The sequence below is a fragment of the Salipiger sp. CCB-MM3 genome, from assembly GCF_001687105.1.
Classification (GTDB): Bacteria; Pseudomonadota; Alphaproteobacteria; order Rhodobacterales; family Rhodobacteraceae; genus Salipiger.
The window spans coordinates 1,948,473-2,004,121 of sequence record NZ_CP014595.1; the positions used below are offsets into that span (position 1 = coordinate 1,948,473).

At 64.9% G+C, this 55,649-nt stretch carries 52 protein-coding genes (2 of these 52 cut by a window edge); 25 read left to right on the forward strand and 27 right to left on the reverse strand.

Going from position 1 to position 55,649, the window contains the following annotated elements; translation table 11 throughout:
• Positions 1-1,478: the 3' portion of a DNA polymerase I gene (gene polA / locus AYJ57_RS09485; protein ID WP_066104156.1), read on the forward strand. The gene continues 1,336 nt to the left of window position 1, outside the view; 1,478 of the gene's 2,814 nt are visible here — the last part of the coding sequence; its start codon lies off the left edge, out of view; its stop codon occupies positions 1,476-1,478.
• Between the two features lie 76 nt (positions 1,479-1,554).
• Here polA and AYJ57_RS09490 read toward each other — a convergent pair whose 3' ends face one another.
• Both AYJ57_RS09490 and nth read right to left on the reverse strand, forming a co-directional pair.
• Positions 1,555-2,544, reverse strand: a complete 990-nt coding sequence (locus AYJ57_RS09490; RefSeq protein WP_066104158.1) for an adenosine kinase — start codon at positions 2,542-2,544, stop codon at positions 1,555-1,557.
• Positions 2,541-3,185: an endonuclease III gene (gene nth / locus AYJ57_RS09495; protein WP_066104160.1), complete on the reverse strand. Its 645-nt coding sequence runs from the start codon at positions 3,183-3,185 to the stop codon at positions 2,541-2,543. The genes AYJ57_RS09490 and nth overlap by 4 nt, the downstream gene beginning before the upstream one ends.
• Positions 3,186-3,341: 156 nt before the next feature.
• Between nth and AYJ57_RS09500 the strand changes: the two genes are divergently transcribed.
• Together AYJ57_RS09500 and AYJ57_RS09505 are read left to right on the forward strand one after the other, a co-directional pair.
• Positions 3,342-4,235 carry a methylated-DNA--[protein]-cysteine S-methyltransferase gene (locus AYJ57_RS09500; RefSeq protein WP_066104163.1) on the forward strand — a complete coding sequence of 298 codons (894 nt, stop codon included), beginning with the start codon at positions 3,342-3,344 and terminating at the stop codon, positions 4,233-4,235.
• Between the two features lie 145 nt (positions 4,236-4,380).
• Positions 4,381-5,031, forward strand: coding sequence for an OmpA family protein (locus tag AYJ57_RS09505; RefSeq protein WP_066104166.1), 651 nt, complete (start codon positions 4,381-4,383; stop codon positions 5,029-5,031).
• A gap of 144 nt (positions 5,032-5,175) precedes the next feature.
• On the opposite strand, the gene AYJ57_RS09510 is transcribed toward AYJ57_RS09505, so the two are convergent.
• Positions 5,176-5,862, reverse strand: a complete 687-nt coding sequence (locus tag AYJ57_RS09510; RefSeq protein ID WP_066106927.1) for a sugar transferase — start codon at positions 5,860-5,862, stop codon at positions 5,176-5,178.
• A gap of 939 nt (positions 5,863-6,801) precedes the next feature.
• On the opposite strand from AYJ57_RS09510, the gene AYJ57_RS09515 reads away from it, so the two are divergent.
• The 6 genes from AYJ57_RS09515 (at position 6,802) to AYJ57_RS09540 (ending at position 10,632) form a co-directional block, all read left to right on the forward strand.
• Positions 6,802-7,416, forward strand: a complete 615-nt coding sequence (locus AYJ57_RS09515) for a ribonuclease D (protein WP_066104169.1) — start codon at positions 6,802-6,804, stop codon at positions 7,414-7,416.
• 3 nt (positions 7,417-7,419) lie between these two features.
• Positions 7,420-8,019, forward strand: coding sequence for an LPS export ABC transporter periplasmic protein LptC (gene lptC, locus AYJ57_RS09520; protein ID WP_066104172.1), 600 nt, complete (start codon positions 7,420-7,422; stop codon positions 8,017-8,019).
• Positions 8,020-8,026: 7 nt separating this feature from the next.
• Positions 8,027-8,536: a lipopolysaccharide transport periplasmic protein LptA gene (gene lptA, locus AYJ57_RS09525; RefSeq protein WP_066106930.1), complete on the forward strand. Its 510-nt coding sequence runs from the start codon at positions 8,027-8,029 to the stop codon at positions 8,534-8,536.
• On the forward strand, positions 8,536-9,294 hold the full coding sequence (lptB, locus tag AYJ57_RS09530; RefSeq protein WP_066104174.1) for an LPS export ABC transporter ATP-binding protein: 759 nt from the start codon (positions 8,536-8,538) through the stop codon (positions 9,292-9,294). The genes lptA and lptB overlap by 1 nt, the downstream gene beginning before the upstream one ends.
• A gap of 251 nt (positions 9,295-9,545) precedes the next feature.
• Positions 9,546-10,112, forward strand: coding sequence for a ribosome hibernation-promoting factor, HPF/YfiA family (hpf, locus tag AYJ57_RS09535; protein ID WP_066104177.1), 567 nt, complete (start codon positions 9,546-9,548; stop codon positions 10,110-10,112).
• Between the two features lie 55 nt (positions 10,113-10,167).
• The gene (locus tag AYJ57_RS09540; RefSeq protein WP_066104180.1) at positions 10,168-10,632 is read left to right on the forward strand and encodes a PTS sugar transporter subunit IIA; all 465 of its coding nucleotides are present in this window, start codon (positions 10,168-10,170) and stop codon (positions 10,630-10,632) included.
• A gap of 79 nt (positions 10,633-10,711) precedes the next feature.
• Here the strand turns inward: AYJ57_RS09540 and AYJ57_RS09545 are convergent, their stop codons facing one another.
• The 8 genes from AYJ57_RS09545 to cysQ all read right to left on the reverse strand — a co-directional run bounded on the left by AYJ57_RS09545 (position 10,712) and on the right by cysQ (position 20,184).
• A complete protein-coding gene (locus AYJ57_RS09545) occupies positions 10,712-12,148 on the reverse strand; it encodes a sulfotransferase family 2 domain-containing protein (protein ID WP_066104183.1) in 1,437 nt (478 codons plus the stop codon).
• A gap of 6 nt (positions 12,149-12,154) precedes the next feature.
• Positions 12,155-13,855, reverse strand: a complete 1,701-nt coding sequence (locus AYJ57_RS09550; RefSeq protein WP_066104186.1) for a DUF5927 domain-containing protein — start codon at positions 13,853-13,855, stop codon at positions 12,155-12,157.
• Between the two features lie 13 nt (positions 13,856-13,868).
• Positions 13,869-14,879 (reverse strand): glycosyltransferase family 2 protein, encoded by a 1,011-nt coding sequence (locus AYJ57_RS09555; RefSeq protein ID WP_066104189.1) that lies wholly within the window; start codon positions 14,877-14,879, stop codon positions 13,869-13,871.
• A 51-nt stretch (positions 14,880-14,930) separates the two neighbouring features.
• On the reverse strand, positions 14,931-16,172 hold the full coding sequence (locus tag AYJ57_RS09560) for a glycosyltransferase family 4 protein (RefSeq protein ID WP_066104192.1): 1,242 nt from the start codon (positions 16,170-16,172) through the stop codon (positions 14,931-14,933).
• Positions 16,132-17,115 (reverse strand): UDP-glucose 4-epimerase GalE, encoded by a 984-nt coding sequence (galE, locus tag AYJ57_RS09565; protein WP_066104195.1) that lies wholly within the window; start codon positions 17,113-17,115, stop codon positions 16,132-16,134. The genes AYJ57_RS09560 and galE overlap by 41 nt, the downstream gene beginning before the upstream one ends.
• Before the next feature lie 18 nt (positions 17,116-17,133).
• Positions 17,134-18,030, reverse strand: coding sequence for a UTP--glucose-1-phosphate uridylyltransferase GalU (gene galU, locus AYJ57_RS09570; protein ID WP_066104198.1), 897 nt, complete (start codon positions 18,028-18,030; stop codon positions 17,134-17,136).
• A gap of 92 nt (positions 18,031-18,122) precedes the next feature.
• Positions 18,123-19,379 carry a glycosyltransferase family 2 protein gene (locus AYJ57_RS09575; protein ID WP_066104201.1) on the reverse strand — a complete coding sequence of 419 codons (1,257 nt, stop codon included), beginning with the start codon at positions 19,377-19,379 and terminating at the stop codon, positions 18,123-18,125.
• Positions 19,380-19,386: 7 nt separating this feature from the next.
• Positions 19,387-20,184: a 3'(2'),5'-bisphosphate nucleotidase CysQ gene (gene cysQ / locus AYJ57_RS09580; protein ID WP_066104204.1), complete on the reverse strand. Its 798-nt coding sequence runs from the start codon at positions 20,182-20,184 to the stop codon at positions 19,387-19,389.
• A gap of 121 nt (positions 20,185-20,305) precedes the next feature.
• Here cysQ and AYJ57_RS09585 point away from each other — a divergent pair, with 121 nt between their 5' ends.
• The gene (locus AYJ57_RS09585; RefSeq protein WP_066104207.1) at positions 20,306-21,136 is read left to right on the forward strand and encodes an ABC transporter permease; all 831 of its coding nucleotides are present in this window, start codon (positions 20,306-20,308) and stop codon (positions 21,134-21,136) included.
• Positions 21,137-21,242: 106 nt separating this feature from the next.
• On the forward strand, positions 21,243-21,845 hold the full coding sequence (locus AYJ57_RS09590; protein WP_066104210.1) for a COG3650 family protein: 603 nt from the start codon (positions 21,243-21,245) through the stop codon (positions 21,843-21,845).
• Here AYJ57_RS09590 and AYJ57_RS09595 read toward each other — a convergent pair.
• Positions 21,842-22,447 carry an alpha-ketoglutarate-dependent dioxygenase AlkB family protein gene (locus AYJ57_RS09595; RefSeq protein ID WP_066104213.1) on the reverse strand — a complete coding sequence of 202 codons (606 nt, stop codon included), beginning with the start codon at positions 22,445-22,447 and terminating at the stop codon, positions 21,842-21,844. The genes AYJ57_RS09590 and AYJ57_RS09595 overlap by 4 nt on opposite strands.
• Before the next feature lie 220 nt (positions 22,448-22,667).
• Between AYJ57_RS09595 and dnaK the strand changes: the two genes are divergently transcribed.
• The 3 genes from dnaK (at position 22,668) to radC (ending at position 26,711) form a co-directional block, all read left to right on the forward strand.
• Positions 22,668-24,599, forward strand: a complete 1,932-nt coding sequence (gene dnaK / locus AYJ57_RS09600; RefSeq protein ID WP_066104216.1) for a molecular chaperone DnaK — start codon at positions 22,668-22,670, stop codon at positions 24,597-24,599.
• 76 nt (positions 24,600-24,675) lie between these two features.
• Positions 24,676-25,833, forward strand: a complete 1,158-nt coding sequence (dnaJ, locus tag AYJ57_RS09605; RefSeq protein ID WP_066104218.1) for a molecular chaperone DnaJ — start codon at positions 24,676-24,678, stop codon at positions 25,831-25,833.
• Positions 25,834-25,946: 113 nt separating this feature from the next.
• Positions 25,947-26,711, forward strand: coding sequence for a RadC family protein (radC, locus tag AYJ57_RS09610; protein ID WP_066104221.1), 765 nt, complete (start codon positions 25,947-25,949; stop codon positions 26,709-26,711).
• 1 nt (position 26,712) lies between these two features.
• Here radC and AYJ57_RS09615 read toward each other — a convergent pair whose 3' ends face one another.
• The 3 genes from AYJ57_RS09615 to secA all read right to left on the reverse strand — a co-directional run bounded on the left by AYJ57_RS09615 (position 26,713) and on the right by secA (position 32,167).
• Entirely contained in the window at positions 26,713-28,287 is a 1,575-nt protein-coding gene (locus tag AYJ57_RS09615) for a substrate-binding domain-containing protein (RefSeq protein ID WP_066104224.1), read from the reverse strand.
• Between the two features lie 22 nt (positions 28,288-28,309).
• Positions 28,310-29,269: a translocase gene (locus AYJ57_RS09620; RefSeq protein WP_066104227.1), complete on the reverse strand. Its 960-nt coding sequence runs from the start codon at positions 29,267-29,269 to the stop codon at positions 28,310-28,312.
• 177 nt (positions 29,270-29,446) lie between these two features.
• Positions 29,447-32,167, reverse strand: coding sequence for a preprotein translocase subunit SecA (gene secA / locus AYJ57_RS09625; RefSeq protein WP_066104230.1), 2,721 nt, complete (start codon positions 32,165-32,167; stop codon positions 29,447-29,449).
• 184 nt (positions 32,168-32,351) lie between these two features.
• On the opposite strand from secA, the gene AYJ57_RS09630 reads away from it, so the two are divergent.
• From AYJ57_RS09630 to AYJ57_RS26555, 4 genes are all read left to right on the forward strand, one after another.
• Entirely contained in the window at positions 32,352-33,215 is an 864-nt protein-coding gene (locus AYJ57_RS09630) for a peptidylprolyl isomerase (protein WP_066104233.1), read from the forward strand.
• A complete protein-coding gene (argJ, locus tag AYJ57_RS09635) occupies positions 33,216-34,445 on the forward strand; it encodes a bifunctional glutamate N-acetyltransferase/amino-acid acetyltransferase ArgJ (protein ID WP_066104236.1) in 1,230 nt (409 codons plus the stop codon).
• A gap of 89 nt (positions 34,446-34,534) precedes the next feature.
• Positions 34,535-34,936 (forward strand): 8-oxo-dGTP diphosphatase MutT, encoded by a 402-nt coding sequence (mutT, locus tag AYJ57_RS09640; RefSeq protein WP_066104238.1) that lies wholly within the window; start codon positions 34,535-34,537, stop codon positions 34,934-34,936.
• A 158-nt stretch (positions 34,937-35,094) separates the two neighbouring features.
• Entirely contained in the window at positions 35,095-35,217 is a 123-nt protein-coding gene (locus tag AYJ57_RS26555) for a hypothetical protein (protein WP_255455331.1), read from the forward strand.
• Between the two features lie 259 nt (positions 35,218-35,476).
• Here the strand turns inward: AYJ57_RS26555 and infB are convergent, their stop codons facing one another.
• The 4 genes from infB to rimP are packed head-to-tail and all read right to left on the reverse strand — an operon-like array spanning position 35,477 to position 40,882.
• Positions 35,477-37,990, reverse strand: a complete 2,514-nt coding sequence (gene infB, locus AYJ57_RS09645; RefSeq protein ID WP_066104241.1) for a translation initiation factor IF-2 — start codon at positions 37,988-37,990, stop codon at positions 35,477-35,479.
• Between the two features lie 10 nt (positions 37,991-38,000).
• Positions 38,001-38,654: an RNA-binding protein gene (locus AYJ57_RS09650; RefSeq protein WP_066104244.1), complete on the reverse strand. Its 654-nt coding sequence runs from the start codon at positions 38,652-38,654 to the stop codon at positions 38,001-38,003.
• Between the two features lie 7 nt (positions 38,655-38,661).
• Positions 38,662-40,293 (reverse strand): transcription termination factor NusA, encoded by a 1,632-nt coding sequence (nusA, locus tag AYJ57_RS09655; RefSeq protein WP_066104247.1) that lies wholly within the window; start codon positions 40,291-40,293, stop codon positions 38,662-38,664.
• 4 nt (positions 40,294-40,297) lie between these two features.
• The gene (gene rimP / locus AYJ57_RS09660) at positions 40,298-40,882 is read right to left on the reverse strand and encodes a ribosome maturation factor RimP (RefSeq protein WP_066104250.1); all 585 of its coding nucleotides are present in this window, start codon (positions 40,880-40,882) and stop codon (positions 40,298-40,300) included.
• Between the two features lie 340 nt (positions 40,883-41,222).
• Between rimP and AYJ57_RS09665 the strand changes: the two genes are divergently transcribed.
• Positions 41,223-42,179 carry a zinc-binding metallopeptidase family protein gene (locus tag AYJ57_RS09665; RefSeq protein WP_066104253.1) on the forward strand — a complete coding sequence of 319 codons (957 nt, stop codon included), beginning with the start codon at positions 41,223-41,225 and terminating at the stop codon, positions 42,177-42,179.
• A 9-nt stretch (positions 42,180-42,188) separates the two neighbouring features.
• Here AYJ57_RS09665 and AYJ57_RS09670 read toward each other — a convergent pair whose 3' ends face one another.
• Entirely contained in the window at positions 42,189-44,045 is a 1,857-nt protein-coding gene (locus AYJ57_RS09670) for an FUSC family protein (RefSeq protein WP_066104256.1), read from the reverse strand.
• Positions 44,042-44,515 carry a MarR family winged helix-turn-helix transcriptional regulator gene (locus tag AYJ57_RS09675; RefSeq protein WP_066104259.1) on the reverse strand — a complete coding sequence of 158 codons (474 nt, stop codon included), beginning with the start codon at positions 44,513-44,515 and terminating at the stop codon, positions 44,042-44,044. Before AYJ57_RS09675 ends, AYJ57_RS09670 begins: the two co-directional genes overlap by 4 nt.
• 180 nt (positions 44,516-44,695) lie before the next feature.
• Between AYJ57_RS09675 and AYJ57_RS09680 the strand changes: the two genes are divergently transcribed.
• Both AYJ57_RS09680 and AYJ57_RS09685 read left to right on the forward strand, forming a co-directional pair.
• Positions 44,696-46,417, forward strand: a complete 1,722-nt coding sequence (locus AYJ57_RS09680; RefSeq protein ID WP_066104261.1) for a tetratricopeptide repeat protein — start codon at positions 44,696-44,698, stop codon at positions 46,415-46,417.
• Positions 46,404-47,288 carry a 4-(cytidine 5'-diphospho)-2-C-methyl-D-erythritol kinase gene (locus AYJ57_RS09685; protein ID WP_066104264.1) on the forward strand — a complete coding sequence of 295 codons (885 nt, stop codon included), beginning with the start codon at positions 46,404-46,406 and terminating at the stop codon, positions 47,286-47,288. The genes AYJ57_RS09680 and AYJ57_RS09685 overlap by 14 nt, the downstream gene beginning before the upstream one ends.
• 25 nt (positions 47,289-47,313) lie before the next feature.
• Here AYJ57_RS09685 and AYJ57_RS09690 read toward each other — a convergent pair whose 3' ends face one another.
• Positions 47,314-48,315, reverse strand: coding sequence for a polyprenyl synthetase family protein (locus AYJ57_RS09690; protein WP_066104267.1), 1,002 nt, complete (start codon positions 48,313-48,315; stop codon positions 47,314-47,316).
• Positions 48,316-48,369: 54 nt separating this feature from the next.
• Between AYJ57_RS09690 and AYJ57_RS09695 the strand changes: the two genes are divergently transcribed.
• From AYJ57_RS09695 to AYJ57_RS09705, 3 genes are all read left to right on the forward strand, one after another.
• A complete protein-coding gene (locus tag AYJ57_RS09695) occupies positions 48,370-48,591 on the forward strand; it encodes a putative signal transducing protein (RefSeq protein WP_066104270.1) in 222 nt (73 codons plus the stop codon).
• On the forward strand, positions 48,588-49,367 hold the full coding sequence (locus AYJ57_RS09700) for a tRNA1(Val) (adenine(37)-N6)-methyltransferase (RefSeq protein ID WP_066104273.1): 780 nt from the start codon (positions 48,588-48,590) through the stop codon (positions 49,365-49,367). Before AYJ57_RS09695 ends, AYJ57_RS09700 begins: the two co-directional genes overlap by 4 nt.
• A 113-nt stretch (positions 49,368-49,480) precedes the next feature.
• Entirely contained in the window at positions 49,481-49,654 is a 174-nt protein-coding gene (locus AYJ57_RS09705) for a YdcH family protein (RefSeq protein ID WP_066104276.1), read from the forward strand.
• Between the two features lie 346 nt (positions 49,655-50,000).
• On the opposite strand, the gene AYJ57_RS09710 is transcribed toward AYJ57_RS09705, so the two are convergent.
• The 5 genes from AYJ57_RS09710 to AYJ57_RS09730 all read right to left on the reverse strand — a co-directional run bounded on the left by AYJ57_RS09710 (position 50,001) and on the right by AYJ57_RS09730 (position 55,174).
• The gene (locus AYJ57_RS09710; RefSeq protein ID WP_066104278.1) at positions 50,001-50,924 is read right to left on the reverse strand and encodes a VOC family protein; all 924 of its coding nucleotides are present in this window, start codon (positions 50,922-50,924) and stop codon (positions 50,001-50,003) included.
• Positions 50,925-51,106: 182 nt separating this feature from the next.
• Positions 51,107-51,829 (reverse strand): acetoacetyl-CoA reductase, encoded by a 723-nt coding sequence (gene phbB, locus AYJ57_RS09715; RefSeq protein ID WP_066104280.1) that lies wholly within the window; start codon positions 51,827-51,829, stop codon positions 51,107-51,109.
• A gap of 84 nt (positions 51,830-51,913) precedes the next feature.
• Positions 51,914-52,762 carry a patatin-like phospholipase family protein gene (locus tag AYJ57_RS09720; RefSeq protein WP_066104283.1) on the reverse strand — a complete coding sequence of 283 codons (849 nt, stop codon included), beginning with the start codon at positions 52,760-52,762 and terminating at the stop codon, positions 51,914-51,916.
• Positions 52,763-52,843: 81 nt separating this feature from the next.
• On the reverse strand, positions 52,844-54,019 hold the full coding sequence (locus tag AYJ57_RS09725; protein WP_066104286.1) for an acetyl-CoA C-acetyltransferase: 1,176 nt from the start codon (positions 54,017-54,019) through the stop codon (positions 52,844-52,846).
• 207 nt (positions 54,020-54,226) lie between these two features.
• The gene (locus AYJ57_RS09730; protein WP_083191202.1) at positions 54,227-55,174 is read right to left on the reverse strand and encodes an EAL domain-containing protein; all 948 of its coding nucleotides are present in this window, start codon (positions 55,172-55,174) and stop codon (positions 54,227-54,229) included.
• Between the two features lie 251 nt (positions 55,175-55,425).
• On the opposite strand from AYJ57_RS09730, the gene rpsD reads away from it, so the two are divergent.
• On the forward strand, positions 55,426-55,649 hold the 5' portion of the coding sequence (rpsD, locus tag AYJ57_RS09735; protein ID WP_066104289.1) for a 30S ribosomal protein S4. 397 nt of this gene lie beyond the right edge of the window; 224 of the gene's 621 nt are visible here — the first part of the coding sequence; it begins with the start codon at positions 55,426-55,428; its stop codon lies beyond the right edge, outside the window.

The window sequence follows — 55,649 nt, forward strand, 5'->3', positions numbered from 1 at the left end:
CGCCGATCGACGACACCATGCTGATCTCTTACGCGCTGCACGCCGGTCTGCACGGCCACGGTATGGACACGCTGTCGGAACGCTACCTCGGCCACACGCCGATCCCGATCAAGGACCTCTTGGGCTCGGGCAAGAAGATGATCACCTTCGACCGGGTGCCGATCGAGGATGCGGTGAAATACGCCGCCGAGGACGCCGACATCACTCTGCGCCTGTGGAAGCTGCTGAAGCCGCGGCTGCACCTCTCCCGCGTCACCCGTGTTTATGAAGGCACTGAGCGCCCGCTGGTGCCGGTGCTGGCGCAGATGGAGCTGGCCGGTGTGCAGGTGGACCGCGGCACGCTCTCGCGCATGTCCACCGCCTTCGCGCAGAAGATGGCCGGGCTCGAGGCCGAGCTGCACGAACTGGCGGGGCACCCGTTCAACGTCAACTCCCCGGCGCAGGTGGGCGAGATCCTCTTTGCCGAGATGGGGCTCGAGGGCGGCAAGAAGACCAAGACCGGCGCATGGTCGACGCCTGCCGAGGTGCTGGAGGATCTGGCCACCGAGCATGACTTCGCCGCCCGCGTGCTGGACTACCGCCAGATGCAGAAGCTGAAGTCGACCTACACCGACGCGCTGCAGGAGCATATCAACGCCGAGACGGGCCGGGTGCACACCTCCTATTCCATCGCCGGGGCGAACACCGGGCGTCTCGCCTCGACCGAGCCGAACCTGCAGAACATCCCGGTGCGCTCGGAAGAGGGGCGGCGTATCCGCGAGGCTTTCGTCGCGCCCGAGGGCAAGGTGATCGTGGCGCTCGACTACAGCCAGATCGAGCTGCGCATCCTTGCGCATATGGCCGATATCGCCGCGCTCAAGCAGGCCTTCCGCGAGGGGCAGGACATTCACGCGATGACCGCGTCCGAGATGTTCGGCGTGCCGATGGAAGAGATGACGCCGGAGATCCGCCGCCGCGCCAAGGCGATCAACTTCGGGGTGATCTACGGCATTTCGGGCTTTGGCCTTGCGCGCAACCTGCGCATCCCGCGCGGCGAGGCGCAGGCCTTCATCGACCGCTATTTCGAGCGCTTCCCGGGCATCAAGACCTACATGGACGAAACCATTGCCTTCGCCAAGGAACACGACCGGGTCGAGACGCTGTTCGGACGGGTGATCCACACGCCCGAGATCAACGCCAAGGGCCCGCGCTCGGGCTTTGCGCGGCGCGCCGCGATCAACGCGCCGATCCAGGGCACGGCGGCGGACATCATCCGCCGCGCGATGATCCGCATGCCCGCCGCGATTGAGGGCCAGCCCGCCAAGATGCTGCTGCAGGTGCACGACGAACTGATCTTCGAGGTCGAGGAAGGCGGCGTCGACACGCTCATCGCCACCGCGCGCGAGGTCATGGAGGGCGCCGCCGAGCCGGTGGTGAAGCTCGACGTGCCGCTGGTGGTCGACGCCGGGCAGGGGGCGAACTGGGCCGAGGCGCATTAAGCGCGCCGAACACAGCCGCAACGAAAAACGGCGTCCCCGCGGGGACGCCGTTCTCGTTTCCGGGGGAGGGGCCGTCTCAGAGCAGCCCGGCCTCGCGGAAGAGCTCGGGAAGGCTGGCCTCGGGGCGCGGGCCCATGTGGCTGATCACCTCGGTCGCCGCCACGGTGCCCATGCGGCCCGCGGTCGCCATGTCGGCGCCGGTGGCGAGCCCATAAAGGAACCCGGCGGCGAACTGGTCGCCCGCGCCGGTGGCGTCCACGGGGACGATCTTGGTCACCGGAACATCGGTCCGCTCGCCATCGCGCATGATCGTCACCCCATCGCCCGAGCGGGTGCAGATCACCAGCGGGCAGATCGCCGCGACACGGGCCAGATCGGCCTCCAGCGAGTCGTCCTGATAGAGCGAGCGGATCTCGGCCTCATTGCCGATCACATAGTCCATCTCGTGCTCGATCAGCTGCAGGAAGTCCTCGCGGTGACGCTCGACGCAGAACGGATCGGAAATGGCGATCCCGGCCTTGCCGCCCGCGGCGCGGCAGGCGCGGGCGAGGCGGATGAAGGCCTCCTTGCCCTTGTCCTTGTCGAAGAGATAGCCCTCGAGAAAGACGATCTCGGCCTCGGCGGCCACCGCTTCGTCCACATCGTCCGGGCCCAGCTCGGCCGAGATGCCGAGGTAGGTGTTCATCGAGCGCTCGCCGTCCGGAGACACGAAGATCATCGAGCGCGAGGTCGGCAGCTCACCGCCCGGCACCGGCGGGTTGACGAAGGCGGTGCCGTCCTTCTCCATCGCCTCGGCATAGAAACGCCCCAGCGCGTCGTCATGCACCCGCCCGATGAAGGCGGTGCGCAGCCCGAGGTTGCCAAGGCCCGCAAGCGTATTGGCCACCGAGCCGCCCGGCGCCTGCACCCGGCCCTCCATGGCGCCATAAAGCAACTCGGCGCGCTCGCGCTCGACCAGCTGCATGATGCCCTTGGTGATGCCCATATGCTCGAGGAACGAGTCATCGGCACGGGTCAGCACGTCGACGATGGCGTTGCCGATGCCGACAACCTGATACTTCTTCATAGGGTTTTTTCCTCGAATTGACAGAGGTCGCGGATCAGGCAGGCCCCGCATTTGGGCTTGCGCGCGACGCAGGTGTAGCGCCCGTGCAGGATCATCCAGTGATGCGCATGCTGCTGGAAATCCACCGGGATATTGTCTTCGATGGCGCGCTCGACGGCGACGACGTCCTTGCCGGGGCAGACCCCCGAGCGGTTGCCGAAGCGGAAGATATGCGTGTCCACCGCCTGCGCCGGATAATGCCACCACATGTTCAGCACCACATTGGCGGTCTTGCGCCCGACGCCGGGCAGGCTTTCCAGCGCGGCGCGCGAACAGGGCACCTCGCCGCCGTAGTCCTCGACGAGGATCTTCGACAGCTTGATGACGTTCTTGGCCTTGTTGCGGTAAAGGCCGATGGTCTTGATGTGCTCGATCAGGGCCTCCTCGCCGAGCGCGAGCATCTTCTCGGGCGTGTCGGCGATCTTGAACAGCTCATGCGTCGCGCGGTTCACCCCCGCGTCGGTCGCCTGCGCCGAAAGCGCCACCGCCACCACCAGCGTGTAGGCGTTGACGTGGTCGAGCTCCCCTTTCGGCTCCGGTTCGGAGGCGTGGAAGCGGGTGAAGATCTCGCGGATCGTGTGATAATCGAGCTGCTTGGCCATGATCTCTGCTATGCAACGCCGGGCCCATTCCCGCAAGTCCACCTTCTTCTCTTTGATAAATACGCAAATCCCGCCCGCGCCGCTTGCGCAACATTCGGGTCGCGCGCGAGGCCGGTTTCCCGCTATTCCAAGGGTCAGGAGCATCAGGAGGCCGCGATGGGCGAGCTTGCACAGCAGGGATACCATTTCAACGTCATGCGCCGCGCGATCGAGCTGATTGACGCGGGCGGCCCGCAGATAACGCTCGAGACGCTGGCGGCGCAGATGGACATGAGCCCGGCGCATTTCCAGCGGCTGTTCTCCCGCTGGGCCGGGGTCTCGCCGAAGCGCTTCCAGCAGTATCTCGCGCTCGGCCACGCCAAGGCGCTGCTCTCGGACCGGTTCTCGACGCTGGAGACGGCGCATGCGGCGGGGCTCTCGGGCGGCGGGCGGCTGCATGACCTCTTCCTTCGCTGGGAGGCGATGAGCCCCGGCGATTTTGCCAAGGGCGGGCAGGGGCTGGTGATCTTCTGGGGCTGGTTCGAAAGCCCCTTCGGCCCGGCGCTGGTCATGGGCACCGAGAAGGGCATCTGCGGCATGGGCTTTGCCGCCGAAGCGGGCGAGGAGGAGACCTTTCAGGACCTGCTCTCGCGCTGGCCCAATGCCGAGTTCATCGAAGATCCGATGTTCCTGCGCCCTTGGGTGCTGGCCGCCTTCGGGGTGCAGCAGCAGGGCGAGCTGCCGATCTACCTCATTGGCGCGCCGTTCCAGATCAAGGTCTGGGAGGCGTTGATGCGCATCCCCTCTGGGCATGTCACCAGCTATTCCGAGATCGCCGAGGCGATCGGCAGCCCGCGTGCGGTGCGCGCGGTGGGCACCGCGGTGGGGCGCAATCCGGTCTCGCTGCTGATCCCCTGCCACCGGGCGCTGCGCAAATCGGGCGGGCTCGGCGGCTACCACTGGGGTCTGCCGGTCAAGCGCGCGATCCTCGCATGGGAAGCGGCGCGGCTGGAGGCGCAGGAGGCCGGAGCGCCAAAAGCCGGGGCGCAGGAGCTTGGCGCGCGGGCCTGAAAGCCCGCAAGCACGATACCGGAAATACTATGACAAACGTGGGCGGGGATCTGCCGACAATGTGTGCAGCGCGCCATTGGCGGGGCCGCTATGCGCACTATAACAGGGGCACACCCAAGTTTGGGCCAACGAAACGAGGCATTACATGTTCCGGGCTAAGACAACCGTTCTTCTCACTCTCGCCGGCGCCATGGCGCTGAGCGCCTGTACCGACGTGAACGATCCGAACCGCCAAGCCAAGAACGGCGTGCTGATCGGCGCCCTTGGCGGCGCTGTCGCGGGCCGCGCCATCGGCGGCAACAACTCCGACGCCACCAAAAACGCGCTTGCGGGGGCTGCTGCAGGTGCGATCGCGGGCGGCCTGATCGGCAACAACCTCGACAAGCAGGAAGCGGCGCTGCGCCAGCAGCTGGGCAACAACGTCGGCATCACCAACACCGGTGACCGCCTGATCGTGACCATGCCGCAGGACATCCTGTTTGCCACCGACAGCGCGTCGCTGCGTCCCGACCTGCAGGGCGATATCGCCACCGTCGGGCGCAGCCTGATGGAATATCCGAACACCACCGTTCAGGTGATCGGCCACACCGACAGCGACGGCGCGGCTGCCTACAACCAGTCGCTCTCGCAGCGTCGCGCGTCGGCTGTGGCCTCGCTGCTGATGCAGCAGGGCGTGCCCTCCTACCGCGTACAGTCGATCGGTCGCGGCGAAGACCAGCCGATCGCGTCGAACCTGACGCCGGAAGGCAAGCAGCAGAACCGCCGCGTCGAGATCGTCATCCTGCCGAGCGCCTGATCGCCAGCCGCCGCAGAGACGACCGAAAGAGGGCGTCCGGGGAAACCCGGGCGCCCTTTGCTTTGGGGCGGGTCGCGCAGGTAGGTAAAAAGAAAGCCCCCGCGCTTGCGGGGGCTTTGTGTCGTCTCGGGGGGGAGGGGCGCGTCAGCAGCCGGTGCCGGTCCAGACCACTTTGACGGTGCGCGCCAGCACCTTGATGTCGGTGACGAAGGACAGCTCTGCCAGATAGGCGGTGTCGAATTTCGCCCGCTCCGAGAAGCTGGCCTCGTTGCGCACCGAGGTTTGCCAGAAACCGGTGATGCCGGGGCGCAGCGCGTAATAGGCGGTGCCGGGGTAGATCGGGGTCTGCTCGACCATCATCGGGCGCGGGCCGACGAGCGACATCTCGCCGCGCAGCACGTTCCACAGCTGCGGCAGCTCGTCGATCGAGGTCTTGCGCAGCAGACGCCCGATCGGGGTGATGCGGGGATCGTTGCGCAGCTTTTGATTGCGGTCCCACTCGACGCGCGCCAGCGGGTTCGCCCGCAGATGCGCCGCCAGCAGGCAATCGGCGTTCGGTACCATGGTGCGGAGCTTCCACATACGGAATACGCGCCCGTTCCGCCCGACACGGCGTTGCAGGTAAAACGGCGCATGGCCGTCACGTGCCACGAGCGCGGCAAAGACCAGCACGAAGGGCAGCACCGGCAGCGCCATGATCAGCACCAGCGCGATGTCGAGCACGCGCTTGAACACGCCGCGATAGGCGGCATGATGCGGGGCGCTGTTCAGCGCCTCGTCGATCAGGTTTTCGAAATCGACAACCGCGTTTCGCGATTGGTTGGCATGCATCGTCAATTCGACCTCCCCGAGGTTCATCGACGGAAGCTATGCAAGGCGGCACTAGGGCGCGCGGGACGGCCTTTGGATGCAAGTTCCGCGCACGGTGCCGAGGGGCATCGCGGGTCGGACCTGACCGGCAGGCATATCAATTTTTCAGATGTTCAGTCCCAAGCGACTTTCAGCAGACTCACACACACTCCCAAAGTGGAAGCACCAACCCCCAAGTGCCGTTATGCGGCGGAAATAAGGCATCCGCCCGACAAGACCTCTTATGTAACTCGCCGAGATCATCGTCAACTCAAGCTTTGGAACGCAATCTTGAGGTGACTTTGGGAACCGACATCTGCGCGGGAAACCCCTGCCGCTGAGGGGCTTATGGGCCCAATGGAGTGGCTTTTGCGGGGTATTCCGGTTCGTCTTGGCCGTTCTTCGGTGCGAAATTTTGGAAACGGTGTTCGCTTGCCTGCTTTGTAGCTGTTTGCGTTATGTGTCCAAAATTGGACGCGCCGCTCGATCGTTTCCGTACTCCGGTGATTTTGCCGGGTGACCGAAAAGCTTGATGAAATCTTCTGCCGAAATGTGGAAACAATCGCGCCGCTGGATGGCGGGCTTCCGCTCCCCGTGCCGAGCGATTTTCACGAGCGGGATGCCGGTCGGGCGGCACACGCCAGAGGCGATCACTGCGACTCACGAAATGTTACAAGTTGATGTAATTTGCGATCAGTGCGCCCGAATCAGTGCTGTGTGTCGCCCGCTTGATGCCTCATTGGGGGCGAATGTCGTCACATTTTGGGGCGACCAAAGGGGTGAATGTGGCGATCTTGCCGTCACCGCCGCAGTTGCATGGCGCGCGGCGGAGGCCTATGTGCGGGCATACGCGCGTGATCACGCGCGCCCGCGCGAATTGAACCTGCGTGAACCGACGTTGCGTGAACCGAAGGGGCCAGCATGGCGAACCATCTCTATCAGGGCGATCTTCCGGACGGGCTGGACCTTGGCTCTGTCGTGGCCATCGATTGCGAGACCATGGGGCTCAACCCGCATCGCGACCGGCTGTGTGTCGTGCAGCTTTCGGCAGGCGATGGCGACGCGCATCTGATTCAGGTCGCGCGGGGCCAGACCGAGGCCCCGAACCTCTGCCGCCTGCTCGAAGATCCGCAGGTGCTCAAGCTGTTCCACTTCGGGCGCTTTGACATTGCCGCCATGTATAATGCCTTTGGGGCGCTGGCGGCGCCGGTCTATTGCACCAAGATCGCGAGCCGCCTCGTGCGCACCTATACCGACCGCCACGGCCTGCGGAACATCGCGCAGGAACTGCTGGGCGTCGATATCTCGAAGCAGCAGCAATCCAGCGACTGGGGCGCGCCTGAGCTCAGACAGGCACAGATCGACTACGCCGCTTCCGACGTGCTGCATCTGCACCGGCTGCGCGAGGCGTTCGATGTCATGCTGGCGCGCGAGGGTCGCAGTGAGCTTGCGCAATCGTGCTTTGAATTCCTGCCCGCACGCGCCAAGCTTGATCTGCTCGGCTGGGCGGACACCGACATTTTTGCGCATTCGTGAGCCATGGCACAGCGCCGAGATTCATATTCCAGCTTCATCGCTTGGCTGAAGATCCTGCTACCGCTGGTGGCGCTGGCCTCTCTCTCGACGCTGTTTTTGCTGTCGCGCGGCTCGCAGACCTCGCAGAGCATCCCCTACGCCGAGGGCAGCCTTCCCGAGCGGGAGCAGGTGGCGGCGCCGCAATATTCCGGCACCACGCCGCGCGGCGACTCGGTGACGATGACCGCCGAAAGCGCGCGGCCCACCGCGGGCAATAACGGCGAGGTCGAGGCCGACGGGTTCTTCGCCACGATGGATATGGCCGACGGCAGCAGGCTGACGCTGGATGCGAACCTCGCCACGATGAGCGACGGGATGCAGGCGGCACTGCTGCAACAGGGCGTGCGGATCACTAGTTCGACCGGCTATGTGATCACCACAGACGAGATGCGCGCGGCCCTCGATCGTATCGAGGCCGAGACCCTGGCACCGGTGAGCGGAGAAGGGCCTGCGGGGCGTTTCACCGCCGGTCGCCTGAAAATAACCTCTTCGGGCGAAGAGGATGACGTGCAACTGCTTTTCACGGATGGCGTGAAGCTGATATATGATCCGAAAAAAGAGTGAGTTGATGATGGTTCACATTGCCGCCTTGATGATTGCGCTGCTCGCGCTGGTCAGCCCCGTGTCTGCCCAGGGCACCAGCGTGGCTTTCGGCGGGATGCAGCAGGACACCAGCGCGCCGGTCGAGGTGACCGCTGATCAGCTGGAGGTGAACCAGAAGGACGGCACGGCGCTCTATACCGGCAATGTGGTGATCGGGCAGGGCGAGATGCGCCTCGCGGCGCCGCGGGTTCTGGTGGTCTACGCCGAAGGCGAAAGCGGCGCGGGCCGTATCCAGCGCATGGAGGCCACCGGCGGCGTGACGCTGGTCAGCGGCGAGGAAGCCGCCGAGGCAGAGCGCGCGGATTACGACATCGACGCAGGCACTGTGGTGATGACCGGCAATGTGCTGCTGACCCAAGGCGGCAACGCGCTCACCTCCGAGCGGATGGTGGTCAACCTCGAGGCTGGCACGGCGCAGATGGCCGGGAGGGTGCAGACGGTGATCAATCAAGACAGCAGCGGGCAAGGTCAGAACTGATGGCCCGCCCCGAACTTACTGTGACCGAAGGCGGCCAGGGCCTGCGGGTCGAGCACCTGCGCAAGAGCTACCGCAAGCGCACGGTGATCCGCGACGTCACGCTGAAGCTTGATCGCGGCGAGGTCGTCGCGCTGCTCGGGCCAAACGGCTGCGGCAAGACCACCACCTTCTATTCCATCGCCGGTCTGGTGAACCCCGAAGGCGGGCAGGTGACCATCGACGGGCGCGAGGTAACCTATCTGCCCATGTACCGCCGCGCGCGCATGGGCATCGGCTATCTGCCGCAAGAGAAATCCATCTTTCGCGGCCTCTCGGTCGAAGACAATATCGCTGCCGTGCTCGATATCTCCGAGACCGACCGCCACCGCCGCCGCGAGCGGCTGGAGGAGCTTCTGGGTGGCTTCTCCATCGAGCACCTGCGCCGCGCGCCTGCGCTGGCGCTCTCGGGCGGTGAGCGGCGCCGGGTCGAGATCGCCCGCTGCCTTGCGGCCAACCCCAAGTATCTGCTGCTCGACGAGCCCTTTGCCGGCGTCGACCCGATCAGCGTTGGCGACATCCGACATCTTGTCGCCGATCTGAAGAAGCGCGGCATCGGCGTTCTGATCACCGACCATAACGTTCGCGAGACGCTCGAGATCGTCGACCGGGCCTATATCCTGCACGATGGGCAGGTGCTGATGTCGGGTACACCGGCGGAAGTGGTGCAGAACGAAAACGTGCGCCGCGTTTACCTCGGCGAGAACTTCCGCATCAGCTAAAGCGATTCCTTGAGGAATTTCGCCTATCCTTCCCTCGCGAGTTTGCGACAGATCATTGACAAAATGGGGGGTGCTGACCTCAAATGAGGTTATGACGCACCGTTATTCTGCAGCTCCGGCATTTGCGTCCCCAGAGGAGAGGGGAAGCCGGGTCCATTCTGCAGCGGCCTTGCGTCACCCCTGATCCGCACCACATCTGAGGCAGCCTCCGGGCTGGATGCGATACGGATCCAAAGAGAGAAGGAACAAAGATGCGCTATCAGATCACGGGTAAGCAGATCGACATCGGCGACGCACTTCAAACTCATACAAAACAAGAGCTTGATGGAGTATTTGGGAAGTACTCTGGCCGTCCCACCGATGCGAATATCACCTTTTCCAAGAGTGCGCATGAATACGTCTGCGAGGTCACTGTCCACCTGTCGACGGGGCTGACCACCTCGGCGAAGGACAAGGCGACCGAGATCTACTCGGCCTTCGACGGGTGCTGCGAGAAGATCGACAAGCAACTGCGTAGATACAAGCGACGCCTGAAAGACCATCACAAGGATCGCGCGGAGCCCGTTGAACTCCAGAACGCTGCCTCGTATATCCTCGCGCGCGAAGAGGACTCGCATGAAGATGCCGAGCCCGACACGCTGCAGCCCATTATCGTGGCAGAGATGGAGACTTCGATCCCGTCGCTGACCGTAGGCGAAGCCGTGATGCAGATGGAACTGGCCGGGGCTCCCGTGCTGGTCTTCCGCAACGAAAAAAAGGATGGCGTGAACGTCGTGTATCGGCGTGAAGACGGCAATATCGGCTGGATCGATCCGTAAGGGTCGCAACCTGCCGGGTGATCGGCGCCTTCGAGCAGACAGTAAAGGGCGGTCAATGACCTTTCTTGAACTCCTGAAACCGCAGGCCGTGAAGGTCGTCGCGGCGGCAAGCAGCAAGAAGCGGCTGATGCATGACATCGCCGAGCTGGCCGAAACCGCCTACGGCATCCACGCGGCCTCGGCCGTCGAGGCGCTGATGGAGCGTGAAAGCCTTGGACCCACCGGCGTGGGCCATGGCGTCGCGCTGCCGCATGCGCGGATTCCGGGCATCGATCAGGTGCACGGCGTGTTCATCCTGCTGGAGAAGCCGGTTGAATTCGAAGCGGTCGACCGTCAGCCGGTGGATGTGGTCTTTGCGCTCTTCGCGCCTGAAGACGCCGGGGTCGAGCACCTCAAGGCGCTGGCGCTGGTCTCGCGCTCGCTGCGCGATGCGGCGCTCTGCACCAAGCTGCGGGCGAACCCGGATCCGGCGACGCTCTATGCGGTGCTGACCGAGGACCGCTCGTCGCAGGCGGCCTGAACCCGCGCGACATGACGTTCTGAAGGAGCGGGCCAAACGGCCCGCTCCTTTTTCGTTGCGTGCTGCTGAAAGGCGGGCCCTAGGCCCAGTCGCCGAAACCGAACATCAGGTAGTCGCGCTGATAGACATCCCGCACCAGCGCTTCGAGGTCGGCGTCATAGATATCGGCAAGCGTATAGGGCGCGGCGGCGGAGCGGCCCTTGGCCTCGGGTTCCGGCGGCGCGGGATGGCCCACCTGCATGGCCAAGGCCGGCAAATAGACTGCCATCTCGTCTTCGCGCACGATCATGTCGGGCAGGGTGAACTCGGCCATGCCTTGCAGGCACTGGCTCTGCGAGGCCCAATGCCCGTCGATGCGCAGCGCGGTCTGCCCGGCGAGATTGGCCTTCACAAAATTCAGGAAGGCGTCGAAGGCGGCGCGGTGCTGCTCGGCGGTGTAGTCGGGGCCGGGGGCACCTTCGGGCAGCGGCAGCCCGTGGGCGCGGCGCAGCGTCTTGCGGATGCGCGCATAGCCGCCGGGGCCGGTGTCGAGGATCTTGCTGCAGAAGGCGTCATAGGCGCGGGCCAGAGGGTGGCGCACCACGGTAAAGCCGCGATGCCCGGGCCGCGCGCGTTTCCACTGGCGCAGGGTCTTCTGGCTGAAGCCGGTGATCAGCGCCTCTTCGTCCGCGCCGTCGAGGGCGCAGAGCCATCGGCGCACACTTTCCGTGGGGCCAGAGTGGATCGGCATGTAGATCAGCGGCGTTTCCGCGCCTGCCACGTAAGAGGGCACCACCGGCCCGCGGCGCGGCTCGAAACTCGGCGTGCGGGTAAGGTTGAACCGGTCGAGGCGGGCCAGCGCGCGCTCCATCTCGTCGGGGTTGGCGACCTTCTCGGCCACTGGCTGCGGGTTCTGGCGCTTGAGCGAGGCGTCGAGCGCTTCAAGGCGAGCGGGGACGCCCAGCCATTTCGCCAGACCGTTCATCACCGCGACGTTCTGCAGATCCTCATAGGCCACATAGAAGGCGGTCTGCCCAGAGGTCTGCAGCGCGGTCATCAGATGCACCTGAAAATCCTGCAGCCGCGCCAGATGCGCCTCGAACTCGGGGCCGTCGAACTCTGCCTGCGCGTCCTTGCGCTTTTTGACGTTGGTCAGCTTCCATTGGCCGGTGGCCTGCGCGATCTTCCAACTGACGTAGCTTTCGACCGGGTTGCGGGTCAGCACGATCTTCGCCACGCGCTCATCCTCGAGCAGCGTCGGCAGCACGCGCGGGTCGTGGTCGTGGAAAAACCGAAAGCCGCCCATGCCGCCCGGCGTCTGCTGCCGGATCACCTGCAAAAGTCGCTGCGGGTCGGCGTCGCGCTCTGCCTGAGTGACGCCCAGAATTTCGCTCGAATTGGGGTAACCGATGAAATGCGGGTTGAAGGCCTCGCCGTGGCAGGTCAGCCCGTCCATCGCGTTGAGGTTGGTCTCGAGGAAATTCGAGCCGGTGCGCATTTCGGCAAAGACGACGAAACTGTCAAAACGGTTGGACATGAAAACTCAGTTCTTCACGAGGTAGGGTTTGCGCGCCGGGGATGCGCTGGGACGCGGCGCCGCTTCGACCGGGAAGTCGCCCATGAGGTAGGGGTGCATCCCTTGGTTCTTGAGTTGCTGCAGGAACCGGCCGAAGCCGTTCAGGTCGAGCATCACCGGCGCCTCTGCCAAGCGGCGGGGGGATTTGTGGCCGATCTCGTCGATGATCAGCTGCAGCGGCTCCATCGGGGCCTCGATGAATTCAGCCATGGTCCAGATGCGGATGCGCGCCTTGGCGTCCGGCGAGCGCAGCTGATCGAGCAGCGCATGTTCGGCCTTCTGCAGCGCCGCCGCCTCGGCGCGCAGTTTCGAGAAATCCCCTCCGGACCGGAACAGGGGCACCGCCCAAGCGCCCGAGATGACGCTGATCTGGGCGTTGGGGTCGCGGGCCATGTCCCACATGATGTCGGGCGCGTCATGCGGCCCGAACTGAAAGCACTGGCGCTCGCCCCGCGTGCTCCAGATCAGGTTGGTGAGAAAGGCCTTGGGGTTCCAGTCGCGGTAGGCGGCGGTGTCCGGCAGCGCGCCATTGAGCAGCGTCTGCCCACCGGCGAATTCGGCGCGCTCGGGGGCAAAGAGATGACCATGCACCTGCGCCCCGGTGGCGCGACCGAGCCACGGCTCGAAATCCTCGAAAAGCTCGGCAAACCCCTGAAACACGGAATAGCGCGCCGCGGTCATGCCGTTTTCCCAGCCGAAGTTGGGATAGCGTGACTGCATGTAGAGCCCCGAACGTCCTCGGGTCCGGCGGTCGACCGCCTTGGCGAAGATGCGGTCGATCTTGCCGGGGTTCGGCTCCTGCCGGTTCGCAGCGCTTTCGGGATGGTTCAGGAAGGTCTGATAGAGCCGCCCGGCATGGGGCCAAATTTTGCGCGCGACGAAACAATCCGAGCGCCGCAGCAGCTGCAGGTGATCGTCATAGAAGATGTGCGGCTTGCCTTGGAAATCGAACTTCGAGAGCGTCAGGGAACGGCTTTCGATATTCTGCGAATGGAGCCGCGCGAGTGACTGGAAATAGCTCTCATCGGGGATCCAGACGCGCTTGAAATAGCGCTCATGGCGGCGGCGCTGCGGGCACTGCAGGATTGCGCTCAGGGTCTGCCGGGTGAGGCACCACCACTGGCTGCCCATATGCGGCACGACCCCCTTGGGGATCCGGCGCGAGACGTGCAGCGCGCGCTGCGCTTCGACGAAGCGGTCAAAGAGGTAACGGTTGCGGCGCCAAGAGAAGGGAAAGAAGAGCGTGAATCGCTCGTGGTCGAGCCCGCCCACCGTCCACGGCACATCGGCGGTGGTGGCGCTTTCGATGAAATCGGTCTGGGGTCGCGCGTCGAGATAGTCGATCAGTTCCTCGACCGGGCGCAGCGGCAGGCAGGACCCGGAGGTGAGATAGACGTGCCGCACTGCCGCGAAGCGATCTAGCATCATCTCGGCGGCGTCCTGACTGGCAGCGACAAGCCCCCATGTGCCCCATTCGCAGCGATGGCGGGGCGAGAAGATCACCTCGGGCAGGTCGGACAGAGCCTTGGTGAAGGCGCCATAGGTCTTTTCTGGCACCTTGCTGTCCACATGGATCACCACCGGGCAGCCCGCCCGCGCCCAATGCCGCGCCACCTGCTCGGCGCGGTCAAAGGCGGTGTGCACCAGCATGATGATCCCGACGCTCATAGCCGCCGCCCCGTCATGCCCAGTTGCCCTTGGACATCAGCCCAAGGATCTCGAGCTGGCGCCAGTTGATGTATTTCTCGGACCATTTGCACCAGAGGTCGGGATTGTCTCGAACGCCCTCGGCGTAGGCGATATATTCGGTCGAGCCGGCGTAGTGCTGTTTGCGGCTGAGTTCCTCTTCGGCCTTGGCGTTGAACGTGTCGAGAAACTTGGTGTGCAGCAGCAGGCCCGAGGCTTTCTCTCCGCCCCATTCGTCATAGACGAGGTTCAGGCCCCGCGGCAGCAGCATATGCGTCGAGCTGACGTAGGCGTAGCGGCGATCCCATTTGACCAACGGCACCTTATTGAGCGCGGGCGCGCGTTCGGGCCGGTCGCCGAAGAACATGCGCGCACGCGGGCCACCCTGTATCCACAGGTTGCCGAAACGCTTGTTCTTTTTCACCGAGTAGTTTCCGGCATCGAACCACGAGGCGATCTCCAGCGGGTCCTGCCCGGCCTCATAGGGCTGCGCGTCGAGCCGCCCCTTGGGGTACATGTCCAGCAACATGGCCGAAAAGCTTTTGATCGAGGAGGCGTCGAGCCAATCGGTCAGTGCACGCAGCGGGCGCGTGTCGCAGAACGGGTAGAGGAACAGCTCGTCAGGATCGACCACCAGCACCCAATGGCCGTGGCCATAGCGGCGCAGCAGCCAGTTGATCCAGTCCATGCCGAAGCGCGAGCGCTTGTAGCTGGTGCTTGTATGCCAGACCGAGACATCCTCTTGCGCCTTTAGGTAATCGAGCGAGCCGTCGGAACTGTCGTTGTCGACCATGATGAAATGGTTCACGCCCATCTCGCGGTAGTATTTCAGGAACCACGGCAGGCGCACGCCCTCGTTGCGGGCGGTGCAAAAGACGATGAGATCGGACGGTCGGAGGCTGCCGGTGCGGTCGGTGACGGCGGTCAGTTCACGCCGTTTGCGCAGGGCCCGGATCAGCCAGCGTTTGCGCTGCAGCCGAAGCCTGTATGATTGCCATGCACCCACGCGTTATCCCTCATTCGGGGCGAGGCCCCGCGGCCGGCTTGGCGCCAGCTATCAAATCAGGGTTAACACGGCTTTGAAATGGGCGTCCCAGCTTGGCGGAGTGAAAGCTCCCCGCTCCTGAATCGCCTCGTCCGGTTGCGCCCGATACCCTTTGGCCATTTGCCTTATTCTTGAGGCCCAAAGATATCGGTGCGATTCGTCTGCGTAAACCGGATTGTCGCCCAGAACCTCCTGCACCACGGGCAGTGGCGCGCTGAGCACGGGCACGCCAAGCGCGGCTGCTTCGACCGGGGGAAGGCCATAGCCTTCGGCATGGCTTGGAAAGAGCAGCCCCGCGCTCTGCCGTAGCAGGGCGGCGATCTCTGCATCGCTCAGGCCGGGCAGTTCGTGAACGCGCGGGAGGCCCGCGTCGAGCGCGGCAAAGACATCCTCGTTTCTCCAGCCGCGCTGGCCGCAGATCAGCAGATGCGCGGGCGGCGCGAGGTCACGCCAGATGTCCAAAAGTAGCGCATGGTTCTTGCGCGGCTCGATGGTGCCCAGCACGACGAAATAGGGCGCGCCGGTCCATGGCCCTTGCGGCGCCGTGCCGGGCATGGGGCGGGGCACACCCAGATGCGCGACGATGCTCTTGGGGATGCGCTGCCCCGAGAGGTGCCGCAGCATATCGCAGCGGGTCACTTCGGAATTGCAGATCACCAGATCGGCGCCTTGGCCCACACGGCGCAGGAAGGCGGCAAAGGTCTCGACACTGCCTTCGCGCTGGAACTGCGGCCAGTCGAGTGGGATCGTGTCGTGCAGCAGCACCGCGATCCTTGCCTGAGGCAACTGCCGCAGCGCCGCGATCACCCGGTCCGAGAAATTGCTGTGCCCGGTGTTGAGATAGACGGCTCCCGCAGGCAGGTGACGCCGCAACATCGGTCCGAGACGCGCGGGCAGGGCGCGAGCACATGCGGCGCGGCGCAGCGCCATTTCGGCGCCGGCGCGGGCCGGGTCATTTCGGCGGGCCATACGGGCCAGAAGATCAGGATCGGGCCAATCCTGTGCGTCGAGCCGCCGCTTCATCTCGGCGCAGCCGGTGCGGTCCAGCAGCAGGTAACCCAGCGAGGTTTTCACCAGCGCAAAAAGCGGAACCGGCTCCTGTAGGAGCCGGTCCAGATAGGCATATTCAACGCGGTCCACGCCGGTCATCACCCGCCCTGCGCGACTGGCGAGCCGCGTCAGATCCAGCAGGCGTGCCGGAGGGGGCGTCACCTCAGTGATCGTAGTGCCCGTTGAGGTGCCAGTTCCACGCATCTTCGATCATCTTTGGCATGGTCGAGCGCGCCGGTTCCCAGCCAAGCTCGGCCAGAGCACGGGTCGAGCCCGACACAAGCTTTGTGGCGTCCCCGGCGCGGCGCGGCCCTTCCGAATGCGGCACCTCGCGGTTGGTGACGGCGCGCGATGCGTCGATCACTTCGCGCACCGAGAAACCCTTGCCGGTGCCAAGGTTGAACACCGAAGAGGGCTTGCCCGCCTCGAGCCATTTCAGCCCCAGCACATGCGCGTCCACCAGATCCATCACATGCACATAGTCGCGGATGCAGGTGCCGTCCGGCGTGTCGTAATCGGTGCCATGGATGGTCAGCGCCGGGCGCTTGCCGTCGATCGCCTCGAGCATGACCGGGATGAGGTGCGTCTCGGGGCGGTGATGCTCGCCCACCTCGCCCTCGGGGTCGGCGCCCGCCACGTTGAAGTAGCGGAAGATCACGTGGTTCAGCCCGTCCGACGCGGCGAAATCGCGCAGGATGTTCTCCACCGCCCGCTTGGACGCGCCATAGGCGTTGAGCGGGATTTGCGGCGTCTCTTCATCGAGCACCACATTGTCATGCTCGCCATAGGTGGCGCAGGTCGAGGAGAAGACGAAGTTCTTGCAGCCCGCAGCGCAGGCGGCTTCGATCAGCGTCAGCGAGCCTTCGACATTGTTGCGCCAGTAGAGACCGGGCTGGGACATGGCTTCGCCGACCTGGCTGAGCGCGGCGAAATGCATGACCGCGATGGGCTGGTACTTGGCGAAGACCTCGTCGAGCCGCGCGCGGTCCGAGAGGCTGCCCTTCTCGAAAGGGCCGAATTTCACCGCCTGCTCCCAGCCGGTGACGAGATTATCATATGTGACAGGCGTATACCCTGCCTGTCTCAAAGCTTTACAGGCGTGCGAGCCGATATAGCCCGCGCCCCCCGTCACCAGAACATTTGCCATCAGATGTGACTACAGACGTTACTGCGCGGCTTTGCGCGAGGAAATGACCTCATGCAAATACGCCTCGAGATCGTCGCGAAGCTCGTCGCGCTCCAGACCGAAGGACACGGTGGCCTGCAGGAAGCCCGCCTTGGAGCCGCAGTCGAAACGCTGGCCGTTGAAGCGGAAGCCGTAGACGCCGTCATCTTCGCTGCCGATCTGCTTGGCGATGGCGTCGGTCAGCTGGATCTCACCGCCGGCGCCGACCTGCTTGTCTTCGAGGTTCTGTAGGATCTGCGGCGACAGGATGTAGCGGCCGATCACCGCGAGGTTCGACGGCGCGGTTCCGGCTTTCGGCTTTTCAACCATGCCTTTGACCGAGACCAACGAGCCCATGTCTTCCTGCACGTCGAGGATGCCGTAGGAGGAGGCCTTGTCGGCGGGCACTTCCATGGCCGCAACCATATTGCCGCCCACTTCCTGATAGGCTTCGACCATCTGCTGCAGGCAGGGCTTGTCGGCGGCGATCACGTCATCGGGCAGCATGACGGCAAAGGGCTCATCGCCGATCAGGCGGCGCGCGCACCAGATCGCGTGGCCAAGGCCGAGCGCCTTGTGCTGGCGGATGTAGGCGATCTCGCCCGAGTCCATGTTGGTGGAGCGCAGCGTTTCGAGCAGCTTGTCCTTGCCCTTGGCTTCAAGCTCGCGCTCGAGTTGCGGCGCGTGGTCGAAATAATCCTCAAGCGCACCCTTGCCGCGCGAGGTGACAAAGATGAATTCCTTGATGCCTGCGGCGCGGGCCTCGTCGATCGCGTATTGAACCAGCGGGCGGTCAACCAGCGTCATGATTTCCTTGGGAACCGACTTGGTTGCGGGCAGGAAGCGGGTCCCCAAACCCGCCACGGGAAAGATCGCTTTTGTAACTTTGCGCGACATGAATTTTGCTCCTTGGACGTGCGCTGAGCACAGAGAGGTCAGCATGAATCAATTGATAACAATCATATTGTCTTGAGAGCGTAAAAGTAAATCTACGGCCTGTGGAGCGCGAATTTGCCTACCGCGCCTCTTGCGGCTGAAACGCGGGAATTTTCGGCGCGGACGCGGGCGGAAAAGCGGTAGAATTGCAAAAGATTGGCACTGCGCAGACTGCGGCCGTAGAGCCCTCCGGTCTGCTCCCAGTATCCGGCCGGGTTGAAACGGACGCGGTGATATAGGGCGGTGTGGGAAAACCGGTAGAGCGTCACAATCTCGCCTGCTTTTGCGCGGCGCTCCGCTTGCTGCCGCAGGGCCTCGCGGCGCCATATTGGCCCGCTCAATGTGACACGCCGAGCCCCGGGGTGACCGGGATAGGGCAGGAAGGGGGAGGGGCTGTGCCCGATGGCGGGCAGAGACGCAGCAGGCCGCGCGGCGCCGTCTTGCCAGCCACGGTCGAGGCCCTTGAGCAAGCGGTGCACGTCGTCGGCATTTAGCGGGCCGCGCTGCATCAGCCGCAGGAGACGGTCCCGCTGCGCGCTGCGCTGGGCGGCCCAGACCGCGGGATGCTGTTCAACCGGGAGATGTCGGAGCAGGAAGGCATGGATCGAGGCGCCGATCTCGCTCAGATCGCGCGGCGTACGGTCGGCGTCGCGTCGGGCGCTGGCGGCATAGCCGTGGTGCACCTCGGCCAGCGGAGCGACGGCCACCCGGTGCCCGTCGGCGGCATGGCGCAGATCGAGGTCGGTCTCATCCAGATAAAATCGGAAGGCAGGGTCAAAACCGCCCATGCGCGCCAGCAGGTCGCGGCGATGGGCCATATTGGTGCCCTGCAGCTTGACCGCCCGGCCTGCGGGCAGATCCGGAAGATGCGGGCCCGGCGTGTCGAGTAGCAAATCTTCCTCGCGCAGATCGGCGCTGATAGAGCGCCCGCGCCATTGGAAGGAAATGCCGTTGCGCCCGCGCACATAGCCTCCGGCGGCGGCGACGCTGGGGTCGGCGAAAGGGGCGCAGAGGTGGTGCAGCCAAAGCGGCTCGGGCACCGCGTCATCGTCGATGAAAGCGACGATCTCTCCCGCAGCCTGCGCGATGCCGAGGTTGCGGGCCGCGGAGATATTCGGCGCGTCGAAGGGGATGAGCTTGATATGCGGCAGGTCCGGGCGGGCCGCGACGGCGGCGGCCCCCTCGGGGCAGGCGACCACCACGACCTCAAAGGCCGGGTGATCGAGCTGCGCAACGCCGGTCAGGCAAAGATCGAGCGCCGCGGGGCGTCCACGGCTCACGATCACCACGCTGACCGGCAGGGCGGTCATGCCCGGCTCACGCCTCTTTCAGCGCGACATCGGGCGAGTAGGCGATGAAGAACGGGTTGGCGAAACCCGGCTTGCCGTAGGACAGCGGCGTGTGATCATCAAAGCGCACAACCCGGCCGCCCGCGCCCTGCAACACGGCCTGACCCGCGGCGGTGTCCCATTCCATCGTCCGGCCAAGGCGCGGATAGATATCGGCCTCGCCGGTGGCCACGAGGCAGAACTTCAGCGACGAGCCCGCGCTCTTCATGTCGGCGGTGCTGTATTTGCTGATGTAATCGTCCGTCGCCTGATCGCGGTGCGACTTCGAGGCGACCACGAGGAGCGCCGAATTGTCCGGGTCGCTGACCTTGATCGGCTTGGTCTCGCCGGGGGTCTCTTTGTCGAAGGGACCCATTTCCTCGACCGATTTGCCGACGCTGTCGGTGTAGAACATGCGGTCGCGGGCCGGCGCGTAGACCACGCCCATGGTCGGCACGCCATTTTCCACCAGAGCGATGTTCACGGTGAAATCGCCGCGGCGGTTGACGAACTCCTTGGTGCCGTCGAGCGGATCGACGATGAGGAAGGTCATCGCATCGACCTCATGGCTGTCGGCCTGCTCTTCGGTCACCAGCGGCAGATCGGGGAAGGCCTCACGCAGGCCCGCAGAGATCAGCTCATCTGCGGCTTCGTCGGCTTCGGTGACCGGGCTGGCGTCGGACTTGGACTTAACTTCGAAATCATCGGAATTATAAATTTCCATGATCTTGTCCCCAGCCTCGAGGGCAAGGCGTCGGATCACGGCAACAAGATTCTCGTAATTCAAGGCGGTACTCCCTTCCGCTGCGCGGATTTATTGATTTGAAGGCCTGCGACTCTTATGCTGCGCTGCGTCTAGATGGGCAAGAAGACCCGTCCTTTTCCGCCAGTACCGGAGCAGTGTTGCCATGTTTCAGACCTCAAAGCCGCGCTCTCGGCTGGGATCGGCCATCTACATCAGTGAGCTGATCTACCACAATTCGGTCCGGGCGGTGCGCAAGAGCCATGGCAACGCCTTCATGGCGATCTTCATGAATATGCTGCAGACGATCATCTTCGTTCTGGCCTTCTACTTTATGTTCCACATTCTGGGGATGCGCGGCACGGCGATCCGCGGCGACTTCATGATCTACATCATGACGGGCGTGTTCCTCTATATGACCCACACCAAGACGCTTGGCGCGGTCGCCGGATCCGAAGGACCGGCGAGCCCGATGATGCAGCACGCGCCGATGAACACTGCGATCTCCATCGCCGCGGCCATGCTCTCGACGCTCTACATTCAGATCCTGTCGCTCTTTGCGATCCTGTTCGTCTATGACGTGGCCTTCAATCCTTTCGTCATGTCCGAGATTCACGATCCCATCGGCGCCATGGCGATGCTGCTGCTGTCGTGGTTCTCGGGGGCGGCGATCGGCATGGTGCTGCTGGCCGCCAAACCGTGGTTCCCGACGCCGGTGTCGATCATCACCACGGTCTATCAGCGCGCCAATATGATCGCCTCCGGCAAGATGTTCGTGGCCAACTCGCTGACGCCGGGGATGCTGGCGATCTTCGACTGGAACCCGCTGTTTCACACCATCGACCAGTCGCGCGGCTATGCCTTCTCCAACTACTTCCCGCGCAACTCCAGCTGGGAATACGCGCTTTGGGTGTCGATCGTGCTGATCATGATCGGTCTCATGGGCGAGTTCTACACCCGCAAGCACGCCTCGGCCTCCTGGGCGGCACGGCGCTAGAGCGGGGGCTGACCCAGACAGAAAGCCTGATCCGACGGAAAAACTGGACTGCATCGGCAAAGCTTCGCACTCTAAGCCCAAAGGCGCGTTTCGGGAGGAGGCACCCATGCGACATCTCATCATCGCGGCAGCTTTTCTGGCGGCCACCGGGGTTTCGGCCCAGGACCTGCCGGGCTTTTACGATGTTTCGGGCGTGGCGGCGGATGATCTGCTGAATGTGCGCGCGGCGCCCGCAGCCGACGCCGAGATACTTGATACGCTCGCGCCCACGGCAACGGATGTGCAGGTCAGTGCGCTGAACGACGCGGGCACTTGGGGCCGCGTCGTGACCGGCGAGGGGGTGGGCTGGGTGTCCATGTCGTTCCTCGCCGCCGCGGCGGAGGGCACGCTTCCGCAAGTCGCCGGGCTGCGCTGTTTCGGGACCGAGCCGTTCTGGACCTATGAGGCGCGGCAAGAGGACAGCGCCACATGGCAGACCCCCGACAGCAGCGCTACATTGCTTGCTGGCCCGATCGAGACCGCCAGCGGCATGACCCGCCCGTTCTCGGTGGTGGCAGGGGCAGACGATCTGCAGGCGGTGCTGGTGGCCAGCCCCGAGGCCGAATGCAGCGACGGCATGTCCGACCGGCTTTACGGGCTTTCGGCGGTGCTGGTGATGACGGGCCGGATCACCGGCACCTATGGCGGCTGCTGCGAGCTTTTGCGCTAAGTCACCACGCGCAGCGTCAGATTGATCCGCCCGCCCTGCGGCAGCAGGCTCGACGAGCCAAAGCGGATACGGTCGACGCCGTGATGGCGCAGCCGGGCCTCGCCGCCCATGACCACCACGTCGCCGGATTTCAGCCAGACCGACTCGGTCTTGCCGCCGCGCGTCTCATTGCCCATGCGAAAGAGCCCCTCGTCGCCAAGCGAGACCGAGACCACGGGGCAGGAGAAATCCACCTCGTCCTTGTCCTGATGCAGCCCCATACGGGCACCTTCGCCGTACCAGTTGATCAGGCAGCACTCGGGATCGCGCGCTGCGCCCGAGACCTCGCGCCAGATCGCCAGCACCTCTTCGGGAATCGGAGGCCAGTCCATGCCCTCGGGGTGGCGCGGCTCGTAGCGATAGCCGCGCCGGTCGGTGACCCAGCCGAAACGCCCCGCCGCGCTCATCCGCACCGACATTTTCTGCCCGCGCGGCGTCACCGGCTGATAGAGCGGCGCCTGCCGCAGCAACGCGCGCAGGGTTTCGACCAGCGCTTCTTGCGCAGGGCGGTCGAGAAAACCCTGAAAGAGTTTGAAGCCGCGGATGTCGAGAGGGGACGTCATGGCCCCGTTTTGTGGCATTCCGCCACGGCGTGCAAAGAAATTCCCCCCAAATGCAGGCAAAGCCTCGCCACAGCCGCTTGCAGCGTTCAAACCCCCTCCTTATATACCCTTCGAACGCCGCGAGGCCCCCGCCGGACGGCTTCTGAAACAAGCGGGGCTGGATGCCGTAACGGGTCCGAACGCCTCGCGTCATCGCCTTGAATTGGAAAGGGATCGAATCATGGGCAAAGTGATCGGTATCGACCTCGGCACCACGAACTCCTGCGTCGCCATCATGGACGGCAGCCAGGCACGCGTGATCGAAAACGCCGAAGGCGCACGTACCACCCCGTCGATCGTCGCCTTCACCGACGACGAACGTCTTGTTGGCCAGCCCGCAAAGCGGCAGGCCGTGACCAACCCCGAAGCCACCATCTTCGCTGTCAAGCGTCTGATCGGTCGCCGCACCACCGATGCGGAAGTGACCAAGGACCAGAACATCGTCCCGTATAAAATCGTGGACGGCGGCAATGGCGATGCCTGGGTTGAAGCCAAGGGCGAGAAATACTCGCCGTCTCAAATCTCTGCCTTCATCCTCGGTAAGATGAAGGAAACCGCCGAGAGCTATCTTGGCGAAGAGGTGACCCAAGCGGTCATCACCGTTCCCGCATACTTCAACGACCAGCAGCGTCAGGCGACGAAAGACGCCGGTAAGATCGCTGGCCTCGAAGTGCTGCGCATCATCAACGAGCCGACCGCGGCTGCGCTGGCCTATGGCCTCGACAAGAAAGAGTCGAAGACGATTGCCGTCTACGACCTTGGCGGCGGTACGTTCGACGTGACCATCCTCGAGATCGACGATGGCCTGTTCGAAGTGAAATCCACCAACGGCGACACGTTCCTCGGCGGTGAAGACTTCGACATGCGGATCGTGAACTACCTCGCGGATGAGTTCAAAAAAGAGCACCAGGTCGACCTGACCAAGGACAAGATGGCCCTGCAGCGTCTCAAGGAAGCTGCGGAAAAGGCCAAGATCGAACTGTCCAGCTCCAGCCAGACCGAGATCAACCAGCCGTTCATCTCGATGGGCTCGAACGGCCAGCCGCTGCACATGGTCATGAAGCTGACCCGTGCGAAGCTGGAAAGCCTTGTGTCGGACCTGATCAAAGCGTCGATCAAGCCGTGCCAAGCCGCGCTGAAGGATGCTGGCCTCACCAAAGACGAGATCGACGAAGTCGTTCTGGTCGGTGGTCAGACCCGTATGCCGAAAGTCTTCGAAGAAGTGACGAAGTTCTTTGGCAAAGAGCCGCACAAGGGTGTGAACCCGGACGAAGTGGTTGCCATGGGCGCCGCCATTCAGGCCGGTGTTCTGCAGGGTGACGTGAAGGACGTTGTTCTTCTCGACGTGACCCCGCTGTCGCTGGGCATCGAGACGCTGGGTGGCGTGTTCACCCGCCTGATCGACCGCAACACCACGATCCCGACCAAGAAGTCGCAGATTTTCTCCACCGCCGAAGACAACCAGTCGGCCGTGACGATCCGCGTCTTCCAGGGTGAGCGCGAGATGGCTGCCGACAACAAGCTTCTCGGCCAGTTCAACCTCGAGGACATCCCGCCGGCGCCGCGCGGTCTGCCGCAGATCGAGGTGACCTTCGACATCGACGCCAACGGCATCGTCTCTGTTTCGGCCAAAGACAAAGGCACGAACAAAGAGCAGAAGATCACCATTCAGGCGTCGGGCGGCCTGTCGGACGCCGACATCGAGAAGATGGTGCAGGACGCCGAGGAGAACGCCGAGGCGGACAAGGCCCGCAAAGAGCTGGTCGAGGCCCGCAACCAAGCGGAAAGCCTCATCCACTCGACCGAGAAATCGATCGAGGACCACGGCGACAAGGTCGATCCGTCCACCATCGAGGCCATCGAACTGGCGCTGTCGGCGCTCAAGGACGATCTCGAGAAGGACGACATCACCGGCGAGAAGCTGAAGGCTGGCATCCAGAACGTGACCGAAGCGGCCATGCGTCTGGGCGAGGCGATCTACAAGGCGCAGGCCGAAGAGGGTGACAGCACCCCCGAAGCCGATGCCGGTGACGCCGACAAGTCGGGCCCGGCGGATGACGACAACATCGTGGACGCGGATTTCGAAGACCTCGATGACCGCAAGCGCAGCTAAGCCATAGCGGAACCAGACGGGGGCCGGTCCGGATGCCGGACCGGCCCTTTTCTGTTCCGGGCCAAGGAGGGCATGGATGTCCAAGCGTGACTATTACGAGCTGCTCGGCGTCGCCAAAGGGGCCTCCGCGGACGAGATCAAGAAGGGCTATCGCAAGAAGGCGAAGGAACTTCACCCAGACCGGAACGCGGACAACCCTGACGCTGAAGCTCAGTTCAAGGAAGTGAACGAGGCCTATGAGGTCCTCAAGGACGCCGACAAGAAGGCAGCCTACGACCGGTTCGGCCACGCCGCCTTCGAGGGTGGCATGGGTGGCAGTGGTCGTCCGGGCGGCGGCGGGTTCGGCCAACAGGGCGACTTCGCCTCGGCCTTCTCCGACGTGTTCGACGATCTCTTCGGCGACTTCATGGGCGGTGGCCGCGGTGGCGGCGGTGGACGGACGCGCGCAGCGCGCGGGGCCGACCTGCGCTACAACCTGCGTGTGACGCTCGAAGAGGCCTACGGCGGCCTGCAGAAGACCATCAATGTGCCGACCTCGGTGCAATGTGGCGAGTGCCACGGCTCGGGCGCCGAAGGCGGCGCGGAGCCGGTGACCTGTCCGACCTGTTCGGGCATGGGCAAGGTCCGCGCTACGCAGGGCTTCTTTACCGTCGAGCGCACCTGTCCCACCTGTTCGGGACTGGGCCAGATCATCAAGAATCCCTGTAACGCCTGTGGCGGTCAGGGCCGGGTGCAGAAAGAGCGCTCGCTGTCGGTGAACATCCCCGCTGGGGTCGAGACCGGCACCCGTATCCGTCTCGCCGGTGAGGGCGAGGCTGGCATGCGAGGCGGGCCTCCGGGCGATCTCTACATCTTCATCGAGGTGAAGAAACACGAGATCTTCGAGCGTGAGAGCACCGAACTGCATTGCCGCGTGCCGGTGTCGATGACCACCGCCGCGCTTGGCGGCGACATCGAGGTGCCGACGATCGACGGTGGCCGCAGCCGGGTGAAAATCCCCGCGGGCAGCCAGTCCGGTCGTCAGATGCGCCTGCGTGGCAAGGGCATGCCCTCGCTGCGTGGTGGCGGCACCGGTGACATGTTCATCGAACTGGCGGTGGAAACGCCGGTCAACCTCACCTCGCGGCAGAAGGAACTGCTGCGCGAATTCGAGGGGCAGTCCGAGGACAACAACCCCGAGTCGAAGAGCTTCTTTTCTTCGGTCAAAGGGTTCTGGGACTCGATGAAGGGCTGAGCCACGGCTCTTGAGACTTTGGGAAGCGGCGCGGGGTCTCCCGCGCCGTTTTCGTTTGCGGGCACGGATGGCGCTTAACGCTTTTCTAACCTCGCTGCCGCCATGCTGAAGCGATGACCCGCCCGCGCCATTTCTCGGACAGCCAGCCCACGCTCTTCGCCCATGACGAGGCGCCGGTGCAGCCGGTGCCGGGCACGCGCGCGCTGCCGTCCTACATCCGCGATCACCGCAAGCGCCTGCGCGAGCGCTTCCTGCAGGGCGGGGCGGAGGCGCTGCCGGATTACGAATTGCTCGAACTGGTGCTATTTCGCGCGATTCCCCGGCAAGACGTGAAACCGCTGGCGCGGCGCCTTCTCGACGGCTTCGGCGATTTCAACGGGGTGGTCTCGGCCCCGCCCGCGCGATTGCGCGATGTTCAGGGCGTGGGCGATTCGGTGGTGACGGAACTGAAGATCGTCGAGGCGGCGGCGCACAGGCTCGCCCGCAGCCGGGTGCTGCAACGGCCCGTGGTCAGCTCTTGGGAGGCGCTGCTGGATTATTGCCAGACCGCCATGGCGCATGCCGAGACAGAGCAGTTCCGCATCCTGTTTCTGGACCGCAAGAACGTGCTGATCGCCGATGAGGCGCAGGCGCGGGGCACGGTGGATCACGTGCCCGTCTACCCGCGCGAGGTGGTGAAACGCGCGCTCGAGCTTAACGCCAGCGCGCTGATCCTCGTGCACAACCATCCCTCTGGCGATCCCACACCCAGCAGCGCCGACATCGACATGACCGCACAGATCGAGGCGGCGGCCAGCGTCATGGGCATCACGCTCCACGATCATCTGGTGATCGGGCGCTCGCGCGAGCTGAGCTTTCGGGCCGAGGGGCTGCTCTAGCTCAGCGCAGCCAAACCTCGACGCGGCGATTCACCTGACGGCCCCAGACCGTCTCGTCGCAGGCCATGGGCATGGCCTCGCCGAAGGCATCGGTCTCCAGCGTGATGCCCGCAAGGTCCGTGGCCTCTGCCGCCGATCGCACCGCATCGCGCACCGAGGCCGCGCGTTCCTCCGCGATCTCGAGGTTTCCGGCGGCGGGCCCCTGACCATCCGAGAAGCCGACGAACACCAGCGTGCGCCCGTCGTAGTCGCCCAGTTCCAGCGCGCGGGCCAGTTGCTGCACGTTGGAGCGCGACTGCGCGTCGAGGCGCGCGGAATTGGGCTCGAAGCGGAAGGAGGTGGTCAGCCGCCGCATCGGGGCCAGCGTGGTGACCAGCCGTTTCAGCTCGCCCAGCCCCTCTTCGCCCTCGGCCACCTGCACCGCATTGGCGAGCCGGTCGCCCTGCGCGTCGAGCGGCAGTTCCTCGGGGGCCTGATCGACAAACCCGGCGCGGCGGATGACGATCTGCGCCGGGGCCGAGCGGGTGAACTCCAGAAACTCGCGGGCCAGCTTCGGCAGCCGCCGCGCGGGCAGGTAGACGAAGACCGGCATGGTCAGCGGGTAGTCTTCGGTCTTGATCGCCTGCCGTGTGCCGCGCAGATGAAAGCCGCAGCTGCCGGTGAGCACCAAGGGTCGGGCGTTTCCAACCTCGGCGGCGCTGATGAACCCAAGTCCCAGCGGATCGCCCGTGACCGCCTCGGCAAGCTCGGGGGCGGTGGCGTGACGTTTGGTTTCGGCGCTGCGCAGGCTGAGGGAGGGGGGCTGCAAAAGCCGGTCCTCGAGCGCCTGCACCAGTCCCGAGCCTTCGCGCGGCAGATGCAGCACGATGGGCGCATCCGGCCCGCCAAGCGCCTGCCAATTGTCGATCTCGCCCGACAGGACATGCGCCAGATCGGGCAGGGTGACCGCGCCCACGGGATTGTCCGGCGCGACCACCGGGATCAGCGCATCCAGCGCCAGCACGCGGCTGCGGTTGGGCTCGCTGAGGTCGCCAAGACCGGCGGCCCGCGCCAGTTCCTGCTCTGCCGGGCGAATGGCGCGCAGGGCGATGGCGATGTCCGCCTCATCGGCCAGCAGATCGGCAAACCCCTCGTCGGTGCTCGATGGGGCGACGTCGAAACGTCCGATCACCCGCTCGGGATCGCTGAGGGTGAAGCGGGTGCCGCCCTCGGCCAATGTGCTGCGCGTGACGGTGTAATCGTTGCGCTGCACAAAGCTCTCGATCAGCGCAGGCATCAGCAGATCGCCCATGGTCGCCGCGCCCGAGATGCGCATCTCGGCGACGAAATCGGTGAGGGAGGGGCAGCCTACGCCCTCGCAGAGCACGCCAGAGCTGTCGACGGTGAGCTCGCCATAGCGGCTGTCGATGCGATAGAACTCGCCATCAAAGCCCAGCATGGTGCCGTTCAGCTCGATACCGCCATCGCGCGAGCGCAGGGTGACGTCCTGCGCAGCAGCCGCGGTGCCCAGACCCGAGGCGAGCAGGGCGCCCGGAATGAAAAGTGCGGCGATGATCGCCGCACGGACCTGTCTCATCTGGGCCTCTTGACCGCTCGTTCTACTTGGCGGCGATCTTCAGGTCTTCGAGCAGGTTTTTCAACACCAGAAAGTCGCCAGTGGTGCTGCAATCGGGGATCGCGAGCGTAAGATCGCGCGCCCGCAGCTTGTCGCCAAGGCGGCGCTCCAGCGTCTGCGCTTCGATCTGCTGGCCGCAGTTGGCCCCGGTGATCTCGGCTTCGATGGTCAGCGCCACGGCGCCAGCCTTCTTCGCGGCGGCGGCGGGGAATGTGTAAACCTCGGCGATCAGCGGGTCGGGGCTTTCGGCGTCACCGAGGCGGGTCATAAAGCCGCCTTCGCCCTGCGCGGTGCGGGTCAGATCGCCCGCGGCGGCGGCCCAGATATGGCCCTGATCGTCATCGCGGGCGCCGAACTCATTGGCATGCAGCATCAGGCCGCTGTCGCCGCGCCACTGCAACACCACCCGATCATAGAAGGGCAGAGCGGGAACCTCGGCGATTGCCGTCTGGCCATCGCCATTGGCGAAAGAGGCAATGAAAAGCGCATGTTCCGCCAGAGCTGGAACCTTCACCCGCAGCGTCCCGTCGGGTTGGGTCACCTCGGTGAACATCAGCCCGTTGTGGTGGATGGTGACACGCTCGGAGGCATAGCAGGGCGCATCGATATCCAAGGCGACGATGGCACCAGCGCCAGTGCGCGCGTTCATCGTCACGCTGCAATCGGCCGCTTCCAGAGAGGTCTCTTCGGGCAGGCTCGGCGTGCCGAGGGCGGGCTCTGTCACCGCCGCGGCAAGATGCAGCTGCGCGGTGGGCAGGGCGGCTTCGGCGGCGCGGTCGGCGGGCAGCCGGGGCAGCGCAGCCGAGGAGGTGTCTTCGATTTGCGCGATCTGCAGGGCGGCGGGCTTTGGGCTGCGCGCATCATGCTGCTGCATGGCAAAGCCGATGCTCAGCGCCGCACCAATGGTCACTGCCGCAAGTCTGTAGGTCTTCATCCGTCCCATTGCGAACTCCCCCGTCACTCTGAACTGCGGCCAGAGACTCGACCGCTCGAACTGATCTGGGAAACAGTCTGTCTTTGAAAAGAGGCGCTGATTGGGCGAAGCCGCGGAGTCATCGGGGCGGGCCCGCGACATATCGCGCGGACCCGCCCCGTTGTTACGTCAGCCGATCTGACCGGTTCAGAGGCTGCCGTGGCAGTGCTTGAACTTCTTGCCCGAGCCACAGGGGCAGGGGTCGTTGCGGCTGGGGTTGCCCCAAGTCGCGGGGTCAGTCTCGTCGAAACCGTCGACCAGCGGCTCATGCGCTTCGGGCGTGGCGGCGTTCTCGCTCGGACCCACGGCCTTGGCCTGCTCGGCGATCTGCTGCTGCTGGGCCTGCTGCGCGGCCATCTGCTGCAGCATCTGCTTTTGCTCGTCCTCGGTCATCGGGCGGACGCGGCCAAGCTGCTCGGTGACGCGCTCGCGCAGCGACTCGAGCATCGACTCGAACAGCTGGAAGGCCTCAGTCTTATACTCGTTGAGCGGGTCGCGCTGCGCGTAGCCGCGGAAGCCCACGACCGAGCGCAGGTGCTCCAGCGTCAGAAGGTGCTCGCGCCATTTTGTGTCGATGGTCTGCAGCAGCACCTGCTTTTCGATCTGGCGCATGGTGTCGGGGCCGAAGGCTTCGGCCTTTTCGGCCATCTGCTTGTCGGTGGCCTCTTCGATACGCTCGCGGATAGTCTCGGCGTCGACGCCCTCTTCCTCGCCCCAAGCGATGACCGGCAGGTCGATGCCCAACTTTTCGATACAGGCGGCATAGAGCCCCTGCATGTCCCACTGGTCGGCATAGGCCTTGGCGGGGGCATAGGTCTCGACCAGCTCGTCGATCACCTCGTGGCGCATGTCCTCGGCGATTTCCGAGAGGTCCTGCGCTTCCATGATCTCCAGACGCTGCGCGAAGATCACCTTACGCTGGTCGTTCATCACGTCGTCGAATTTCAGCAGCTGCTTACGAATGTCGAAGTTGCGGCCCTCGACCTTCGCCTGCGCGCGTTCCAGCGACTTGTTCACCCAAGGGTGGATGATCGCTTCGCCTTCTTTCATGCCCAGCTTCGAGAGCACCTTGTCGAGCCGTTCGGAGCCGAAGATGCGCATCAGGTCGTCTTCGAGCGACAGGTAGAACGAACTGCGGCCCGGGTCGCCCTGACGGCCGGAACGGCCGCGCAGCTGGTTGTCGATGCGGCGGCTTTCGTGGCGCTCGGTGGCCAGAACGAAGAGACCGCCAGCTTCCTTCACCTCGGCCTCGGCCTTGGCGTGCTCGGTCTCGAGCCGCTGGCGGATGTCCTCGGGGTCGGCTTCGGGATCGGCGGCGATGGCCTCCATCACCTGAAACTCGAAATTGCCGCCAAGTTTGATGTCGGTGCCGCGGCCCGCCATGTTGGTCGCGATGGTGATCGCGCCCAGCTTGCCCGCGTCGGCGACGATCTGCGCTTCCTGCTCGTGCTGGCGGGCGTTGAGCACATTGTGCTTCAGTCCGGCCTGCGTCAGCAGCTGCGAGAGCATCTCGGATTTCTCGATCGAGGTGGTGCCGACGAGGACCGGCTGGCCCTTCTCATGCGCCACTTTGATCTCTTCGGTGATCGCGGCGTATTTCTCGCCCGCGGTGCGATAGACTTTGTCGTCGTCATCGATCCGCGCGATCGGGCGGTTGGTCGGCACTTCGACCACGCCGAGCTTGTAGATCTCGGCAAATTCCTCGGCCTCGGTCAGCGCGGTGCCGGTCATGCCCGACAGCCGGTTGTAGAGGCGGAAGTAGTTCTGGAATGTCACGCTGGCGAGGGTGACGTTCTCGGGCTGGATCTGGCAGCCCTCCTTCGCCTCGATCGCCTGATGCAGACCGTCCGACAGACGGCGGCCCGCCATCATCCGGCCAGTGAATTCGTCGATCAGCACCACTTGCCCGTCGCGGACGATATAGTCCTTGTCGCGGGTGTAGAGCTTATGCGCGCGCAGGCCCTGATTGACGTGGTGCACCACGGTGGTGCTTTCCGGGTCATAGAGCGTCTGGCCCTCGGGCAGGATGCCGCGGCGGTGCAGCATGTCCTCGAGCGCCTCGTTGCCTTCATCGGTGAAGGTGACGTTGCGTGTCTTTTCGTCGAGCGTATAGGCGTCGGCGGGCAGTTCGGGGATCAGCCGGTCGATGGCCACATAAAGATCCGAACGGTCCTGCGACGGGCCGGAGATGATCAGCGGCGTGCGGGCCTCGTCGATGAGGATCGAGTCCACCTCGTCGACCACCGCAAAGCCATGGCCGCGCTGCATCATTTGGTCCAGCTCGGACTTCATGTTGTCGCGCAGGTAGTCGAAGCCCAGCTCGTTGTTGGTGGCGTAGGTGATGTCGCAGGCATAGGCCTGCTTCTTCTCGGCCTCGGGCTGCTGCGGGTAGACCACGCCGGTGGTCATGCCGAGCGCGGCAAAGACCTTCGACATCCACTCGGCGTCGCGGCGGGCGAGGTAGTCGTTCACCGTCACCACATGCACGCTCTTGCCCGAGAGGGCGTTGAGATAGGAGGGGAAGGTTGCGACGAGCGTCTTGCCCTCGCCGGTCTTCATCTCGGAGATGTTACCTTGATGCAGGAAGACACCGCCCATCAGCTGCACATCGAAGGCGCGCAGACCAAGCGCCCGCTTGGCCGCCTCGCGGCAGTTGGCGAAGGCTTCGGGCAGCAGTTTGTCGAGGCTTTCGCCCTCGGCGACCCGCTTGCGGAACTCTTCGGTCTTGGCGATCAGACCGGCGTCGTCCAGAGCCTCGAACTCGGGTTCCAGCGCGTTTATTTCTGCGATCAGCGGTCGGGTGGCCTTGATCTTGCGGTCGTTCGGGGTGCCGAACACCTTCCGCGCGAGTTTTCCCATTCCGAGCATGTGGCCTGCCTGTCCTGTCTGACAAAGTCGTGTTCTGCGTGAGGCATCCGCTTGCCCGCCTCGCACTCAACCCATATGACACAGGGGAACGACCGGCCTTGCAGAGCCTTCAGGCGATGTAAGCGGCAGGTTGGTAAGTGTCAACGCCGCCCGGTGGCGGGCGGCCAACAGGAAGGACGCCTAGATGCCCAAAACCCTCACCAAACTGGGCGCGGCTGCGCTCGCCCTCACGTTCGCGCTGCCGCTTCACGCGCAGGAGCAAACCGAGGCGCCGAGTGCCGAGACCGTCGTCGCCACGGTGAATGGCCAGGACATCACGCTGGGCGAGATGCTGATCATCCGCGCCAGCCTGCCCGACCAGTACCAGCAGCTTGGCGATGACGTGCTCTGGAGCGGCATTCTCGACCAGCTCGTGCAGCAAGAAGTGCTGGCGCAGGACGAGAAGGCGGTCGAGACCAACCGCGTGAAGCTGTCGATGGCCACCGAGCACCGCACGCTGATGGCCGCCGAGACCGTGTCTGCCGTGGCCGAGGCCGCGGTGACCGACGAGGCGATCCAAGCCGCTTATGATGCGCAATACGCCGATGCCGATCAGGGGCAGGAATTCAACGCGTCGCACATCCTCGTGGAGTCCGAGGACGAAGCGAAAGCGATCATCGAAGAACTGCAGGGCGGCGCCGATTTCGCCGAGGTGGCGAAAGAGAAGTCGACCGGACCGTCGGGCCCGAACGGCGGCGAGCTGGGCTGGTTCAGCGCCGGCATGATGGTCGAGCCGTTTCAGGCCGCCGTCGAGAAGATGGAGCCCGGCGCGATCACCGAGGCGCCGGTGCAGACCCAGTTCGGCTGGCATGTGATCAAGCTCAACGAGACCCGCGCCAAGGAAGCGCCGGCGCTCGACGAGGTGCGCGACCAGATCGCACAGCAGGTGCAGCAGGAGGCGGTGAAAGCCTATATGGACGACGCCATCGCTGGCGCCGAGATCACCCGCACCGAGGCTGGCGAGATCGACCCCTCGGTTCTGTCCAACTTCGAGCTGCTGGAGAAGTAAGTGGCCAAGACCCTCGCCGTTTCCCCGCTGGCCCCTGCGGCCTTTCCTGAACTGCCGGTGATCGACGGGGTGCGTTTCGCCTCCGTCGCCGCCGGGGTGCGCTACGCGGGGCGCACCGACGTCATGCTCGCCCAGCTTGATGCGGGCAGCACCATGGCGGGGGTCTTCACCCGCTCGGCCACAAGGTCCGCCCCCGTGCTGGACTGTCAGGCGAAGATCGGCGCGGCCTCGGATGAGGGCGCGGCGATCATCGTGAACTCGGGCAACTCCAACGCCTTCACCGGCAAGAACGGCATCGAGAGCACCCGCGCGGTGACCTCGGCCGTGGCGGCCGCGACCGGCCTGCCGGAGAACCGCGTGTTCTCGTCGTCCACCGGCGTGATCGGCGAGCCGCTGCCGCATGAGCGCATCACCGCCAAGGTCGATGAGCTTGTGGCCGCACTCGACGCGGATGGCATCTCAGGCGCCGCCAAGGCGATCATGACCACCGACACCTTCCCGAAGGGCAAAGCCGTCACGGTCAGCCTGCCGGGCGGCGAGGTGAAGATCGCCGGCATCGCCAAGGGTTCGGGCATGATCGCGCCCGACATGGCGACGATGCTGGTCTATGTCTTCACCGACGCGAAAGTGCCGCAGCCGGTGCTGCAGGCACTGGTCAGCCAGATCAACGACCGCAGCTTCAACTGCATTACCGTCGACAGCGACACCTCGACCTCCGACACGCTGCTCATGGGCGCCACTGGCGCCTCGGGCGTCGAGGTGACCGAGGCCGACACCGCCTTTGCCGAGGCGCTCGAGGAGGTCTTCCTCGATCTGGCGCATCAGGTGGTGAAGGACGGAGAAGGCGCGACGAAATTCGTCACGGTGCAGGTCACCGGCGCGGCAAGCGACGCGGATGCGCGCACCCACGCCATGGCCATCGCCAACTCGCCGCTGGTCAAGACCGCCATTGCTGGCGAGGATCCCAACTGGGGCCGCATCGTCATGGCGATCGGCAAATCCGGCGCTGCCGCCGACCGCGACCTTCTGACCATCCGCTTCGGCGACGTGCTGGTGGCCGAGAAAGGCTGGGTCTCGCCCGATTACCGCGAGGAAGACGGCGCGCGGCTGATGAAAGAGCCCGAGATCACCATCTCGGTCGATCTCGGCCTCGGGCAGGGCACGTCCACCGTGTGGACCTGTGACCTGACCCACGGCTACATCAGCATCAACGCCGACTACCGCTCGTGAGCGGTTGCCTCTTCGTCTAGAGGCAAATATCCCGGGGAGTGCGAGGGGCTGGCCCCTCGCTTTTCCGTTCCTGCCGAAAGCGCCCGCCCATGAAGAAGATCGTCCTCGTCTCCGCCGTTGCCCTGATCGACGTAGAGGGCCGCGTGCTGCTGGCACAGCGCCCCGAAGGCAAGTCCATGGCCGGTCTGTGGGAGTTTCCCGGCGGTAAGGTCGAGGCAGGGGAGACGCCCGAGGCGGCGCTCATCCGCGAGTTGCACGAAGAGCTGGGTATCGAGACATGGGACAGCTGCCTCGCGCCGCTGACTTTCGCCTCGCACGCCTATGATGATTTCCATCTGCTGATGCCGCTTTTCGCCTGCCGCAAATGGCAGGGCGTGCCGCAGGCGCGCGAAGGGCAGGTGCTGAAATGGGCGCGGGCAAAAGACCTGTCGACCTATCCGATGCCGCCCGCGGATATCCCGCTGATCCCGATTCTGCGCGATCTGCTATAAGCAAGGGGTTTTCGGGTTTCAGCCTGATTGACCATAAATGCAGCGCAAAAAAGTGCGGAATTGCCTACTAATGAAACAGAATTGTGCAACTTAAGTGTAGTTTTGTTGTCGGTCATGCGCTAAAAACGTCTTCGCAAGGTTTTAGTTGAGGACACAACATGTTGCGCACCATTATCATGGGTAGCTGCATTTCGGTCCAGGGCTTTCTTGAGAAGACTCTTCCCGATGGGCGCATCATGGTGCGTGTCGGGCAGCAGCTCTTCACCGGGCGCCCGGTCTGATTTACACGCCCCCTAGAAGTCAACGATATGCGAGTCGCCCCAAAAGGGCGGCTCGCATTTTTTGTGGCTGACGGTTCCGGCTTTCTGCCTTCTGCCTTCGGCTTTTGCCGTGCGGGTGCGGTGACCCTTTGCCGCCAGCGTTTCCTTCACCCATGCCACGCTTTTCCCGGCGACAGGCCACCAGACATGAAAAAAGCCGGCGATGGAGCATCGCCGGCTTTTTGATCTGTAGTGCCCCGGAGTTGGGGCAGGGGAGGGGTCAGAGCTTGCGCTCGACCTCCTCGCGCTCGAAGATCTCGATGACGTCCTGCGGGCGGATATCGTCGTAGTTCTCGAAGGCCATGCCGCATTCCTGACCGGACTGCACCTCGGGGACCTCGTCCTTGAAGCGCTTGAGGGTCTTCAGCGTGCCTTCGTGGATCACCACGTTGTCGCGCAGCAGGCGTACGCCCGCGGAGCGGCGTGCAACGCCTTCGGTGACCAGACAGCCTGCAACCTTGCCGACGTTCGAAACCTTGAAGACTTCTTTGATCTCGGCGTAGCCGATGAAGTGCTCGCGGATTTCGTTCGACAGCAGGCCCGAAGCCGCGGCTTTCACGTCGTCGACCAGATCGTAGATCACCGAGTAGTACCGGATTTCCACGCCCTTTTGGTTGGCGCCGTTGCGGGCCGGAGCGTTGGCACGAACGTTGAAGCCGATGACCGGGCAGCCCGACGCTTCGGCGAGGCCGATGTCGGTTTCGGTGATCGCGCCCACACCCGAGTGGATGACGCGCACGCGCACCTCGTCGTTGCCGACCTTCTCGAGCGCCTGAACGATCGCTTCGGCAGAGCCTTGCACGTCCGCTTTGACGATGACCGGGAGTTCCGAGACGTTCTCGTCGTCCTTGGCCTTCTGCATGAGCTGCTCGAGGGTCGTTGCGGCACCGGCTGCGGCGCGCTTGTCCTTCGTGACCTGAGCACGGTACTCGGCGATCTCGCGGGCCTGCGCCTCGGTCTCGGTGACGTTGAGAACGTCGCCTGCCTCGGGCGTGCCATTGAGACCCAGCACCTCGACGGGAACCGACGGACCGGCTTCCTTGACGCGCTCACCCTTGTCGTTGATCAGCGCACGGACCTTACCGTACTGCTCGCCCACGACGAAGACGTCACCCTGCTTCAGCGTGCCGTTCTGCACCAGAACGGTCGCGACCGGGCCACGGCCCACGTCGAGCTTGGCTTCGATCACCGCACCTTCGGCCGCCCGGTTCGGGTTGGCCTTCAGTTCGAGAATTTCGGCCTGCAGCGCGATGGCTTCGAGCAGTTCGTCGAGGCCCTTGCCGCTCTTGGCGGAGACTTCCACGTCCTGAACGTCGCCCGACATCTCTTCGACAACAACTTCATGCTGCAGAAGATCGGTGCGCACCTTGGTCGGGTTCGCCTCGGGCTTGTCGACCTTGTTGATCGCCACGATCATCGGCACGCCAGCCGCTTTCGCGTGGCTGATCGCCTCGACGGTCTGCGGCATCACCGCGTCGTCCGCCGCAACCACCAGCACCACGATGTCCGTCACCTGAGCACCACGCGAGCGCATGGAGGTGAAGGCTGCGTGGCCCGGGGTGTCGAGGAACGACAGGACCGCGCCGCTGTCGGTGGTCACCTGATAGGCGCCGATGTGCTGCGTGATGCCGCCGGCTTCGCCGGAGGTCACGTTGGCCTTGCGGATCGCGTCGAGCAGCGAGGTCTTGCCGTGGTCGACGTGGCCCATGATCGTGATGACCGGCGGACGACCCTGCAGGTCTTCCGGCTTGTCTTCTTCGATCTTGATCACGTCTTCGACGTCGGCATCGGACACGCGGGTCACGCGGTGGCCGAATTCCTCGATGATCAGTTCCGCGGTATCGGCGTCGATCGACTGGTTCTGAGTCGCCATGATGCCGCTTTGCATCAGCGACTTCACCACGTCGGCGACGCGCTCTGCCATACGGTTTGCCAGCTCCGCGACGGTGATCGCCTCGGGCAGCTGAACGTCGCGCACGACCTTCTCACGCTGCTGGCTGCCACCCATCGCCTTCTGACGCGCGCGCTCTTGCTTGCGCTTCATTGCGGCCATGGATTTCTGCCGGCCACCTTCGCCGCCCAGAGCCTGGTTCAGCGTCAGCTTGCCGGAGCGGCGCGCACCGTCGTCGCGGCCACGGGCCGAACGGCCACGCTCTTCGCGCTCGCGGTCGGCCTTGCGCTGCGGCTGTGCCGCCGGCTTCGCGGCCGGTGCACCAGCTGCGCGGGCGGGAGCGGCGCTCTCGTCCTTGGCAGCGGCCTTTTTCGGCGCGGCGTCGGCTTTCTTGGCTGCTTCCGCAGCCTCGGCCGCCTCGCGGGCCTTACGCGCTTCTTCCTCGGCTTTCGCTTTGGCACGCTCTTCGGCTTCGCGCTGCTCGCGCTCTTTTTGTTCTTTCTCGGCGCGCAGGCGCTCACGCTCTTCGGCGCGAGCCTTTTCCTCGGCCTCGCGCTGTGCAGCCTCCTCGGCTTCACGCGCCTTGGCGGCCTGCAGCGCGCGCAGCCGGCGTTCCATCTCCGCTTCGGTGATGCCCGCCGGGCGCTTGCCCGATCCGCCATGCGATCCGCCGCCCGAACCCTTTGCACCGCCAGCGGCGCCCGCTTTCGGGACCACGACGCGTTTACGCTTGGTCTCTACCACGACGTTTTTCGTGCGCCCGTGGCTGAAGCTCTGCTTCACGTTCCCCGAACGGGAGCCGCCGCGCAAACCCAAAGTCTTCTTGCCGTCGTTATCGCTCATTAAGATTCTCTTATCCTTTCCGGCGGCCCTTGCCGCCCGCGGCAGCCCCTGCTGCCGGTCTCGCGTCCGCCGATGCGACGCGCAGGCCCTTCAATCGTTGGGCCTCCTCTACAACACGTTTGGTGAGTCCACCAGCGCCAAGCGCGGCATGTATCACCTTTTCACGTCCGAAGGCCAGCCCCAGCTCATCCGCGGTGAGCCAGCCGATGTAGTTCCCCCCGTAGGGAGTACTGAGTTTGGTCTTGCCGCGGGCGCTTCCGTCCTCGGCCTGGATCAGCACGCGGGCTTCTTCCTTACCCAGCCAATCCTTCACCTTTTCGTAGCCAGCGACCGCACCGCCGCCCTTGCGGGCGAGGCTGATGAGATCGACCACACGACGCGCCAGCATCCCCTCGACGAGGTTGGCCAGATCGTCGGGCACCGTCACCGGTGCCTTGGCGGCGCGGGCAAAGAGACCTTTGCCCGCCGCTTTTTCCAGTGCCTTGCGATCGGACGAGACCCAGATGCCCCGGCCCGGCAGCTTGCCGGCGATATCGGGAACCACCTGGTTCTCGGGTCCGACCACGAAGCGGATCAGCCCGGTCTTCGGCTCTACATCGCCCGTGGCAATGCAGCGCCGCTCGGGCCCGTCCGCCCTGTCCTTATCCCGGCCTCCGCGAGTCATCTGTGGCTCAGGCCTCCGATTCTTCGGCAGCGTCGTCGTCACCTTCGAGCTCATCGCCCTCGGCGCTATCGGCCACCAGTTCCTCGGGGTCGACCCAGCCCAGCATCACGCGGGCGGTCATGATCAGGTTCTGTGCCTCATCAAGATCGACATTGAATTTCTCGAGCAGGCCATCGTCCTTCTGGCGCTCGCCGTCGACCGTGGTCCAGCCACCGGCAAGTTCCCAGTCAGCGCAGGTGGCGAAATCTTCGAGCGACTTGATGCCGTCTTCCGCCAGTGCCTCTACCATTTGGGGAGTGAGGCCCTCGAATTCAATAAGGCTGTCCTCGACACCAAGCTCACGCGCCTTCTCGAGCGCCTTGCGGGCCTGTTCCTCGAGGAATTCGCGGGCACGGGTCTGCAGCTCTTCGGCGGTGCCTTCGTCGACGCCGTCGATGACCAGCAGTTCGTCAAGCTCGACGTAGGCCACTTCTTCGAGGTTGGTGAAGCCTTCGGCAACCAGCAGTTGGGCAAAGAACTCGTCGACGTCCAGCGTGTCCATGAACAGCTTAGTGCGCTCTTCGAACTCGGCCTGACGGCGCTTGCTCTCTTCTTCCTCGGTCATGATGTCGATGTCGAGGCCGGTGAGCTGCGAGGCCAGACGCACGTTCTGACCGCGGCGGCCGATGGCCAGCGACAGCTGCTCGTCGGGCACGACAACCTCGATGCGCTCGGCATCTTCATCCAGAACCACTTTCGACACTTCGGCCGGCTGCAGCGCGTTGACGAGGAAGGTCGGCATGTCCTCGTTCCACGGGATGATGTCGATCTTTTCGCCCTGCAGTTCGTTCACGACGGCCTGCACACGGCTGCCGCGCATACCGACGCAGGCACCCACGGGGTCGATCGAGCCATCGTAGGAGATCACGCCGATCTTGGCGCGCGAGCCGGGGTCACGGGCCACGGCCTTGATCTCGATGATGCCGTCGTAGATTTCCGGCACTTCCATCTTGAACAGCTCGGCCATGAATTCCGGCGCGGTGCGCGACAGGAAGATCTGCGGGCCGCGGGCCTCGCGGCGCACGTCCTTGACGTAGCAGCGGATGCGGTCGCCGGGGCGATAGCTTTCGCGGCCGATCTTCTCGTTGCGGCGCAGGATCGCTTCGCCACGGCCGATGTCGACGATGACGTTGCCGTATTCCTCGCGCTTGACCTGACCGTTGATGATCGTGCCCTGACGGTCCTTGAACTCTTCGTACTGGCGGTCACGCTCGGCTTCGCGCACTTTCTGCAGGATCACCTGCTTGGCGCTCTGCGCGGCGATCCGGCCAAGGTCGACCGGCGGCACTTCTTCGACGTACTGATCGCCCACCTTGGGGTCGGCCATATACTGCTTGGCCTGCTGGACGGTCATCTCGGCCTGATAGTTTTCGAGGAGGTCATCCTCGACCACGGTGCGCACGCGGGTGAAGCTGGCGCGACCGGTCTTGCGGTCGATCTTCACGCGGATGTCCATCTCCGAGCCGTAGCGGCTCTTGGCGGCGCGGGCGAGGCTCTCTTCCATCGCTTCGATCACCAGCGAGGGGTCGATCATCTTCTCGCGGGCGACGGCCTCGGCGGTCTGCAGAAGCTCGAGCTGGTTGGCAGAGGTGATTGCCATGGTCTTAGTCCTCCTGAGCGGCCGCGTCGTCGGCCTCGATGTCGTCGAATTTGGTTTCGTCCACTTCCTGCGCCTTGCGGGCGCGGAGCATGTCTCGGATCAGCTCGTCGGTGAGCACCAGCTTGGCGTCCGACAGCCAGTCGAATTGCAGGCCGATGGTCTGCTCTTCGCCGCCGTCCTCGATGTTGAGCAGCACTTCGCTGCCCTCCACCCCGGTCAGAACCCCGCGCCAGCGCTTGCGGCCGTCGATCAGTTCCGAGGTTTCGAGTTTCACCTCATAGCCCTCGAAGGTCTCGAAGTCCTTGAGGCGGGTGAGCGGGCGGTCGATGCCGGGCGAGGAGACCTCGAGCGTGTAGGCATCGATGATCGGATCCTCGACGTCCAGCACGGCCGAGACCGCAGTGGAGATGTCGGCACATTCATCTACCTCGATGCCACCCTCGGGCCGTTCGGCCATGATCTGCAGCGTCGAGGTCTTGCCGCCCATAAGGCGGATTCGCACAAGCTCGAACCCCATGTCTTCGATGACGGGGCCGACGATCTCGGCGAGGCGCTTATCGAGCGATGATTTGGCGATGAGGTCGGTCATTCTTCCGACTCCTTCGGAAACAAAAATACGGGCGCGCGGCCCGTCGGTGTTTCCCGGTGGAGCTTCGGTGCCAGGACCGACGCGCCGCTGTTGAAGCGCCATATACGTGTCTGCAGCGGATTTCGCAAGGGTGATTCCTTTGCGAAGGGGGCGCGGCGGTTTGATCCCTGCCCGGCGCATGGCCCGCGCCACCATCCAAACCCCGGCGTCATCACGCCGTTACGCAAAGCCCTTCCCATGCGCTGCTCTTTGCCGCTTCACTGGCAAGCGCGATGGCGCGGCGGAACCCGCCGGGGCTCCGCGCCGTTTCCGCTGCGTATTCCGCCCATGAGGAACTTTCATGCAAGTCTTCCGCTGCCCCGCCTGCTCCAGCCCGGTCTATTTCCACAATCTCGCCTGCGGCTGCGGGCAGGAGGTCAGTTTCGATCCCGACGCTCAGACCATGGTCGCGGGGGCGGCGCATTGCGCCAATCGCGATGACATTGCCTGCAACTGGGTGGCCGAGGAGGGCGGGCTCTGCCGCTCCTGCGCGATGACCGAAACCGTGCCCGACCTGCGCGCCGAACAAAACCTGCCGCTGTGGGAAGCCAGTGAATACGCCAAGCGCCGGATGCTCGCCGAGCTTGGCCGCTGGGGCTGGTTCACCTCGAATGACGCGGGCGCGCGCCCGGTGTTCCGGATGCTCTCGGAAGAGACACTTCATGGCGAGGAAGATGTGATCATGGGCCATGCCGACGGGCTGATCACGATCAACGTCACCGAGGCGAGCGATCCGGTTCTGGCAGAGCGGCAGGAACAGTTTGACGAGCTTTATCGTACCATGCTGGGCCATATGCGTCACGAGATGGCGCATTTCCTCTTCCTGCGGTTGGCCGGTGAGCCGGGATTCCTCGACAGTTTCCGCCCGCTCTTTGGCGACGAGCGCGAGGATTACGGCGCCGCGCTTCAGCGCCACTATGATGCGCCCGCCGACCCCGGCGAGACTCACATCACCCATTACGCCACGGCGCACCCGCATGAGGACTGGGCCGAGACGCTGGCGCATTTGCAGCATCTGGTCTCGATGCTCGACAGTGGCGTGGCCAGCGGGCTGCGGCTGCCCGGGATGCCGGGCGAAGGCTATGATCCCTATCTCGAGGCGGACACCGATGCGCTGATCACCCAAGCGGTGAACCTGTCGATCGCGGTGAACCATGTGAACCGGGCGCTCGATCTGCCCGACCTCTACCCCTTCGTGCTGACCCAGCCGGTGCGCGAGAAGATGGCCCTCGCGCACCGCTGGCTGCGGCGCCTCTAAAGCAGAGGCCTAGCTGCCCAGTAGCCCGGCGCTGCGCGCGGCGTGGCGGAAGATCTCGGCGTCCTGTCCCGCTGCACGGCGCGCAAGGCGGCTGAGCGCTCCTTCGGCACGCGCCGGGGTCTGCTCGAGACGTTTCAGCCGGGCCAGCGCGGCGCAGAGCGCACGGCGCTCGGTTGCCGGTGTGTCGGGCGCAGCGAGGATTTCCTGCGCGCGCATCGCCGCATGGCCGAGATCAAGCAGTGCCAGCCCCGTGTCCAGCGCATCGCGCTGCGCCCGCGCCGAGCGTTCCGTCAGCCGGAAGAGGCGCAGCATCCGGTGATAGAGCCGCGCGCGCCACACGTCCCTGTGCTGCGGCGCTGCCGGGTCTGCGGCCAGCGCGGCCACATCGTGCAGCATCATCCGCGCCAGCGTCGACTGCTTGCGGCGCAGCGTTGGTGGATAGATCGTGCGATAGGCGGCCAGTGCGGCGAGCGGCGCGGCGACCACCGCCAGCCCCATCATCACCGAGGTGCCGAAGCTGCCGGTCAGCGGCAGGGCGGGATGCAGCAGAAGCAACATCACCATATTGTAGTCGAAGCTGACCTTCATGCCGCGGTCATGCCCGCCCAAGACGCCGCCCAGCACGATGAACGGCAGCATCATCGCCACCATCTGCCATTCGGCATCCGCATGCGGCCAGACCAGCCAGCGTATGGCGATAGCCATGGCGGCGCCCATGAACTGGCCCAGAAACACGAAGGGCAGCATGGCGATGGGGTTCTCGAAGGTGGTGAAGATCGAGATCATGATCGACATGCCCAGCAGCAGGAAGGCCCCGGCGGCAAAGCCGGTGATCTGCCACAGCGCGCCAAAGAGCAGCAGCGCGCCGGTGGCACGGATCGCCGCCTCGCGGGCCCCGATCCAGTCGCGGTGCAGCACCATGGGCAGGGCGCTTTCGGGCGCGGGCGCGCTGCGGTTCTCGGGGGCGCGCCAGCGGGCCAATGCATTGACGAGCGGGCGCAGATTCTCGTCCAGACCGGGCAGGGCGGCGGCGCGCTCCAGCGCCTTCAGCGCGGTTGCGCCATCGTCCGCGCGCAAGGCGGCAGCGGCCTCGGTCAGCGCGAGGCGGGCGGCCTCGGGCACCGCATCTGCGTCGCGGCCACGCCGCCAGAGCAGAACTGCCAGCGCGGTCGAGAGCAAGTTGCGCGTGGCCCGCGTTTCGCGGTGCGAGCGCAGCGAGCCTGCGGCGTGCGGGTCGAGCGCCTCTTCTGCGCCCGCCATGGCCGAGATCAGGCCACGGGCCGCTTCTCCATCCTGTTCCGGCGCGGCGATCTGCTCGCATAGATCGGCCAGCAACGCCCGGATGCGGCCGCGCAAGGCCTTGCCGTCTGCGGCGGGGGCGAACAGCCAGCCCACCAGCAATGCGGCCACCACGCCCACAAGCACCGTCGCCATGCGGTCGGCCCCAAGTGCCAGAACGTTTTCCGGGTGTCCCACGTCGAGCAGCGAGACCATCGCCGCCGTGTATCCCGCCAGCACGGTGCCATAGGCCACGAACCCGCGCGCAAGATTGGCAAGCCCGGTGCAAAGGCCGACCCAGAGCGCGAGGCCGATCACCAGCAATGCCGGATGCACCAGCATGGCAAAGATCAGCCCGATACCGGCAATCGTGCCCACCACGGTGCCCGCAAAGCGAAACAGGCCCTTCTCGAGCAACTGCCCGCGGACGGGTTGCGAGGCGGCCCAGACGGTCATCCCGGCCCATTGCGGATGCTCCAGCCCCAGCAGCCACGCGATGATCAGCGCGAGACAGGCGGCAAAGGCAGTACGCAGGGAGAATGTGAGCCGGTCCTTGTTGAAGCCAAGGGTCTGAAGGGCGGCGGTCATGCGGTTTCCTCGCGGTCGGTCTTGTCGGTCAGCATCGTCTCGGCGCGGGCGGTGATGCGGGCAAAGCTGCCGAGCATGTTGGCGAGTTCGTCTTCGCCGATGCCGGACAGCAGGTCGTGCTCGGCCTGCAGCAGCATGGCGCGGATCCTGCTCAGCTCGCGGCGGCCATCCTCGGTGAGGTGAATGCGCCGCGCGCGCCGGTCGTTCGGGTCGACGCGGCGTTCGATAAAGCCCCGCTCCACCAGCAGGTCGAGCAGACGCACGAGGGTGGAGGTATCGAGGCTGATCCGCGCCGCAAGCTCGCGCTGGCTGATGCCGTCGCCGCCTTCGGCAAGATGGATAAGCGGGCGCCATGTGGCGTCGGTCAGCCCGGCTTCGGCCAGCCGCATGTCGACGACGCGATGCCAGCGCCGTGCCAGCGAGACGAAGGCGAATCCGAAACGGTCGCGGGGGGCGGAATACTGTGTCATGAGAATTGATGTAGATAAAAATGATTTGCAGTGCAAACTAAATGCCGCGCCGCAGAGTGGCGCAGATTGCCGCAGGGTCATCAGCAAGCTGCCGCGCTCCCCTTTGCGTGAACGGTGCACGGATTGCGCCGCTTTGCCCTGCGGGCTAATCTTTGCGGCAACCAATCAACAGGAGGCGGCATGTCGGGCAAGGCAATCGGGACACTTCGCGGCACGGTCATGGCACTGGCGCTGATGGCGGCGGGCGCGGCTTCGGCCGAAAGCCTGTCGGGCGATTACCTTGCGGCGCGGCAGGCCAGCTTTGCCGGAGATTTCAAGGCGGCGGCGCGCTACTACGGCGAGGCGGTCAAGCATGACCCCGAGAATGCCGATCTGCTCGAACGCGCGGCTTTGGCCAATATCGGTCTGGGCGACTTCAACAGTGCCGAGGCGCTGGCGGAGCGGCTGACCGCGCAGGGCCATGACAGTCAGGTCGGCCATCTGGCCGAAGTCGCGGTGCTGGCGCATGAGGAAAACTACGCCGAACTGCTGTCGCGCGTGGAAGAAGGCCGCTCGGCGGGGCCGCTGGTCGACGGGCTGATCAAGGCTTGGGCCGAACTGGGCCGCGGCGATGTGACCGCGGCGCTGTCTGGCTTTGACGAGGTCGCGAAAGAGCGTGGCCTCGCGGGCTTTGCCGCCTATCATAAGGCGATGGCGCTGGCGTCGGTCGGGGATTTCGAAGGCGCGGAGGCGATCTTTGCCGAACCCGGCTCGGGCGGCATGCAGATGACCCGGCGCGGGCTGATGGCGCGGCTCGAGATCCTGTCGCAGATCGACCGGCAGGAAGATGCGGTTTCGCTGATCGACGACGCGCTGGGCAAGCAACTCGATCCCGGCATGGCCGACCTGCGCGCCAAGCTCGAAGCGGGTGAGACGCTGCCGTTCGACGTGATCACCTCGGCGCGCGACGGCATCGCCGAAGTCTTCTTTACCATCGCCAGCGCCCTCGCGAACGAAAGCGCCGAGGATTACACGCTGCTGCACGTGCGCGTCGCCGAATATCTGCGCCCCGACCACGTGGGCGCGCTGCTGATGGCGGGCGATCTGCTGGAGCAGATGGGCCAGTACGAATTGGCTGCCGCAACCTACCGGCGCGTGCCGCGGGATGACGCCTCTTTCCATGTCGCCGAACTTGGCCGGTCCGACGCGCTGCGCGCCGAGGGCAAGCTGGATGCGGCGGTCGAAGTGCTGGAGCAACTGGCGGACACCCATGGCAATATGCCTGCGGTGCAATCGGCGCTGGGCGATCTGATGCGCCAGTTGGAGCGCTACGACGAGGCGATTGCCGCCTATGACCGCGCTCTCGACACATTCGACGAGCCCGATCCGGCGCAGTGGTTCCTTTATTACGCGCGCGGCATCTGCAAAGAGCGCGACGGCGACTGGGAAGCGGCGGAGAAGGATTTCCGCGCCGCGCTCGAGTTCGTGCCGAACCAGCCGCAGGTGCTGAACTACCTTGGTTATTCGATGGTCGAGCATCACGTGAACCTCGACGAGGCGCTGGAGATGATCGAGCGCGCGGTCGATGCCGAACCGCAGAGCGGCTATATCGTCGATAGCCTTGGCTGGGCGCTTTACCGGCTGGGCCGCTACGACGAGGCGGTCGGCCATATGGAGCGCGCCGCTGAACTGATGGCGGTGGATCCGGTGGTCAATGATCACTTGGGCGATGTCTACTGGGCCGTCGGTCGCAAGGTCGAGGCGCGGTTCCAGTGGCAGCGCGCACTGTCCTTTGTGGGCTGGGAAGATGCCTCGGACGATGTCGATCCCGAACGCATCCGCCGCAAGCTCGAGGTCGGTCTCGACGCGGTTCTTGCGGATGAGGGCAAGCCGCCGCTGAAGGTGGCGCATGACGTGGACTGACGTGTTCGCTCCGGCGAAGATCAATCTGACCCTGCACATCACCGGCCAGCGCGACGACGGGTATCACCTGCTCGACTCGCTGGTCGTCTTCGCGCCCGTGGGCGATGCGCTGCGCGTGGCGCCATCCGAGGATCTGAGCCTGCGCGTCGAAGGGCCGGAGGCAGCGGGCATCCCTGCCAACGGCGACAACCTTGCGCTGCGCGCCGCCGCCATGGTCGGCGAAGGGCAGGGGGCCGAGATCGTGCTGGAGAAGGTGCTGCCGGTGGCGTCAGGCATCGGTGGTGGATCGGCGGATGCCGCCGCTGCCGCCCGCGCCGTGCTGGCTGAATTGGGCCCGCTGGATGAGACCACAATGACCCGCGCCGAGGGGGCGCTGCTGGCGCTTGGGGCGGATGTGCCCATGTGCCTCGCCTCCCGCCCCGTTCGCGTCCGCGGCATCGGCGAGGGGCTGGAGCCGGCCACGCTGCCGCCGCTGCCCGCGGTTCTGGTGAACCCGCGCGTGCCGGTCTCGACACCGCAGATCTTCCGCAGTCTGACCTCGCGCGACAACCCGCCGATGCCCGAACGCCTGCCGGAGTTTGCCGGGGCGGAGGGGCTGATCGACTGGCTCAGGGACATGCGGAACGATATGGAGCCCGCGGCCCGCACTCTGGAGCCGGTGATCGGCACGGTGCTGTCAGAACTGGAGGCTTTGCAGGGCTGCCGGCTGGCGCGCATGTCGGGCTCGGGCGCGACGTGCTTTGGCCTGTTTGCGAGCATGGCCGAGGCGGGTGCCGCCGCAGAGGCGCTGCGCGCGGCGCGTCCGGATTGGTGGATCGCCGAAGGGCTTTTGGGAGATCAGCAGGCGCGGGCGATGCCGCGCCGGGGCTGAGGATTGAAGGCTGGCAGGCGCGGGCTCAGTAGAGCCGCGCCACCACGAAATCCGCCAGTTCGATCATCACGTCGCGCAGTTCGGACTGTGGCAACTGCGCCATCGACGCCTTGGCCTTTTCCGACCAGCCAAGCGCATCCTCGCGGGTGGCTTCCAGCGCGCCATGCTTGTTCAGCAGCTCTAGCGCGTGCTCGAGGTCGCCCTCTTCCTGCTTGCCCTTCTCGATGGTGCGCTGCCAGAAGGCGCGCTCCTCTTCGTCGGCTGCCGCGACGGCCTTGATCACCGGCAGCGTCAGCTTGCGCTCGCGGAAGTCGTCGCCGACGTTTTTGCCGGTGGCCGAGCTGTCGCCCATGTAGTCGAGCAGGTCGTCGGCGATCTGGAAGGCGATGCCGAGCGCGTCCCCATAATCGAAGAGCGCCTTCACCTCTGCCTCATCAGCCCCGGCGATGACGCCGCCCACCTCGGTCGCCGCCGAGAAGAGCGCTGCGGTCTTGCCGCGCACCACCTGCAGGTAGATGTCCTCGCTGGTGCGCAGGTCCTGCGCTGCGGTGAGCTGCAGCACCTCGCCCTCGGCGATGGTGGCCGCTGCGTTCGACAGGATCTCGAGCACCCGCAGGTTGCCCGGCTCGGTCATCAGCTGGAAACTGCGGGCGAAAAGATAGTCGCCGACCAGCACCGAGGATTTGTTGTCCCACAGCAGGTTTGCCGTCGGACGGCCCCGGCGCTGCGCGCTTTCGTCCACCACGTCGTCATGCAGCAGCGTTGCGGTATGGATGAACTCCACCGTCGCGGCCAGATGCACGTGATAGGGGCCGTCGTAATTGCAGATATTCGCCGCGGCGAGCGTCAGCATCGGGCGCAGGCGCTTGCCGCCCGCTTCGACCAGATGTGCGGTCACCTCGGGAATGCGCGGCGCGTGTTTCGATGCCATCCGCTCGCGGATCAGCACGTTCACCGCGCCCATCTCGTCCGCCAGCATCGAGGCCAGCCGATCATGCGGTTTCGCTTTTGCCGTATCCAAGCCCATCAGACCCCCGTCACAGGCTCGACAAGGCCGGGGCCCTGTCCTTACATCCCCTTTATGGAAGAACTTCTGCGTACCACCGACATAACGCTGATCCCGCTGGCGAAGACCCTCCTTGATGGGCAGGGTATAGACAGCTTTGAGTTGGACGTAAATATGAGCGTCCTAGAGGGATCCCTGGGAATTTTGCCGCGCCGCCTGATGGTGCGAACCGGCGATCTGGAGGCCGCGCGGCGTGTGCTGCGCGAGAACGGCGTCTCCTTCGAGGCCGGTGCATGAGGCGCGAGCCCTTCGCCGAGGAAGAGCTGCGTCGCGACGCATTCCTCGGCGGGATGGCGAAGATATGGCAGCCAAAACATGGGTTTGGCTATCGGGCTGGCGTTGACCCCGTGCTGCTGGCTGCGGCGGTCGAGGCGCAGCCGGGACAGGAGGTGCTGGAGCTTGGCTGCGGCGGCGCCCCGGCATTGGTCTGTCTTGGGGCGCGGGTGGGCGGGCTTTCGCTGGCCGGGGCCGAGATCCAGCCTGCCTATGCCGCGCTCGCGCGCCGTAACATTGCCGAGAACGGGCTAAAGGGAGAGGTCTATGAGACCGATCTGGCCGCGCCTCCGGCGGCGCTGAAGGCGCGCAGCTTCGATCACGTTCTCGCCAACCCGCCCTATTTCGAAGAGGGCAAGCGCAGTGCCGCGCCGGACGCCGGGCGCGAGCTTGCCTTGGCGGGGTCCCTGCCGCTGGCGGATTGGGTGACGCTGGCGGCGCGGCGTCTGAAACCGCGCGGCACCGCCACCTTCGTGCAGCGGGTCGAGCGGCTGCCAGAGCTTCTGGCGGCGCTGGCGGCGAATCTGGGCTCGGTCGAGGTGCTGCCTCTGGCCCCGCGCGAGGGGCGAGCGCCCCGGCTGATTCTCGCGCGTGGACGCAAAGGCGGGCGCGCGGCTTTCCGCCTTTGCCCCTCGGTCGTGCTTCACGCTGGCGCGTGTCACCTTGAAGATGGCGACGATTATACAAATGTCATCAAAGCAGTCTTGCGCGATGGAAAACCGATCAGCTTTTCCGGATGAGCGGGCTTCCGAGCAGGGTTCTCACCTTGCGTAAAGCAATGCTGCGGGTGCGGCGTGACAGAATGTAAAAGTTATGCTGCACTGTCTCTGCCCAAAGCAAAAAGGAGGACATAATGAGCTTAACTTCTCACCTGCAGGAACTGAAGAAGAAGCACCAAAACCTCGCCACCACCGTGGAAGAGATGCAGCGCAGTCCGGGCACGGACGACTTGCATGTCGCAGCCCTGAAGAAGCAAAAACTCCGTATCAAGGAAGAGATTAACCGGCTCTCGGTAGAGGCGACCTGAACGGCGCCCGGGCAGGTATCGCCCTAGAGCGAAGCACCCACCCACCTTGAGAGCGATCAGGTCCGCACGGCAGCCGCGCCGCCGGACCGCAGAGGTTCCGGGCCCGAATCTCCGGGCCCGGGCGGCAGGGCAGGCGCCGGACGGCGCGAGGCGACGCGGCAATTTCAAAGCACGGTTTTTCACGCACCCTTTTCACACCCTTGCACGAAGAGACGCGGGCATCCGTCCGCGCGTGTTCAAGGCCGTGCGTGTCGTTGTGCCCTGCGCGAAAACAGCGCCCCCGGAGAGCCAGGCTCCGGGGGCGCATCCGTTTCGGGATGTCACGCGGGATTTTGCGCGCGGCGCGTCAGTCGATCGGTTCGAGCCGCTGCTCCAGCTGCTCGCGCAGATGCGCGTGCTGGGTCGGCAGCTTGAGCGCCTCGCCGAGATGGGCGCGGTCTTCGTCGCGGTCAAAGCCGGGCTCGTTGGTGGCCACCTCAAACAGCACGCCGCCGGGGCTGCGGAAGTAGATCGCGTAGAAGTAATCGCGGTCGATCTGCGGCGTGATCTGAAAGCCGTTCTCGGTCAGCGCGTTGCGCACCTCAAGCTGTGCCGCCCGGTCCTCGACGGCAAAGGCGATGTGGTGCACGCTGCCCGCGCCCTGACCGGCCCGGGGCACGTCCACGGTCTCGATGTCGATCGTGCCGGCACCATTGTGCTCGGGCAGCGAGAACCGCATGACCTTCTCTTGCCGGCATTCTTCCTGATAGCCCATGAAGCGCAGCAGCTCCGCCGTGGGGCCCGCGTCGCGCAGGCGCATCTGCACCGAATGGAAGCCGCGGATCGCCATATCTTCGCCGATCCCGCCGCCGGTCCACGGCGCGCGGCTGTCATCGGCTTCGACCAGAGCCAGCCCGTCGCCATCGGGGCCTTCAAACACCAGACGGTGCTCGCCATAGCGGTTGAGCCGCTCCAGCCCCTTCACGCCCGCCTCGGTCAGGCGCGCCTCCCAAGCGTCGAGCGAGCCTTCGGGCACGGCAAAGGCGGTGGTCGCCACCTCGCCGCTGCCCGGCTTGCCACGGGCGGCGTTGGGGAAGGGGAAATAGGTCATGACGGAGCCCGGCGTGCCGACCTCATCGCCGTAGTAGAGGTGGTAGACGTCGGGCGCGTCGAAGTTGACGGTCTTTTTCACCCGGCGCAGGCCGAGCGTGTGGGTGAAGAAATCATTGTTCCGAGACGCGCTGCTAGCCAGCGCAGTCACATGGTGCAGGCCTTTGATTTGCGTGAGCATGGTCTCTCTCCTGATACGGAATTGTCAGAGACATAGGAAGAAAGTGGTTAACAGAAAACAAACGCCACCGCGCGGAAGGGCTGCATCAGTGCACAGTAGGGGGCGTTTGGGGGAAAACGACAAAGCCCCGGCGCGATCTGCAGCCGGGGCCCGTCCTTTAGGTCAGGCGTCTGCCGGATGGGTCAGACGAAGAACTGCGCTCCGTTCGCGGAGATCGTCGAGCCGTTCACGAAGCCTGCCTTCTCATCCGCAAGGAAGACCACGCAGCGGGCGATCTCCTCGGGCTCGCCAAGGCGGCCTGCGGGGATCTGCGCGATGATCGACTCGCGCACCTTCTCGGGCACCGCCATAACCATCTCGGTGGCGATATAGCCCGGACAGATCGCGTTTGCGGTGATGCCGTAGCGCGCGCCTTCCTGCGCCAGCGACTTGATGATGCCAAGATCCCCGGCCTTGGTCGCGGCGTAGTTCACCTGTGCGAACTGGCCCTTCTGACCGTTGATCGACGAGATCACGATGACCCGGCCATATTTGCGCTCGCGCATGCCCGGCCAGATCGGGTGCACTGTGTTGAACACGCCGGTGAGGTTGGTGTTGATCACCTCGTTCCACTGCTGCGGCGTCATCTTGTGGAACGGCGCGTCGCGGGTGATGCCCGCGTTGGCCACCACCACGTCGATCGGGCCGAGGTCCGCCTCTACCTGAGCGATCCCGTCTTTGGACGCGTCGTAATCCGCAACGTCCCATTTGTAGGTCTTGATGCCCGTCGCTTCGGTGAAGGCTGCAGCCTTCTCGTCATTGCCAGCATAGGTCGCAGCCACCTCATACCCTTCGGCCTTAAGCGCCTTGGAAATCGCCTCCCCGATCCCTCGGCTCCCTCCCGTGACCAGTGCAACTTTCGCCATAGTATCCTCCAGTCCAGTCCGTCGTGATTTGAAAGCTTGTTATATTTTTGTTAACTTTTGAGTAACTTTGTTGCGCAGAAGTTTTCAGCTGTCCAGCATTTGTTGTGCATCACGGGCGCCTTGTGCCCAAGTGTCGCGCAATTTCTGAGGGTCGGTGAAATCGATCTTGTCTGCGGCGGTCTCTTGCGAGGGCCAGAGGTAGTGGCGGCCCTCCACCTCGGGCAGACGCTTATACTCACGGGTGAGCAGCACCATCGTCTCGCCCTCGTCCGGCTCTGGCAGCGGAGCCTGATCGGCCATGCCGCCGTCGACGACCCGGCGTCCCTCCCAAAGCGGCGGCTCGAACACCGGGGGGATCACCGCAGCGGCGCAAATCAGCTCGACGAGGCGGCCCTCGCGGGCGGCGGCATTGGCATCAATGAGATTGGCGGTCAGGCCCATCTTCTCGGCCCAGTTGAAATGCGGCGAGCCGACGAGGTGCAGCTCGGCCTCATAGGCGGCGGCGAGCGCGGTGCCGGTCATCGTCGGCAGTGGCGTCTCCGGCGGGTGGGCGATGAGAATCTGCAGCTGCGGACCCTCGGCGATCTTGCGCGCGGCCTCGGCGTCGATGACCTCGGCGACCACCTCGCAGTAAAGCTCTTGATGTGGGGTGATTCCGTTTTCGTCGGGGCGCAGCAGGTCGATATTGCTGTCCTGCTTTTCGAACGCGGCGCACATGCGGTCGAGCAGCCGTTCCTCGATTCCGGCGATATAGGCGCTGGAGGCGAGCGCGCCGCCGCTGACCCCGGTGATGCGCTGCGGGGTGGGGCGCTCGCGGTGCCGGCAAAGCTCGGTCATGAAGCCGCCCTGCCAGAAGCAGCGCAGCCCGCCGCCGGAAAAGACGATCTGCGCGGGGTCGCGGGGAATCCGCGGAATGTGTGGACCTGTCGTCATGGCCGCCTTTCGTGTCCTGAGTGTGGGCACGTGTGCCACGGGCGCCGGGCTGACGGGGTCAGCGGCGCCCGCGGCGATAGCTCAGTCGCGCTCGACGCAGAGGGCAACGCCCATGCCGCCGCCGATGCAGAGCGTTGCGAGGCCCTTCTTGGCGTCGCGGCGCTGCATTTCAAAGAGCAGCGTGTTGAGAATGCGCGCGCCCGACGCGCCGATCGGGTGGCCGATGGCGATGGCGCCGCCGTTCACGTTCACGATCGCCGGATCCCAGCCCATGTCCTTGTTCACGGCGCAGGCCTGCGCGGCAAAGGCTTCGTTGGCCTCGACCAGATCGAGGTCCTCGGGCTTCCAGCCTGCCTTCTCCAGCGCCTTGCGCGAGGCGTGGATCGGGCCGACGCCCATGATCGACGGATCGAGCCCGGCGGTGGCATAAGAGGCGATGCGCGCCAGCGGCTGGATGCCGCGCTTCTCGGCGTTCTCGGCGCTCATCAGCAGCACGCCGGCGGCGCCATCGTTGATGCCCGAGGCGTTGGCCGCGGTGACCGAGCCGTCTTTGGTGAAGGCCGGGCGCAGTTTCTGCATGGCTTCGATCGTGGCGCCGTGGCGGATGTACTCATCCTTGTCGACGGTGATGTCGCCCTTGCGGTGCTTGACCACGAAGGGGATCACCTCGTCGTCGAACTTCCCAGCGTTCTGCGCGGCCTCGGCCTTGTTCTGCGAAGCAACAGCGAATTCATCCTGCTGCTCGCGGCTGATCTGCCACTGTTCGGCGACGTTTTCGGCGGTCTGGCCCATGTGGTAGCCGTTGAACGCGTCCCACAGGCCGTCACGGATCATCGTGTCGATATATTTGACGTCGCCCATCTTGTGACCGGCGCGCAGATGCGCGGCGTGGGGCGAGAGGGTCATGTTCTCCTGACCGCCCGCGGCGACGATATCGGCGTCCCCCAGCAGGATGTGCTGGGCGCCCAGCATGACGGTGCGCAGGCCCGAGCCGCAGACCTGATTGATCGACCATGCGGCGCTTTCCTTGGGAAGACCGGCATTGATATGCGCCTGACGCGCCGGGTTCTGGCCCTGCGCGGCGGTCAGCACCTGACCGAGAATGGTCTCCGAGACCTCTCCCTTCTCGATTCCAGCGCGTGCCACCAGCGCTTCGAGCACGGCGGCCCCCAGATCATGCGCAGGTGTATTGGCAAAAGCGCCGCTAAAGCTGCCGACGGCGGTACGTGCGGCAGACGCGATTACGACATTGGTCATGAAGTTCTCCCTCCAAGCAAAGCGTGCAGTCGGAGTGCCCGTCCGCCGCCCTCGTGGCGGGGTCAGGGCCTCCGCGTATTGGCCTCACCGTTGTTGATAACGCGGGGATCCGCAACTGCACAGAGGCAGCTTCACGGTTTTGCGTTTGATAGCGCAATTCGTCGCAGTTTCAGAGGGTAGGGCGGGATCGTTCTAACGATTTTTGTCTTAACGATTAAGGGGGCCGCTCCGGCCCGCAACGTTTTGGGCGGCACTCTCTCGCCAGTCCGGGCTGACGGTGGGAGCGCCGTAGAAATACCCCTGCAGGCAGTCGATACCGCTGGCAGCGGCAGTTTGCGCGTCCTCCAGCGACTCGACAGATTCGGCGACGGTGAACATGTCGAACTCTTCCGCGATGGCGACGATGGCACGCGCCAGAACCTGATTGTCGGGATCGCGGGCGATGCCGCGAATGATCTGGCCGTCGATCTTTAGGATGTCGAAGGAGAAGCGTTTGAAATGACGCAGCGCGGTCTGCCCTGCGCCGAAGTCATCCATCGCGAAGGTGATGCCGCGGCGGTGCAGGTCGGCCATGAAGCCGATCACCAGTTCCGGCAGCAGCATGGCCGAGCTTTCGGTAATCTCGAGGATCAGCCGCTCTGCCACCGTAGGATCGGCGTTGATCCCCTTTTCCAGCACCTGCATCCAGCGCCGATAGCCGATCGAGCGGGCGGACATATTGATCGCAAGGCGCAGAACCGGGGTGCGGATCAGCTCTGCAAGGCCCTGTTCCAGCGCTATGCAATCCAGCAGCCGTCCCTCCTCGCGTTCTTCCATCTCGAAGATGAATTCGCGCGCGGGGACGATCCGGCCGGTTTCGTCCATGACCCGCAGCATGGCTTCATGAAAGGCGATCTGCTCTGTCGCGGCGGCGCGCACCACCGGCTGAAACACCAATAGCACCTGCCGATGGCGGATCGCCTCTCGCACGCGCTGCAGGATGTCGCGATCCCGCAGGTCCGTGGCTGTCGCAAGCAGATCGGTGGGCGGAGCTTTCGCCGCCTCGCGTGGGGCGGCGGGAAAGCTGGTGATCTGGGCGCCCCTTTGGTTTCGTTGGCCCGCTTTTCGCCGCTTGGCCCCAAACGCCGCGCCGCGCTCTGCGTCTGTTTTCGTCATCACGCTCTCCTGTCGCCGTCGTTGTCATGCTGCGCGCAGAGGGGTTAATTCCCGGCTAAGCCCGGCCCGGCGCAGAGCCGCGTGGCGAAATTGGCCGGGAAAAGCGGGCAGGGCGGGTTTGGCCTGTTGACTCCCCTGCCAAAGCCCATATAAGCGCGCGCTCATTGGTGTTGGTGGCCCCCGCAAGGGGATGCCTGTCGGCCTACGGGCAGGAGGACAACGCCCTTCGCAACTTATGAAGGAGATCAGCCGTGACCAAACGCACGTCTGCCAAGTACAAAATCGACCGCCGCATGGGCGAGAACATCTGGGGCCGTCCGAAGTCCCCGGTGAACAAGCGTGAATACGGCCCCGGCCAGCACGGTCAGCGCCGCAAAGGCAAAATGTCGGACTTCGGTCTGCAGCTGCGCGCCAAGCAGAAGCTCAAGGGCTACTACGGCGACATGACCGAGAAGCAGTTCCGCCGCATCTTCGC

Excerpts from the sequence above, each read along its gene's own strand:
- lptB (WP_066104174.1), top strand. The coding sequence starts at position 8,536 with ATGGCCCGCCCCGAACTTACTGTGACCGAAGGCGGCCAGGGCCTGCGG.
- AYJ57_RS09670 (WP_066104256.1), bottom strand. The coding sequence starts at position 44,045 with ATGACCGCCGCCCTTCAGACCCTTGGCTTCAACAAGGACCGGCTCACA.
- AYJ57_RS09695 (WP_066104270.1), top strand. The coding sequence starts at position 48,370 with ATGGAAGAACTTCTGCGTACCACCGACATAACGCTGATCCCGCTGGCG.
- AYJ57_RS09585 (WP_066104207.1), top strand. The coding sequence starts at position 20,306 with ATGTTTCAGACCTCAAAGCCGCGCTCTCGGCTGGGATCGGCCATCTAC.
- AYJ57_RS09725 (WP_066104286.1), bottom strand. The coding sequence starts at position 54,019 with ATGACCAATGTCGTAATCGCGTCTGCCGCACGTACCGCCGTCGGCAGC.
- AYJ57_RS09490 (WP_066104158.1), bottom strand. The coding sequence starts at position 2,544 with ATGAAGAAGTATCAGGTTGTCGGCATCGGCAACGCCATCGTCGACGTG.
- radC (WP_066104221.1), top strand. The coding sequence starts at position 25,947 with ATGACCCGCCCGCGCCATTTCTCGGACAGCCAGCCCACGCTCTTCGCC.
- nth (WP_066104160.1), bottom strand. The coding sequence starts at position 3,185 with ATGGCCAAGCAGCTCGATTATCACACGATCCGCGAGATCTTCACCCGC.
- AYJ57_RS09500 (WP_066104163.1), top strand. The coding sequence starts at position 3,342 with ATGGGCGAGCTTGCACAGCAGGGATACCATTTCAACGTCATGCGCCGC.
- dnaK (WP_066104216.1), top strand. The coding sequence starts at position 22,668 with ATGGGCAAAGTGATCGGTATCGACCTCGGCACCACGAACTCCTGCGTC.
- AYJ57_RS09690 (WP_066104267.1), bottom strand. The coding sequence starts at position 48,315 with ATGGGCTTGGATACGGCAAAAGCGAAACCGCATGATCGGCTGGCCTCG.
- nusA (WP_066104247.1), bottom strand. The coding sequence starts at position 40,293 with ATGGCAATCACCTCTGCCAACCAGCTCGAGCTTCTGCAGACCGCCGAG.
- AYJ57_RS09545 (WP_066104183.1), bottom strand. The coding sequence starts at position 12,148 with ATGTCCAACCGTTTTGACAGTTTCGTCGTCTTTGCCGAAATGCGCACC.
- AYJ57_RS26555 (WP_255455331.1), top strand. The coding sequence starts at position 35,095 with ATGTTGCGCACCATTATCATGGGTAGCTGCATTTCGGTCCAGGGCTTT.
- dnaJ (WP_066104218.1), top strand. The coding sequence starts at position 24,676 with ATGTCCAAGCGTGACTATTACGAGCTGCTCGGCGTCGCCAAAGGGGCC.
- AYJ57_RS09680 (WP_066104261.1), top strand. The coding sequence starts at position 44,696 with ATGTCGGGCAAGGCAATCGGGACACTTCGCGGCACGGTCATGGCACTG.
- AYJ57_RS09560 (WP_066104192.1), bottom strand. The coding sequence starts at position 16,172 with ATGCGTGGAACTGGCACCTCAACGGGCACTACGATCACTGAGGTGACG.
- secA (WP_066104230.1), bottom strand. The coding sequence starts at position 32,167 with ATGCTCGGAATGGGAAAACTCGCGCGGAAGGTGTTCGGCACCCCGAAC.
- AYJ57_RS09630 (WP_066104233.1), top strand. The coding sequence starts at position 32,352 with ATGCCCAAAACCCTCACCAAACTGGGCGCGGCTGCGCTCGCCCTCACG.
- rimP (WP_066104250.1), bottom strand. The coding sequence starts at position 40,882 with ATGACCGACCTCATCGCCAAATCATCGCTCGATAAGCGCCTCGCCGAG.
- AYJ57_RS09705 (WP_066104276.1), top strand. The coding sequence starts at position 49,481 with ATGAGCTTAACTTCTCACCTGCAGGAACTGAAGAAGAAGCACCAAAAC.
- AYJ57_RS09515 (WP_066104169.1), top strand. The coding sequence starts at position 6,802 with ATGGCGAACCATCTCTATCAGGGCGATCTTCCGGACGGGCTGGACCTT.
- AYJ57_RS09540 (WP_066104180.1), top strand. The coding sequence starts at position 10,168 with ATGACCTTTCTTGAACTCCTGAAACCGCAGGCCGTGAAGGTCGTCGCG.
- AYJ57_RS09505 (WP_066104166.1), top strand. The coding sequence starts at position 4,381 with ATGTTCCGGGCTAAGACAACCGTTCTTCTCACTCTCGCCGGCGCCATG.
- galE (WP_066104195.1), bottom strand. The coding sequence starts at position 17,115 with ATGGCAAATGTTCTGGTGACGGGGGGCGCGGGCTATATCGGCTCGCAC.
- AYJ57_RS09730 (WP_083191202.1), bottom strand. The coding sequence starts at position 55,174 with ATGACGAAAACAGACGCAGAGCGCGGCGCGGCGTTTGGGGCCAAGCGG.
- AYJ57_RS09590 (WP_066104210.1), top strand. The coding sequence starts at position 21,243 with ATGCGACATCTCATCATCGCGGCAGCTTTTCTGGCGGCCACCGGGGTT.
- lptA (WP_066106930.1), top strand. The coding sequence starts at position 8,027 with ATGGTTCACATTGCCGCCTTGATGATTGCGCTGCTCGCGCTGGTCAGC.
- AYJ57_RS09620 (WP_066104227.1), bottom strand. The coding sequence starts at position 29,269 with ATGGGACGGATGAAGACCTACAGACTTGCGGCAGTGACCATTGGTGCG.
- hpf (WP_066104177.1), top strand. The coding sequence starts at position 9,546 with ATGCGCTATCAGATCACGGGTAAGCAGATCGACATCGGCGACGCACTT.
- AYJ57_RS09615 (WP_066104224.1), bottom strand. The coding sequence starts at position 28,287 with ATGAGACAGGTCCGTGCGGCGATCATCGCCGCACTTTTCATTCCGGGC.
- AYJ57_RS09665 (WP_066104253.1), top strand. The coding sequence starts at position 41,223 with ATGCAAGTCTTCCGCTGCCCCGCCTGCTCCAGCCCGGTCTATTTCCAC.
- AYJ57_RS09675 (WP_066104259.1), bottom strand. The coding sequence starts at position 44,515 with ATGACACAGTATTCCGCCCCCCGCGACCGTTTCGGATTCGCCTTCGTC.
- phbB (WP_066104280.1), bottom strand. The coding sequence starts at position 51,829 with ATGGCGAAAGTTGCACTGGTCACGGGAGGGAGCCGAGGGATCGGGGAG.
- infB (WP_066104241.1), bottom strand. The coding sequence starts at position 37,990 with ATGAGCGATAACGACGGCAAGAAGACTTTGGGTTTGCGCGGCGGCTCC.
- AYJ57_RS09710 (WP_066104278.1), bottom strand. The coding sequence starts at position 50,924 with ATGCTCACGCAAATCAAAGGCCTGCACCATGTGACTGCGCTGGCTAGC.
- galU (WP_066104198.1), bottom strand. The coding sequence starts at position 18,030 with ATGTCGCGCAAAGTTACAAAAGCGATCTTTCCCGTGGCGGGTTTGGGG.
- mutT (WP_066104238.1), top strand. The coding sequence starts at position 34,535 with ATGAAGAAGATCGTCCTCGTCTCCGCCGTTGCCCTGATCGACGTAGAG.
- AYJ57_RS09720 (WP_066104283.1), bottom strand. The coding sequence starts at position 52,762 with ATGACGACAGGTCCACACATTCCGCGGATTCCCCGCGACCCCGCGCAG.
- AYJ57_RS09550 (WP_066104186.1), bottom strand. The coding sequence starts at position 13,855 with ATGAGCGTCGGGATCATCATGCTGGTGCACACCGCCTTTGACCGCGCC.
- AYJ57_RS09685 (WP_066104264.1), top strand. The coding sequence starts at position 46,404 with ATGACGTGGACTGACGTGTTCGCTCCGGCGAAGATCAATCTGACCCTG.
- AYJ57_RS09575 (WP_066104201.1), bottom strand. The coding sequence starts at position 19,379 with ATGACCGCCCTGCCGGTCAGCGTGGTGATCGTGAGCCGTGGACGCCCC.
- AYJ57_RS09510 (WP_066106927.1), bottom strand. The coding sequence starts at position 5,862 with ATGCATGCCAACCAATCGCGAAACGCGGTTGTCGATTTCGAAAACCTG.
- AYJ57_RS09700 (WP_066104273.1), top strand. The coding sequence starts at position 48,588 with ATGAGGCGCGAGCCCTTCGCCGAGGAAGAGCTGCGTCGCGACGCATTC.
- AYJ57_RS09650 (WP_066104244.1), bottom strand. The coding sequence starts at position 38,654 with ATGACTCGCGGAGGCCGGGATAAGGACAGGGCGGACGGGCCCGAGCGG.
- lptC (WP_066104172.1), top strand. The coding sequence starts at position 7,420 with ATGGCACAGCGCCGAGATTCATATTCCAGCTTCATCGCTTGGCTGAAG.
- AYJ57_RS09595 (WP_066104213.1), bottom strand. The coding sequence starts at position 22,447 with ATGACGTCCCCTCTCGACATCCGCGGCTTCAAACTCTTTCAGGGTTTT.